Source organism: Empedobacter sedimenti (genome assembly GCF_030005555.1).
In the GTDB taxonomy this organism is placed as follows: Bacteria; Bacteroidota; Bacteroidia; order Flavobacteriales; family Weeksellaceae; genus Empedobacter; species Empedobacter sedimenti.
In genome coordinates this window covers 115,343-163,026 of sequence record NZ_JASCQG010000007.1, presented here as the reverse complement: position 1 = coordinate 163,026, position 47,684 = coordinate 115,343, and the positions used below count along the sequence as shown (strand labels likewise).

Below are 47,684 nucleotides of genomic sequence, written 5' to 3'. Positions count from 1 at the left end.
AAATTGCTCTGTTTCATAATTATCCCTAAGTTAATAAACTATATTTTTAAACGGTCCGGTTTTTAGGGAAGATTACAGAAATACTAAATAATCGTGATTTATATGAACAATATCTTTCTAATTTAAAATATTTAAAGATAGATAATGTCAATCTTATCTTATTTAACTTAGCCCTAACTGAAAATTATTATGATGATTTCACTAATTATAAAGTTTTATTTGAAATTTTATTCAAAAATAAATATGATGAATACTTAAAGTATAGTAATCTATACCTTCTTAAATTAATAGAAAACAATGAACTCGAAGAACTAAAAAAAGTTTCTGTAAATCAATTAAAAAAAATAGAGATACCAGATTATTCTAGCTCAAATACTTTACTTTATTATGCAATTGTAAAGCAAAAGCCCGAAATTGTAAAATACCTTGTATCTATCGGATATGACAAACAAAAAATAAGTTCTACAAATTTATCAGCAGAAGATCTTGTAAATTATACTTGTTTCAACTCAAAGAAAGCTGAACTTTTAAAAGCTTTGAATAATAATTAAATAGTTCTTAAATACAATAAAAGCGATGTTTTACATCGCTTTTAAACTATATATTTTTGAATAAATTCTTAACGGAATTTAGAAAAATCTCTTGGACGTTTTTCTAAGAAAGCATTACGACCTTCTACAGCTTCTTCTGTACCATATGCAAAACGTGTTGTTTCTCCAGCAAAAATTTGTTGTCCAACTAAACCATCGTCCACTAAATTGAATGCATATTTCAACATTTTAATTGCTGTTGGCGATTTTGTTAGAATTTCTTGAGCCCAATCAAATGCTACTTGTTCTAACTCGTCATGCGGAACAACTAAATTCACCATTCCCATATCGTAAGCCTCTTGTGCAGAGTAATTCAATCCTAAGAAAAAGATTTCTCGCGCACGTTTCTGACCAACTTGTTTCGCCAAATAAGCCGAACCATAACCACCATCAAAAGAAGCTACATCAGCATCCGTTTGTTTAAAAATTGCGTGCTCTTTAGAAGCCAATGTCATATCACAAACCACGTGCAAAGAATGTCCTCCTCCTACTGCCCAACCGTTTACCACAGCTACAACAACCTTAGTAGAAAAACGTATCAAACGCTGAACTTCTAAAATATTCAAACGTCCAACACCATCTTGTCCTTCATAACCTTTTGCACCACGAACGCGTTGATCTCCTCCAGAGCAGAAAGCCCAACCACCGTCTTTTGCAGAAGGTCCTTCTCCTGTCAATAAAATTACTCCAACTTCACGGTCTTCTTCTGCTAATTGAAAAGCATCTAATAATTCGAAAACAGTTTTTGGACGAAATGCATTACGAACTTCAGGACGATTAAACGCAATACGCATAACTCCATCACATTTCTTAAACGTGATATCTTCGTACTCCTTTACCGTTTGCCAATTGATTGTTGCCATTATATTTTGTTTTTTGATTAAAAATTTAACTTTCCGAAATTAAGGCTTTTCTTACAATAATTCTTATTTTAGTCGAATCAAAATTAAATCTTACCTACTATGAAAAAAATTTTATTAAGCCTAACTTTATGTTTAGGTGTCACTTACAGTTTTGCTCAAATCAATAAAGGAAAAATTGGCGCATTAGTAAAAGGTGCAAAAGCTTTTACAGTTTCTGATGATGAATTAAAAACTTATACAAAGGAGTCTGTAGACTGGATGGATGCAAACAATCCTGTTTGTCAACTTAATGACAAAGATAAAACGAAACGTGCTTACGCAGAGCGTTTAGAGAAAATTATTGCTCCAGTAAAAGGATACGATGGATTAGATATCAATTACAAAGTTTATTGGGTAAGTGATATTAATGCCTTTGCAACATATGACGGAAGTGTGCGTGTTTTTGCTGGATTAATGGATTTGATGACGGATGATGAAATTTTAGGCGTTATTGGTCACGAAATTGGTCACGTAAAATTAGGACACACGAAAAAAGCATACAAACAAGCTTTGATCACCTCATCATTAGCTGATTATGCAGGATCTACAAATGGTTCTTTAGCTACATTATCAAACTCTCAAGTTGGTGAAATTGCAACACAATTAACTTCTGCACAATTTTCTCAAGGTCAAGAATCTGGATCTGATGACTATGCTTACAAATTTATGGTTGATTTAGGAAAAGATCCTGCTGCACTAGCTTCTGCATTCAAAAAATTAGGAAGTTTATCGGATGGAAAAGCTTCAACTGCCCAAAAATTAATGTCAAGTCATCCAGATAGTGCGAAACGTGCTAAAAAAGTAGAAGAAAAAATAATTAGTCTAGTTTAATAACTAAAAAAAGCAACTCCATTACAGAGTTGCTTTTTTATTGAAAAATATTTAAAAGAATTGTTTTATTTAAAATCAGCGTCAGTAACATTTTTGTTAAATTCTACTGTATCGATAACAATTTTGATAGATTGAGGTCCTGTTTCAGTAACCATTTCAGATGGTAACAATATTCCATCAAAAGTTTTATATCCTTTGTTGATCGTCGTCGCAACCACTTCTCCTTGGGGAGTTTTCATTTTTTGCTCAAATTTCATTAACAAACCAGTTTTTACATCGTAATAATCTGTACGAGAAATATCAGCTGCTACAACTTTGTAATAGTCAACTCCGTTTTCAGAAATGATTCCTTCAACTTTAGCTGTTTTATATCCTTCTGATAAAGGTGTAAACAAAGAATTCGTTTTCTTTAAAGGTGCAGTCACTTCAGCTGGTAAATCCATTTTTTGACCCATATTATAGAATCCTTTCTCACCATCAAAAGATTGTGTAACATTCATTCCACCTAAGCTCATAACTGTAACAGACTTATTTGGAGCTAAATCCTTTTTTGTATAAGTTCCTGACATACCCATCATTTCAATTTTTCCTTTTTGAACAATCGATTTTACAGCTTTCACTTTGTCAGCCCCACCAATCGCTTTGAAATAATTATCGGTGATTTGTGCTACTGTTACATTAGTCGTTTTTGCTCCAGAAACTGGTTTATCTGTTTTATTACCATAAGCATCATAATAAGTAACTGGATAACCTAATTTTTCTAATGAAGGAGCTATATCCTCTAATTTACCTGTAACATTAATTTTTGCTTGGTCTGGACGGAAATATTTTTTCGAAACTCGTAATACATCATCAATTGTTACAGCATTAATATTTTTGATATAATCTGCATAGAAATTATCAGATAACTGATTCGTTTTCTTTGTTAACGCTTGGTTTGCAACTGTTGTTGGACTTTCTAGTGTTAAAATAAAGTTTCCTAAGAATTTCGCTTTTACATCGTCCAACATTTTTTGGTCGATCTTATTTAGCGTCATTCCTTTGATCTCTTTCATCGTTTCTACAACAGCAGAATCTGTTACATTATTACGAACTGTTGCATTCGTAGAAAAACGACCAATATAACGAGAGTCAGAAACACCTCCACGTGCACCGTATGTCCACCCATGCGCTTCGCGTAAGTTCATATTTAACTTCGAATTGAAATCTCCTCCTAAAATTGAAGATGCAATTAAAGCAGCATAATAATCAGGATCTTTTTTTGTCAAGTTAACAGGATAAGCTACAGAAACAACAGATTGTACTGCATTTGGCATATTAATCGCGTTTAACTCTGTTTTAGTAACTTCAGTAACTTTTGGAAAAGCTGGAATATTTAATTTACCAGTTTGCCAATTATTGAAACTTTTTTCTGCTAAAGCCTTTACATCTTTTGTAGCAATATCACCAACAACAATCAAATAAGCGTTGTTTGGTTTATAATATGCGTTATAATAATCTTTTACATCTTGTAATGTGATTTTCTCGATTTGCGCTGGTGTATCAAACTCAGAAAAAGGATTATCTTTTCCGTAAGTTAAGATACTAGAAACGCGTGAAGCTGCTCCTTCTACAGATTTTTCGTTTGATTTTAAACCTTCGATATAACGTTTTTTAACATCTGCAAATTCGCTTTCAGTAAAGTTAGGATTCATTGCTCCATCAGCCATGTAACCAAAAATTTCGTTAAAATATTTAGTTAATGAACTTGCAGAAGCTCCTTCTTCCCAAAAGTTTACACGAGCACCTAAAAATTCGATACGTTTGTTAAAATCATCTTTAGATTTAGTTGTCGTCCCAGTTCCCAACATTTGGCTTAATAAAGATTCTGCTCCTTTTTTAGCACCTAAAGCGAAAGGTGGGTTATCTATTGTTAACGTAGCTGAAACGCGAGGTAATTTATGGTTTTCTACTACGATTACTGTCAATCCATTTTTTAATTTGAATTCGTTTGGTTTTCCTAAATTAACTGTAGGCGCTGGTCCTTGTTTTGGCATAGGAATTTTAACTTGTGCATTTAAGCTAACCGCCATAAATGCTATTGCAAGAGATAATATCTTCGTTTTCATAATTTAGTCGTTTTATTTAGCTTTTTTAGATTCTGGTAAATAATTAATAATTACACGTTGGTTTTTGTTAAGATACTTTTTAGCAACGTTTCTGATATCTTCTCTTGTGATAGATTGATAAATTTTCAATTCGTTGTTAATTAAATTTGTATCTCCACCCAACATATAAGCATCTGCCAAAGCATGCGCTAAATTCTCTACGCCCGATTTTGAGGCTACAAAACTATTTTCAATTCCGTTTAAGACTTTTTGGTAATCTTCTTCCGAAATCAAATCTTTTTGTACCTTTTCTATATCTAATTGTATGTCGTTTTCTAATTTATTTAAAGGAACTTCTCCTTGTGGTAAAATTCCGATTGTATAAATTCCGTAATCTTCCATCTGACGATTAAAAGCAAAAATCTGTAAAGCTTCTTTCTTTTGATCTACATATTTTTTGTACAAAACTGATGATTTCCCTCCAGTTAAGTAATTTGATAACATTTCTAAAGCATAAGCATCTTTCGATTTATTATCAGAAGTACGATAATTAATTGCTAATAATGGGATTTGAATATTAGAATCATATTCTGTTGCACGAACTTCAGTTGTAATAGGATCTTCTTTGATTACCGTTTTAACAACATCTTTTCCACGTGGAATTACTCCAAAATATTTCTCAACTAATTTTTTTGCTTCGTCTTTCTTAAAATCACCTGCAATAACTAATACTGCATTATTTGGCACATAATATGTTTGACTAAAATGTTTGAAATCGTCTAATTTAGCATTACTTAAATCTTCAAAAGATCCAATAACCGACCAACGATAACCACTTTTCTTAAAAATATGAGGATTTACAGCTTCTCCGTAAGAAAATCTACCATAAGGTTGATTATCTAAACGAGAACGTTTTTCTTCTTTTACAACTTCTTTTTGTGTATCTACACCAATTTGATTAATTACAGGTTGGCGTAAACGATCAGATTCCATCCATAATCCTAATTCTAAGTTATTTGATGGAAATGTTTCGTAATAATACGTTCTGTCCGTTGTTGTATTTGCATTATTTGAACCTCCGTGAGATGAAACAATCTTGAACCATTCACCACGTTTAATATTTTCTGTTCCTTCAAACAATAAATGTTCAAAAAAGTGAGCAAATCCAGTTTTTCCTACTTGCTCATCCTTAGATCCTACATGATACATTACACCTGTTGTAATAACTGGAGCAGAATTATCTTGATGAAGGATTACGTGTAATCCGTTTGGTAAAGTATACTCATCAAACTTTATTTGCTGACCAAATAGCGCTGATCCGGCAAATAAGATAGACATAAAAAGTTTCTTCATTTATATTTTTTTAATAGTTAACTATTTTAGTATGTAACATTAGTAGCAGAAAGATAAAAAATGTTACACGAAATTTGTAACATAAATTTAATAAAGTTTAAAAAATTATATGTCTATTGATTAAGTAGAAGTTTCCTTTAAGTTACAGTTTTTTTTGTAAACAATCCAATAGGAAATTCTTTCGTTTTTAATATAGATTTGTGAAAATTGAGAATAAGATGGGTTTTATCGAGTTTTTTGGTTTTGTAGGTGCTTTTTTCATAGGATTAATTATGGGCGTATTAGGAGGCGGAGGTTCTATTCTTGCCGTACCTATCCTTGCTTATATTTTTCATTTTGATGAAAAAATAGCTACAGCCTACTCGCTTTGTATCGTTGGTTCAACAGGATTAATTGGAGGAATAAAACAAGCCACAAAAAAAATGGTGGATTGGAAAGTTGTGTACCAATTTGGATTACCAGCTGTTATTGGTATTACAATGGTTCGTGCTTTTTTAATACCAGCTTTACCAAGTAATTTATTTTCAATCGGAGACTTTATTGTAACGCGTAGAATGGCAATGTTCGGATTATTTTCAATTCTAATGATATTTGCTGCAATCTCTATGTTAAAAGGTAAGAAAGAACAAGAAATTGACACACCAAATCAGGGAAATTTCAATCCTGTACTTATTATACAAGGATTTTTAATCGGAGGATTAACAGGAATGGTTGGTGCTGGCGGAGGTTTTCTTATTGTACCTGCACTGATGATGGTTGCAAAATTAGACATGAAAAAAGCTTCTGCTACATCTTTGGTTATCATTGCAATCAACTCTTTAATTGGTTTTTTTATAGGTGATGCTTTGCATATACATATTGACTGGAATTTCTTGAGTATTTTTATCGGAATATCAATGGTCGGAATTTTAGTCGGAACATACATCAATAAATTCTTACCTGTTCAATTCCTAAAGAAAACCTTTGCTATTTTCATCATCTTAATGGCAATCTTCATGTTTATAGAAGAATTTATAATACAATAACTTATGGAAATCAACGAAACTTTTTGGAACAATAAATACAATAACAACGAAACTGGTTGGGATTTAAAATCTCCTTCTACTCCATTAAAAGAATATATTGATCAGATTGAGAATAAAGATATTAAAATCCTAATTCCTGGTTGTGGTAATGCTTACGAAGCTGAATATCTTTTGGAAAAAGGTTTTACAAATATTACATTAATTGATATTTCGGAGGTTGTTGTTGAAGTAATTAAAGAAAAATTTAAGAATAATCCACATATAAGAGTCATTCACCAAGATTTTTTCGAATTTGACGAACAATTTGATTTGATTTTAGAACAAACTTTTTTCTGCGCCTTGGATCCGAAATTGCGTCAGAAATACAGTATCAAAATGAATCAAATATTAGCCAAAGACGGAAAATTAGTTGGCGTTTTGTTTAACCGAGATTTTGGTAATACAGAACCGCCATTTGGTGGCAATAAAACGGAGTATGAAACATATTTCAGAGATTATTTTGATTTTAAGACAATGGAAGATTGTTACAATTCTATTCCACCGCGCGCAGGAAGCGAATTGTTTATAAACTTAAAAAAGGCAGATAAATAACCTATGATTTCATTCATGATTTTTCCGTTAACTATCAATCTTATTTGAGTTTAAATAGACGAAAAGTATCAGAATTCATCCGTTTACGGAAAATTCTAAATTTAATTATTAGTATTTTTACACCCTAAATTCATTTTTATGAAAATCGAACAAATTTACACTGGCTGTTTAGCGCAAGGTGCATATTATATAGAAAGTAATGGCGAAGTTGCAATTATTGATCCTCTTAGAGAGACACAATCTTATGTAGATCAAGCAACTAAAGACAATGCGAAAATCAAATACATTTTCGAAACGCATTTCCATGCAGATTTCGTTTCTGGACATGTAGATTTAGCAGAAAAAACTGGAGCAACAATTGTTTACGGACCAACTGCTGAGCCAAACTTTGACACACATGTAGCAACAGATGGTGAAGTTTTCGCTTTAGGAAATGTCACAATCACTGCTTTACATACACCAGGTCATACAATGGAAAGTACAACTTATCTTTTGAAAGATGAAAACGGTAAAGATGTTGCTATTTTCTCTGGTGATACTTTATTTATTGGTGATGTTGGTCGTCCGGATTTAGCTCAAAAATTAAATTCTGATCTAACACAAGAGATTTTAGCTGGTCATATGTTTGACTCTTTACGCAACAAAATTATGCCTTTGGCTGATGATATTATTGTATATCCAGCGCATGGAGCAGGTTCTGCATGTGGTAAAAACATGAGTAAAGAAACTTTTGATACACTTGGTCACCAAAAAGAAGTCAATTATGCACTTAATCCATCTATGACGAAGGAAGAATTTATCAAAGAATTAACTTCAGGATTAACACCTCCACCATTCTATTTCCCTGAAAATGTCATGATGAATAAAATGGGTGTAGAATCATTAGACGTGATTAAAGAACGTGCTAACAGAGCTTTATCACCTGACGAATTTGTACAAGTTGCTGAAGAAACTGGAGCATTACTTTTAGATGTTCGTGATCCGCAAACTTTTGCAGCAGGATTTATTCCAAATTCAATTAGTATCGGAATCAAAGGTAATTTTGCTCCTTGGGTTGGTACTTTGATTACCGACATTAAACAACCAATTTTATTAATCGCTGAACCAAATACAGAAGACGAAGCTGTAATACGTTTAGCTCGTGTTGGATATGATAATGTTGTTGGTTATTTAAAAAATGGTTTCCAAGCTTGGATTGATGCAGAAAAAGACTTTGACGAAATAGTTTCTGTATCACCAGAAGAATTTGTAGAATTAGTTGATGAAACAGAATTAAAAGTTTTAGATGTTCGTAAACCAGGTGAATACGAAACTTCTCATGTTGAAGGTGCAATTACAGCTCCTTTAGATTTTATCAACGAATCAATGAAATTGATCGATCAAGAAGAAACTTATCTTGTACATTGTGCAGGAGGTTATCGTTCGATGATTTTCACTTCTATTTTACGCGCTCGCGGATTCGAAAATTTAATTGATGTTGCGGGAGGTTTCGGAAAGATAAAAGACGTAGAAGGCGTTAAAATTGTAGAAGGTATTTCACCTTGTCAATTAGGAAATGATTCTTGTTCAACGAAATAAACAATTTATACGAAATAATAACGTTATAGCCTTGAGGATCTCAAGGCTTTTTTTATCTTCGTTATTTAAAATCATTCCATGAAAAAATTGTTTATCACTGCATCTCTTCTTACCAGTATTTGTTCTTTTTCGCAACATAAACTTTTTGGTGCTGAATCATTTACGCTTACTGTACCTGAGGATTTTCAACGAACAATAGGATTGAATGATTATGCTACAATTCAGTTCAAAAGTAAATTACCTAAACCAAATTCATATGGTTTTTTGATTTTTGAACATAAGGATGAACTAAAATTAGCCGATTCTAATCTTGATATGATCGATTATACTTTAAATTCGATTGAACCTTATACCGAGCAAAAAGGGTTTCGATACATCAAGCAGCCATATATTGCGTACGAACAAGGATTTAATTATGCGTATGCGGAATTTGAGACAAATGATCCTGATGCTGGACGAATATATTTTCTACAAACAATTATTGAAACAAAAGAATTTATCTACCAAATCTTACAATATTGTAGTTATGATGATCGAGAAGTTATGAAAAGTGATTTCGTTAAAGTGGTTAATAGCTTCAAGATCGAACATTAATTTTTATTTTTTGCTTCAATCCAAAGTGACATATATTTTGTACTTTGGTTAGTATGATGTTGCAAAATTTGACCAATAAAATTTTGATTTCGATGTTGAATTATATTTTCTTCAATTGATTTTATTCTTTCCAAAAAATCATCTTCAAAGTTATTTTTATTGTAATTTTCATTCAAGATTTTGATTCCATTTTGCTGCGCAATTTCCCATTCTTTCTCATTATTGTAAAGCAATTCTGCTTTTTCCGAGAAACGTGTAAAATCGTCTTCAACAAAACCATTCCAATCAAAATTATCTTGCATTGCTTCTGCACCAACCGTTGTTGTAACCAACGGAGTTCCTGTTTGCATTGCATCAACAAATTTACCTTTTACACCTGCACCAAAATTTATTGGAGCCAACAGAACTTTATAATTTGACATCGTAACTTGTGCAATTTCAGCGCGTCCTTTTATCAAAAATCGTTCTTTCGGATTATTTAATTGTAAAACTTTTTGCGTAGCATAAGCACCATAAATATGCAATTCTGCTTTCGGAAGTTTTTTTCTTAAAATTGGCCAAATTTCTTTTTTTAGTGTTTGTACACAATTAAAATTAGGTTCGTGGATAAAATTTCCGATAAACATAAAATGTGCTCGATCTTCAAAATTTTTCCAAGAATTAATTTTTTCACCTGAAATTTCATCTTCTAAAAAAGGTAAATAATACAAGATTCTTTCCTCAATTTTAAACTGTTCTTGTAAAATTTCGATCTCTTTTTTCGAAATCATCAATGATAAATCACAACGTAAAATTGATGCTATTTCTCGTTTTGCTAAATCTGAAAACAATAAATCATCCGTAAATTCAACTCCCTTTTTATTAGCTTCTTGTCGTGCATTTCTTAGGAAATGTAAATCTTCAGTATCCAAAATTTTCAGTGCATTTGGACATTCTTTCGACACACGCCAACCATATTGTTCTTCGATCATAAACCGATCAAATAAAACAATTTCTGGATTCAATTCTTGGACAAAATCATTAAAACTTTCATCATTCAACTTTATCTCAACTTCTTTTACATTTTTTGAAATCAAATCAAAACTAAAATCAGATTTTGAAGCTGCGCATGCAAAAGTAATCTCAAATTCAGCTTTTTTGAAACAATCAATTAATTGAATCATTCGAGTTCCTGCTGCAGAAGAAGTTGGTTCTGGCCAAACTTGACCGATGATTAAAAGTTTTTTCATAACACAAAATTAAACTTTCTATCTTTAATTCAAAGAACATTTAATTTGCGAAAACATAAGCGAAAATCATCTGTTTAACGTAAATTTGCAGTTCAAATAATATAAAAAATGACTTATCAATCAGTTTTTGAAGATTTTTTCGAACAAGTAAAATTAAGTATCAAAGAAGGAACTTTTGCGAAACTTACAATGGCCAAAACGATTGGTGACACTGACCTTAAAAATATTTTTGTTCGTCTTAATCTTCAAGAAAATAATGAATACAATTTTTCTTTCATTTTTCGCTACAAAACTGAAGAAGTAGAACAAACTCATAGCGTTGAACAAACATTTTTGATCTTAAGTTCTTACATCAAAAACCCATTTACAAACGCTTTATTATTTACAACTGAAAAAGATTTAATTTTTAAAGTAAACAAAAAAAATGCAGCAAGTTTAACTGAACAAGCGCCAACTTTTAAACACGCTTCTGACGTAATGTTAGAAATGATTGAGAAAAAAATTGTTTAAATAAAATCATATTATAATAAAAGAGAAGTATAATACTTCTCTTTTATTTATCTACTAATAACTCTCCTATAGTTTTTGATTTCATTTCGGTTTCTTGCCATTCTTTTTCTGGTACAGAATCTGGCATAATTCCTCCGCCTACATACAATTTCACTTTGTTCGAATAGATTTTAGCACAACGAAGATTCACAAAATACTCAGCTTCATTTTCTTTCGTGTAGCCCATAAATCCAGCATAAAATGAACGATTATATCCTTCATTCTTGATAATAAAATCTTTGGCTAAGTCTTTTGGCATTCCACCTACTGCTGGTGTTGGATGTAAATCCTTCACTAAATCCGTTAATAGAGATTTATCTTTAATCTGCGCTGAAATAAACGATTTTAAGTGTTCAAAATAACCAGCGTTAACAGAAAACGGACCATCAACATCTACATAAGTTGTATATTTTTCTAGAGTTGATTTAATATAATCAGTGACAACTTGTTGTTCATGATATTCTTTTTCTGTCCATTCGTCCTCTTTTGCTTTTGTTCCTGCCAAAGAAACCGTTTCTATCACTTGATTATTCTCTTTCAATAATAACTCCGGCGAAGCGCCAATCCAACAACCATCAACAACATCGTAACGTAAATAAACATACGCATTTGGATAATGCTGATGTAAATTTTTGAACGTTTCGGATAAATTAACGTTTTTATTTTCAAGCTCTTTTATACGACTAATCACAATTTTTTTAGTCAACGAATCGCTTTGTAATTCTGCAACTGTTTTCTGAATCAAATGAATATAATCATCATAAGAAATCGATTCATTCTGAATAGATTTAGGTAAATTAACTTCAAATGATGGTAAATTTTCGACTTCAATTTCTGCAACCTCATCATCATTAAACTCAATAAAAGTTGAATTATCAAAACTTGTACAACTAAACTTTTGATGAGTTTTTATTTCTTTATTTTCCCATAATTCTATCATTTCAGAATTTGGTTTACGAAAAAGAATAAAAGGCTTTTGGTTTTGAATTAATCTTTCAAGTTTTGCTTGAAATATATTATGCATGTTTCGGAATAATTGCGTTTGTTAAATGTGTGTAACAAATTAATCGACCTTCTTCGTCTTTGATTTCTATTTTTATCAAATGAGAAGTACGACCTTTTTTTACAACCGTTGCGTATCCAAATACTGTTCCGTCCTTCTTTGGGCGCAGATGATTTGCATCAACATGTTGACCAACGGCTACAAAATCGTCCGACTTCAAAATAATATTTGACAACGTACTACCTAATGTTTCTGCTAATACAATAGAAGCGCCACCATGCAATAAGCCAAATGGCTGATGAACTTTAGACGTCACGGGCATTTTACCAGCTAAAAAATCTTCACCAACTTCTGTAAACTCTATATCTAAAGTCTCTAACAATGTATTTTTTGACATAGCTTGAAACTTTTCTAAAATATCTTTATCAATCATTTTTTTAATGAATTTTTGGGTTATATAATTCTGGATGTTTAGCTGTAACGTTTTTATAGAAATCTTCTATTTCATCCATTACTTCATCTAAACTTCTATTTTCTGTGTTGACTACTTTAGAAATTCCAGCTCTTTTTTTCTTAAAATCACAATATGCCAAAACAATCGGGACATCTGCTTTTTGTGCAATATAGAAAAATCCGTTCTTCCATTTTTCTGCACGCGAACGAGTTCCTTCTGGCGTATTGATTAAGTATAGTTTGTCCGAATTTTTCAATAAATCGCTTGCAAAATCAACCATATTATGACGTTGAGAACGATCAATTCCTATTCCTCCCATTTTCTTAATAAAATAGCCGTACCAAGGTTTTGTCCAAGCATCTTTAATAAACATTTTCATTGGGATTCCCATTTGCCAAAAAGCAAGAATCGTGTAATAAAAATCCCAATTAGAAGTATGTGGGGCACAAACCAATATACATTTGTCAACTTTTGTAAGATCTAAATGATTATCTAATTTCCAACCACCTAAGGAATATAATAATTTACCTAAAAATTTCTTCATTTAGCAAATATAAATATTTGATTAAAATATATCATGCATTATACTTAAAACAACAAAAGACATTCTACAAGAGAATGTCTTTTGGCTGTATTGTTATTAAATTACTTCATTTTTCTAAGCAAAGAAATCAACGATTGTTTGAATGATTTCTGTAGTTAATGTTAATAGAATCTGTATCATCCTTATAGTGTATTTGTTGGTTATTTTTATTTTCAGTTTTAGATGGTTTCTCTACAAATCCGACACCTGCAGTTTTTCCATCATTTGTTGTTACTCTAAATCCATTTTTATCGATAATAACTTTCGCAGAATCGTTTCCGTCATTTACATTGATATTAACGTTTTCAGAATCGTAGTTCTCGTCATCAGATTCTTCATCCTTTTGACAATTCAAACATACGAATTTTTTTCCATTATATCCAATATATTTATTCTTCAAATCATATAAATAATCGCGATCATTATCATTGTTAATAATTGTCATTCGATCAGTATTGTTCGTGTGAATTAATTTATTCTTAGGAACATATAATTTGATATCAACTGTTTGATTTCTGAATTTTCCATTTTTCGGAATCTTAATAAATTCGTCTAAATAAAGCTTATTTCCATCAAGTTCATATTTATATTTTATAGATTCAAGATTATGTTTTGCCTCTTCTTTACTTCCTCCTTTTGAAGAATATGTTACCTGAACATGCAATTTATCATCAGTACTTTCTTCAATCTCAAAAACATCATCAATTGGGATAATTAAACTTCCATCTGCATCAATTAATTGATCTAAATCGTTAAATGTTTTGAATTTTAAGTTTCCTTCATTGTTTTCTCTAAAATAAACTTGAATTGTATCTGATTGAATTGAATAATCTTTTTCTTGAGTCATTTCAACAGAGTTTCTGAATTTACTTGCTGTACTAGCAGAAATCCCGATGATTGCGAATAATGCGATAAACCAAATTGCGATTGAACCAAAAATAACAGCTTTACTTACTTTTACGTTATTCCAGAAACATTTTACGCCTAAAATTGTCAATAAAACTCCTGGAATTACCATCAAAATTCCACCTATAACTTTTGATGCTGCACTCATCCATTCTTCTTCTACAAGATAACCGAATAGTTCTGTTGGCATTTCTGTCCAAGTTGTAAAGAAGAAGAAGAAACCTCCTATGATTAATCCAATTCCCGAACTTAGAATGATAAATCCTACAAACCAAAGTAATAATTTACCAAATACGCCGAAAACACCTCCAAGCTTATTGCTTAATTCTTTACTTCCGCTTACTACAGCTTCACTCGCTTGCTCTACGTTTTTTTTTAAGGTATCAATATTTGCAGGTTGACCAAACATCTGTAACTTTTCTGAAGTTGTTTTTGCCTTTGGAACAAAAATTAACAGAATAAAGTAGCAGAACAAAACCAATAACAATGAAACACCTGCAGTAAAAATTCCTAAAATAGCAAGAACCAACCAAATAGAACGTACAAACCAAGGATCTACACCCATATAATGCGCCAAACCAGAAGATAATCCTGTTATAATTGTATCATCCGGATCGCGAAACAAACGCTTAGCTCCTGTTTGTTGTCCACCGTACGACTGCTGATTTGTGTATGTAGAATGAGTACTTGATGATGTTGTATCACCATCTTCATCTTCAACTTTATATTGATCTGGATGTCCCATTGTAGCGATTACAAAATTGATATCATCCTCGTTTACAACTTCTCTAAATTTTAAACGATCACGAAATAACTCTGCAATACGGATTTCTACATCTTCAATAATATCCTCTATACCTTCAGTTCCTCTTAAAGAAGTCTTTACATCTTGTAAATAGGTTTTTAACTTATTATAGGCGATTTCGTCTAAAACGAAAGAAAATCCTCCTATACTTATTGATACTGTTTTATCCATGGTTAATCGTTTCTTTGGTTACTTTATTCACAGCTTCTATCAACTGTTCCCAAGTTTCTGCTAATTCTTTTAAAAATTCCTCACCAGTTTCGGTAAGTGCATAATATTTACGCGGCGGTCCTGATGTTGACTCTTCCCAGCGATATTGCAAAAGGTCATCATTTTTTAATCTTGTCAAAAGCGGATACAATGTTCCTTCTACAACAATCATCTCAGCTTTTTTCAATTCGTCTATGATATCTGATGCGTATGCATCTCCTCTTTTAATAATACTGAGAATACAATATTCCAATACACCTTTGCGCATCTGTACTTTTGTTTTCTCTATATTCATAAGAACGACTTATTTTGTTATACAAATATATATAAAAGTTTTAGTATTATGCAAAACAAAGTACTGAATTATTTTTAGTATTATATTTAATTTACACAACAAACGGTCTGTTTATCGGTGATTGTAGTGACAAAAAAAGTTTAAAAAAAATTAAAACTTTAATGATTAAAACAACATTTTCATAAAAAGGATGTAAAAAATCACCCAAAAGAGTTGATTAACTTTTTAGTATCTTTGCCAAAATTCGTACTCACACAATGAAAAAATTAATTGGAAGTGCATTACTTTTAGGAGCTTTCCTAAGCTCAAGCAATGCATTAGCTTGGGGATTAACAGGACACAGAGTAGTTGCTGAAGTTGCAGATCAAAATATTAGCAATAAAACCAAAAGAGAAATTTCTAAGATTATTGGTAAACAACGTTTGGCTTATTGGGCAAACTGGCCAGATTTCATAAAATCGGATGACACATGGAAACATGCAGATTCTTACCACTATGTTAACATTCCTGGTGATCTTAATCGCCAAGAATTTGATGTTGCTTTAGATGCAACTGGTGAAGATAATATGTACAAAAAAGGTTTGTTTTTAATCAATGAATTAAAAAACAACAAAAACTTAACTTTAGAGCAAAAACAACATTATTTATATTTCTTAATTCACATTATCGGTGATGCTCACCAACCTTTGCATGTTGGTCGTCCTGATGATTTAGGAGGAAATAGAATTAAAGTAGAATGGTTTCGTGATAAAGTAAATATTCATACCGTTTGGGATTCTAAATTGGTAGATTACGAAAACTATTCGTACACAGAATACTCAAATTTATTGAATATTAAAACAAAAAAAGAACGTAAAGCAATGCAAGAAGGAACTTTCAAGGATTGGATTTATGGATCTTATATCATTGCAAACAAAATTTATTCTAACGTAAAAATGGACGATAAATTAGGTTACCGTTACCATTTTGATAATAAATATATTGTTGAAGATCAAATGCTAAAAGGTGGATTACGTTTAGCCCAAGTTTTAAATGATATTTACAAATAGTTTAGACAAAATTCTTATATAATATAAATCCCGAGTCATTGATTCGGGATTTTTTTGTCTTAAAAAATATAAATTAACGCCATTTTGACATTAAAACGATTTAAAAACAAGTCATTTTGTCTTGTTGTATTAAATTGCACATAATTTGAAAAAGAGTAGATATAAATATTGAAACAAATCATTCAAAAAAATAAACAAGACATGAATACATTAAGAAACAATAGAAATCAATTTTTACCATTCGGATTTGATGCTGTTATGCGTCCAAAATTTGAAGCACACGTCAATTCTCAAAAGCAATTTCCTGCAGTAAATATTAAAGAAAGTGAAACTAATTTTGAAATATTATTAGCAGTTCCTGGATTAACTAAAGAGGACTTTATCATCGAAATTGATGAAAATGTATTGAAAGTTTCTTCAGAATTAAAAAAGAATGAAGAAGTAAAAGATGAAAAATACTCAAGACGTGAGTTTGATTTTACAAATTTCAAGAGAGCTTTTACATTACCAGAAACAATTGATGATGAAAAAATAGAAGCTACTTATGAAAATGGTATTCTAAAGTTTATTTTACCTAAAAAAGAAGAAGCTTTACCAAAAGAAAAAAGAAATATTATCATAGCGTAGATATATAGTTAGGTTGGTTGAATTTAAATCCATAGTGCGATTGTACTATGGATTTTTTTATAGATATTAATTAAACAACAAACAATACTATTTATTCAGAAAAATATAAAAAACAAAAAGTCAACTTAGAATATCTTTTATAATAGAATTTAATTCTATATTTTAGTCACTTATATAAAATAATACTTAGGAAATTTATATTTTATGAAATTGATTAACACATTAAAGTACTCTACTTTAATTTTAGCTGGCGTTGCAGTTCATGCACAAGCGCAAGAAAAATTAGATCCAACTGTTCAAAGTTTTGTAACTGAAATTCAGAACAATTCTCAACTAAAGAAAATCTCACACGAATTATTAGATGGAATTGGACCTCGTTTAGTTGGTACACCTCAAATGGATCAAGCAGGAGAATGGGCTATCAAAACCTTAAAATCTTGGGGAATTGACGCTCGTCGAGAAGATTACGGAACATGGAAAGCATGGGAACGTGGATTGACGCACGTTGATATGACGTATCCAAGAGCAAAATCTATCGAAGCAACGCAATTAGCATGGTCACCTGCAACTAAAAAAGCGGTTACTGCTGATGTTGTTGCGATGCCAGTTTTCAAAACGAAAGCTGATTTTGAAGCTTGGTTACCTTCTGTAAAAGGAAAAGTTGTTTTGATGTCTCAAAACCAATCGTATGGACGTTCAGACTATCAATACAAAGAGTTTGGTTCTGATGCATTGTACAAAAAAGTAACAGAAAATAGAAAAGCTGAAGCTGAAACTTGGGCAAACTCTATTAAAGTAACAGGTTACAATAACAATACACTTCCTGAAGTTTTAGAGAAAAACGGAGCGGCTGCTGTTGCTATTTCTTATTGGACTGGAATTATGGGTGCAAACAGAATTTTTGGTGCAAAAACGAAAACAATTCCAATGTTAGATATTTCGAATGAAGATTACGGAATGTTATATCGTTTGGCTGAAAACGGAACTGCTCCAAAATTAACTGTTAATGCACAATCTAAACATAATGGTATTGCGAAAACATTCAACATTATTGGAGAAATTAAAGGAAAAGAAAAACCAAACGAATATATTATTCTTTCAGCACATTTTGATTCTTGGGATGGTGCGCAAGGTGCGACAGACAACGGAACAGGAACAATTGCAATGATGGAAACAATTCGTACAATCAAAAAATTATATCCAAATAACAAACGTACAATTTTGGTTTGTTTATGGGGAAGTGAAGAGCAAGGATTGAATGGTTCTCGTGCATTTGTTGAGGATCATCCAGAAATTGTAAAAAATACGCAAGCTGTTTTCAATTTAGATAACGGAACAGGACGCGTTGTAAATATCAATGGTTCAGGTTTCGAGAAATCGTACGAATACATGACACGTTGGCTATCTGCTACACCTTCTTTTGTTCGTAACGAAATCAAAACTGATTTCCCTGGAGCACCTGGTAGTGGAGGTTCTGATCACGCTTCTTTTGTTGCAGCTGGGGTTCCAGGATTTATGTTAAGCTCTCTTAACTGGGGTTACGGAACGTACACTTGGCACACAAACAAAGATACTTACGATAAAATTGTTTTTGAAGAAATTCAAAGTAATGCAATTTTAGCTGCCACATTAACAATGATGGCTGACAAAGAAAGTGAATTAGTGAATCGTGATCGTCGTGTTTTACCTGTTGGTAGAGACGGAAAACAACAAGAATGGCCAGAAGTTAAAAGTCCGGCAAGAAATTCTGATGCTTACATGAAATAAGATATTTTATCAAACAAAAAGTCCACTTTTCAGTGGACTTTTTATTATTTCTTATATTAACTTTCTCTATAATCAATAAACGTAATTGGTTTTCTACTCTCTGGTTTGAAAACGATTGGTTGTAATTCTTCGAAAGTTTCAAATTTAATCGATGGTGTTACGCGTAATTTTGCTCTGAAATAATCTTTTATTTTGGCTAAAAAATCATCTGTTTCATCTGTAGAAACTAATCGAATTAAGATTTCATCTGTTCCAAATTCGTTCGAATAAATTTCAATTAAATGTAATTTGATTTCATCAAAATGATTCAAAATATCATGTAAAGCTGGCGGATATAAAGTTGTCCCTTTATACTTTATCATATGTTGTTTTCTACCTTCAACTGGTCCTAATCGATATGAATTACTTCCACATTTACATTTACCAGAATGTTTTCGCAACAAATCACCTGTTTTGAAACGCAATAAAGGCATTCCTTCTATTCCCAAAGTTGTAATCGTCAATTCACCTAATTCGCCATCTTCTACAACTTCATTATTCTCATCTAAAATTTCTGTGATAATCAAATCTGGCTGATGATGTCCTCCTACCGATTCATCACACTCTGTAAACGCTGTTCCCATCTCGGTTGAAGCATAAGTCGAAAAAAGTTGAATATCCCATTTCGAATTTATTTTTTGCGTTAACAAAGATGAATTCAACTCTTTATCACGCAACGATTCACCAATGCATAAAACCGCTTTTACAGATGAATTTTGATAATCGATGTTATTTTTTTCTGCGTAATCTAACATTTTAAGCAAAAAAGAAGGAACAGCAACCAAATATTTGGGTTGATATTTTAGAATTGAATCCCATTGCAATTGAGGAACACCAGCACCAATACGAATAACGCCCGCACCTATTTTTCTCAAACCAAGAAAATACGCCAAACCAGCCATAAAACGACGATCAATAGTAGTCATCAATTGTACTACATCACCTTTTTGCACACCAATTCGTTGAAAAGAATTCATTTCATTTGTTGCTAACCGATCCAAATCTTTATCCGTTAAACCAAATGTAACTGGATCTCCTAACGTACCAGAAGTTGTAGAATAATCAATAATTTCTGTTTGTGGAACACACAAGAAATCGTGATTATATTGTTGTAAATCATTCTTCGTTGTTACAGGAACTAATCCTAAATCTTTTACTGATGTTATAGTTTTCCAATCAATATTATGTTGAGAAAACATACGTTGATAAAAAGCTGAATGTTCGGCTAGATATTCTAATTGTAATTGCAGTTTTTGATTCTGAAAAGCTTCAATTTCTTTTATTGAAAGCTCTTCTATCGATGTTTGGCTATTTTGCGAACACATTTTGATAGCTTTTTCTCTATATTATTTTGATCAGGAATTGTTGTGATTTCCTTTGTTAAGGCTAATTTAAAATATTTACTCGCTTGTAGATAATCTTTTTGTTGAAAATAATAATCACCAACCAGATCATACGTTTTCCAATAATCAGAATTAGTCAGAATAAAACGATTAATTAAATCTGTATCAACCACTTTCTTTTCTTTTACAAATTGCGAAATTAACAGATTTTGGTTACGATATTCCTCATAATTAGAGTAATCCTTTGAAAACAAAAATTGATCTTTCTCAATTTTCAAACTATCAACATTCAATGTATAATCTGAAATAGAATCTTTAAAAATTTTATTCAAATCATAAGCTGTAAATTCTCCCAATTGATATGGATTTGAAGAAACCCAAACTAATCGTTTATCTGGTTGAAAAACAACTGCGTGATGCGCCAATAATTGATTGAGAGCTTTCTCGTTTCCGTAACCTAATTTTTTGTTTTTAAGACCATTTGTATCTCGTAGAATCTCAACCATTTTAGTTGGATTGAGCTGATTTTTGTTTGAAAGATGTTCTTCAATTTTATCGAAACGGTAAACCGAATGACTTTCTAATTTTTGTTTATCATTTCGTTTATCATCTAAATAATATCACTCTGAAAATGATTAGTACAGACTAAATAAGGTTGATTTTGAACCTCATAAACTCCAAACTTTTTGGGTGAAATCTCAATCAAAATCGCACGATGATCTTTACTACTACCAACCATAATGCTTTCTGAAACAAAAACTTTTTTAGTTTTTGCTATTTCTATCGCTTCTTCTATTGTTGATGCATATTGCAAAATCTCTAATGCAACAAGAGATATTGGCGTTTTTGCTTTCAATGGAATTGAAGATTTCCCTGCATTTATCGTAACTGTAAGCCCTTCTAAATTCATTCCGGACGAAACACCAATCATACCGCCCCAAGTCACCGACATATATGGATAACCAGAATTTGGTTGAACAAACGAAACGATTTTATTTTTAGCAAAATCATCATTCGCATAAAAATCAAAATTTCTACCTATTAATAATCCTCCATCTTCAGATTTATTATCCCAAACAGCTAAAGACGAACAACCAACTAACATCAAATCATGCATTGCATGTCCAATATCGTGTGCTCCATGTAAAAAAAGATTTCGATTGTATTTATCCATCAACGAATCATAACGGTTTGTAGCTGATTGCGATAATCCTAAAATCTCAGCTTTATATTCATTATTAATGTATTGATGTAAATCTCTATTATAATATTTTAAAAGTTTAAATAAGTATTTTTTACGTCTATTTGAAGGAATGAAATCATCAATCAAATTCATAAAAGACCTCTCTTGAAATTCATAAAGTTCTTTAGTTAAAACGCCTGTTTTTTGACCAATTTCTAACGGATCTCCTGAAACAAAAAGCTCCCAATTCTGCGTTTTATTTTTCTTTAAAAAATTATTCCCAATATAAAAAAGTGAATCATTGACTTGGTTGCGAACATAAAGTTGAGAGTTATAACCTTCTATATTTGGTCTATCATTTAAGCTCCTACGAACGCCGCAAGAAGCTAAAAGACAGATAAAAAATAAAATATAAAAACTTTTACTCATCAAGTTTAGAGTTTATTTCTTTATGAACTTTATTCATCAAATACTCAGCTCCAAGAATTTCAGAACATGTTACAAAAGCACCAACTGTAACACCTAAAATACCATGTACACGAACATTTTGACCAGTAAAAAAAACATTCTTAACTTTTGAACGAGGTGAAATAAATGTTTTCATTGGATGATTACTATCTTTAAGATAACCATAGAGATTACCTTTTTCAGATCCAATAAAATCACGATAGGATAAAGGCGAAGAAGTATAAATTGATTGAATAGAATCCTTAATTCCAGGAAACTTTTTCTCAACTTTATCCAAAATCAAATTTGTTTTTAACTGTTTAAAATCTTCATAAGCTTCTCCTCTATTCCCCTTATTATCGTTCGTTTCTACATTAAATGTTTTTTCCCACTGCTCTACTTCCTCATATTTCATGTAAGTCATGATGGTCATTCCATCAGAGAAATTTTGATTTTTTGCATCACAACTAAAAGTCAAAACATAAGTATTAGGCCAATCATCTGTTTTCTTCTCAAAAGTATCCCAAACATCGTCAATTGAATTAAAATGATAACAATTGTGATTAATATAAGGAAAACTTTGTGGTTTAAAAGATACATAAACAGTAAAAACGGAAGGAGAAACTTCTAAGCTTTTAACACGGCGTGAAAATGGTTTACCAAATTTACTTTCTCCCAACATATCAATCGTTTTCTTGATATCAATGTTCGAAATAAATAAGTCTCCAAAAAATTGACGTCCATTTTTAGCTTGGCAACCAACAACAACTTCTTGATCATTCAAAATAAAAGAGTCAATTTCTTGGTATTTTTCTACCTTACCATTGTATTTTTTGATTTGCTTAATCAATAATTTACTAATCTGACTTCCTCCATTTATACAACGCCAAGCAGAATGTATATACGAGTTAATAGACAAAGCATGTATATAAAGTGGTGTTTTTTGAGATTCGCCTACATACAAAAAATTATTTCCGACCAAAACTGCTTTCAATCGCTCGTTAGTAAAAATAGAATCAATAAACTCTTTAGCGTTTATTGATAAAAAATTTTCTTCATCAGCAAAAGTTCCAATATTTAGGTTATACATTGGAAATTTATCACATAAATCTTCTATTTTTTCTCCGTAAAGCTTTAGATTCTCACGTTCTTCAGGAAAAAAAACAGCTAACTGATCTACAAAGTTTTGATATGTTTGCGCTATTGGATATTCATTTTCGTCATCATCAAAAGAAATGATATCAAACCCATCCATATCCATTTTTATTAACTTCAATTGGTCTGCAATATCCAAATAAGAAAAATAATTATAAAGATTTTGTCCCTTAGCTAGCCCACCAATATAATGAACACCTGTATCAAAAATTGTTTTGTCACGAACAAAAGTTTGCAAATTTCCTCCGTATTGATTGTTTTTTTCTAAAACCAATACTTTTTTACCTTCTTTTGCCAAAATAACAGCTGAAACAAGTCCGCCTAACCCGCTTCCAATTACGACAACATCGTACTTTTGTGATAGATTATTTTGTGTAGACAATGTATTCATCTGTTTCTATTTGTTGGACAAAATGTGAAAAAAGTAATTCGTTAATATTTCTATTTTTCAGAACGACAATTCTCTCGAATTGGTTGATCGTTTCTTGATAAATATCTTCTATTTTAGTTGAAATAAAAAGTGTTTGATATTCTTCAAAAGTATCAAATTTAGAACGATATTCTAACGAACGTATTTTTGTAATATAATTAGTGGCTGAAATCTCTCGTTTTTCTTCATCTTCCACAACCGAAATTATTCTTCGATTAGCTTGTTGCATCAATAACAAAAAGTCTATTTGTCCGTAATCATTAGAAAAATGAACAATTTTTTCATCTTTTGAAAATGCATTATTTAATTGATGATAAATAGATTTATTTGAATTAAAATCTTGTTTTACAACTTGAATAATTTCAGATTCTTTATATAAAAAACTTAAAAATAATTTCTGTTTCCAATAATTTTCATCCTCATATTCATCTCTTATTTCTTGAAATTTAGCCTTATATTCTCTACTAATTTTTTTCGTTCTTTCAGAATAAGTCAAACCATAATTTTCATCATTCCAAGCAATTCTTTTTCCTATTATAGAATAAATATGACCATCAGAAATTAAAAAATCTCCTTTTGGAATAATCTCAGAATTTCCATGAATATAAATTGGTAAAATATCAAGTTTTAACTTTTCTGCTAAATAAAATGCACCTTTGTGAAAACGATTGATATTATTCGTTTTAGAGCGCGTCCCTTCAGGGAAAATCATCAAAGAAAACTCACTTCCAATTCTGGTTTTAATTTCTTCCAAATTATCTTCAACACCATTTGAAACGGGATAAAAGCCAGCCATTTTTACAGCACGACCAAAAATTGGCGATTTATAAACCCAATCATTCACCAAAAAAACAATTTTAGGCGTACACATACCAATCGCCAACGTATCCAAAAACGAAGTGTGATTCGCAATTATGATTGACTGTTGCTTAAAATCTTCTTGATATGGATTAATAATCTTCTTAGCAACAGTTGGTTTCAACATCAACACTGATTTCATGAAAGTTGACATTCCCCACCCAAAAAGATTATATTTTTTCTCTTTCGAAATTGGTAAAATAATCATCAAAAACCGAAGAATTAATGAAGTTACCGTACCAAATAATCCAAAATAAATGAAGAAAATTCCACTTTGAATAGCTAACCACAACGTCATAGGAGATCTACCTTTTTTAGGACGATTCGAAATAAAAAATCGAAATAAAATTGGGTAGAAAATAAATGTAATCACTAACGCTGCTACAACTCCAACCAACGAAACTGATGCGATTGATTTTAGCGCTGGATGTTTGGCAAAAATTAACGCTCCGATCGCTAAAATTGTCGTGATAACTGCTAACAAAATCGAGGTGCGATAAGTAGGCATTTCATCTTTTCCAGTCGTATATTCTTTTTGTAAAGCACTCGTCATAAAAATACTAAAATCTACTCCATGACCAAAAACTAATGTACAAACAATACTACTAAAAATATTGAATTTAATATCAAAAAGCCCCATTAATCCAGCTGTAACCAAGCCCGATAACGCAATAGGAATCGCGCTTATAATCATCAATTCGATACGTCGAAAGAAATACCACAATATCAATAAAACAGCAATAAATGAGTAATTGACAAGATTATTAAAATCAGTAACTAAATTTCCTAAAAAGTTTTCGTTTAACTGTTTTCGATCAATTACAATTGTTTCTTTATTATGATATTGTTTGATGAAGTTTTCTCGGCTTTCTTCCTTTAATTTTACTAAAGTCGAAATCGTATAAAAACCATTTTTTTGCGAAACAAATTCTTCAAAAAGCGACGGATTAAATGAGCGATAATTTTCTAATTTTAGAGGCTTATATGCTTTATCAAAAATTGAAAAAAATTGATTATAAATTTCTTCTTTAAAACCATATTGTTTTCCGTCCTTGATAAATTCATTCTTCACAAAATTCACTTTTTCAGAATTCCAAAAATCTTCCCAATCCTTTATTTTTTCTTGTTGAACTGAAATTGGTAAAACCAACGATTGAATGGAATTATAACTTAAAATCTCATCCTTACCTTCTGCTTTTTGCAACTTATTTGTTAACGCTATATTTTGATTTAAAACATCTTCTACATTGTTTCCATAATTGACTACATACAACGATTTTGAGATAGAATTTGAAGAAGTTTCTAACTTTTGTTCCGCTATTTTTTGATCGGTTGGAACATAGTTTAATTTAGATAAATCTTTATCAAAATTGACATTATTAAACGTAAAACAACTCACAATAATTAAAAGAACACAAGCACCAATCAATATCTTGTTATTATGAAATGAAAAGAATGCTAACTTCTCTATTATTGAAGAATTATTTTCAACAGCATCTTGTTTTGGATGATACAAATGTGGAATAATCAATAAAGAAAAAACACCAGAAACAATAACTGTTATTCCAGCAAAAATCCCTAAATCTTTCAACACATCCGATTTCACAAAAAGTAAACACAAAAATGCAATCGCTGTAGTTGTACAGCTCATGATAAGCGGTTTTGTAATCTCTTTAAATAAAGTCTTTGAATCACTATTGTGCTTATAATGCGTCATGATATGCAGCGAATAATCAATTGTTATTCCTAATAAAACTGCTCCAATACTTAATGAAATTGCAGAAATTGTACCTTGAATAAAATACAAAAGTGCCAAAGCAAAGAAAAAACCAAAAACGGAGGGAATAAAAATAATTATTGGAATGTAAATTTTTCGATAAAAAACCATTAAAATGACCATTAATGTAATCATCGAAATCAAAACGGTTGTTATAATATCTTGTTTAATTTGCTTTGCATTCGCAACTGCAATAAAGCTTGAACCGAAATAACTTAATGTTGATTTTCCGCTATATTCAGGATTTAAATGTTGTTGGATTTCTCCTAATCGATTGACAAATTTGGTATTATGTTCAGTTTCACTTCCTGAAAATTTAGGATTGATAAAAAGAAATAATTTCGAATGATCTTTCGTTACAATAAACCCATTGTAAACCTCAAAATCATCCGTCAAATTCTTTTCTTTTAATCGATTTAACGCAACAAAAGTCAATCCAAGCGGATCTTTCAACATAAACTCTTTCGAAACAATTCCAGTTGGGGTAATCAAGCTTTTGTAATTACTTTCAACAATAGAAGCTATCGAATCTTCAGACAATTTTTGCTCTAACGTGTTATAATCTTCTTTCTCTAAAAAAAGCGGTAAATTTTGATGAACAAAATCAAAAGTTGAAGCAAAATTATCTAAATCATATTGCCCTTGAATATCATTATAATAGTTATTTAACGGTTGAATACTATCTAAAAAATCAGTTGCCTGAGCCGTCATATCATCCAATGTTCCAGCTTTTTCTTTTTCGATAATCACCGCAACTTTATCCGTAAATTTTAATTGCGCAATAACCTTTGTCATTGCATCATTTTTCTCATCTTTCGGAATGATTCGCGTAATATCTTCCTCAAATTTTAATCGATTTGCAAAAAAAGCACAACCAACTAAAAAGAGTACAAAAAACAATACACTCAACCATCTATTCGCTCTTATTTTTAGAAATATGTTGTAGAAAAATTTATGCATTCTTAATTGTCTTTTGACTGAAATAAGTTAATAAAAAATAACTTACAATTCCACTAACAATACTACAAAAAGTAGCTAAAACTAAACTTCCAACAACATAACGAAGCAGATTTTTTTTGATAATTTCGAAAGAAACCAAACTCAAATCCAGATGAAAATTATCTTGCAAAATAAAACCATCAGTTAACAAAGAAAGATAAATAATTATCGGAATCATTGGCGGAATACTAATGTTGGAACAAAAGAAACTAATCACTTTATTTAGTCGAAACATTGAGGCTAAGAAAATTGACAAAAAAGTTTGAAAGCCCCAAAATGGCGCAATTCCTAGAAAAATTCCCAAAGAAATTGAAAGCGCTTTTACTTTATTGCTATCATTACTTCCTAAGATATCTTCTTTAATGAATGTTCGTATATTTTTTTTTTTGAAACTGAAGAAAAAATTACGTGGTTTAATGTAAAAAATTGTCAAAAAAACTAGAAAAGTATTCAGAATACTGATTCTTGTAAAATCTTGAAATGGACGAAAATGTGATACGCGTTCGTTAGGATCGTACAAAATATCAATTGGAATATTGGTCACCTCAATTCCTTTCCAAGCTGTGCGAACAATTATCTCGATTTCGAATTCGAATTTATTTGTCCAAAACTTTTTCGGAATAAATTTCAACGGATACAAACGATAACCAGATTGTGTATCATTCAGCTTAATTCCAGTCTCGAACCAAAACCAAAAATTAGAAAACTTATTTCCAAAACTACTTTTCTTCGGAATTCCATCTTGCTCCATTTGACGACTTCCAATAATTAAAACAGGTTTATTTTTTTGATCTAATTCTGTAATAAAATTTGGAATATCATGTGGAAAATGTTGACCATCCGAATCGATTGTCAATGCATAATGGTAGCCTTTTTCTCGCGCAGTTATAAAACCAATACGCAATGCATTTCCTTTTCCTTTATTTTCAGGAAGTTCAACTACAGTAAACTGATTGTGGTAATCTTTTAAAATTTCGGAAGTAGAATCCGTCGATCCATCATTTACAACAATAATTTGATTCGTGTACTCCAAAACTCCGTCAATCACACGCTTCAATGTTTTATGATTGTTGTAAGTCGGAATAAGTACACAAACCTTTAGTTCTTCAATTTTAGTATGGATTTCGGAAAAATTCATTTGAATTGATTAACTTTTAAAAACTCCACTAAATTTCAATGCAACAGTAGAATCAAAAAAAGAAGAATTTTTAACTCTAACTTCCTCATTTAAAACTTCAATATTAAAATCTAAATCTAAATCAAGATTAAGAAAAGGATTTATTTTAGCTGTAAACTTAACATTATTTACTTTGCTTAAAGTCAACTTTTTAGAAACAATTTCTTCTGTTAATTCTTTAATAATCTGCATCATGCAAACACCAGGCATTATTGGATTATTTGGAAAATGACCTTTAAAAATTGGATGATTTGAATATAATTCTATTTGAATCTTATAATTAGAATCATCCTTTTTTTCGATTTTTTTTACAGCGTAAAGGTTAGGAATAAGCATTTGCAATTGTTTCGTTTTACAAATATAATCTAAAAAATGAGTTTTGAAATTGGTTTATTCTTCCTCCAAAACTGGATTAACTTTAGAAAGTTCAATACTTAGATTAAAATGATTGTGTTTTATCAAAATATGATCTGGAAAATCAGATTTGTTAGAAGTAAATTTATTGATCGTTTTAATTTTATTCTTCTTTAAATCAATTAATTCAGTAAAATAATCTGACTGATTTTCATCAAAAACTAAACTTACTTCATCCGATTTTAAAATAATTAGATTGGGAGTTTTAATCCTTTCATCAATAGAAAAATCATCCTTAAAAATTGTCTGTAAATCTTCTGCCAAAGTTTTTACAATTACTTTTTTATTCAAATCAGGCATCGCATAATTCAACGTAAAATCACTATCTGTAACAGACAAATCGAACAAAGTATTACCAAAATCGGATGTCAAAACAACTCGATGAGAATTTTCTCCAATCTTCTTAACGACAAAATTACCTTTCATCTCTTTTTTTAAGAAAGTAATCTTAAAACGGTAACCGTATTCCTTATTTATTTGATTAAAATATGGATTAACAACTACCTTTTCATCCTTCTGTTTATCTTGTATATTAGCAATTTTGTATGTTGTACCACAAGAAGTCAAAATGAAAAGACTAAGGATTAAAAACTGACGCATTGATCGTTTTATTTAGAGATTTATTCGTGAATAAAATTTTAGTATAATCGTCCGAAGGTTCTATCAGCTTCACTTCTGTAACCGTTGATTGACCTGAATAAAAAGTCAATTGAATTTCTTTGATGTATTTTTTTACATCTTTCATCTTCGGTTGCAATTTTGCAATTCTAGATTTATCTGTTTTCGCATAAGTAATGACAAAATCATTTGTATCAAACAAATTTCCACTTACACTTCCGACGATTAATTGATTTAATTTCTCGAATTTTTTATTTCCTTGTAAATCAACACTCGTCTTTTTTCCTTCGTCATTAATGTAAATTTTTCCATTGTTAAAAATTACATTATAATCAATAGGTTGTGTATAATTCCAACGCATCGCCTTGGGGTTCTTCAAGTATAGTTTACCTTTCGAAACAATTGGTTTATCCAAAAAACTCATCACTTTATATTGTGTAAAATCAGCAGTCAAAGTTTGTATTTTCTTAGAATCAGTAATAATATCTTTTTTGAAATTTTCAATTTCAGTATTACTCATTTTACTTTCTTGCGCAAAAATTGTCAAATGAAAAAAAGTAAATAAAATGAAGATTTTAGTTTTCATACACATCAATTTTCAAGAGTTCATCTAATAGAACTACTTTATAATTTTCCTTTTGTAAAAATACAAATAATTGCTCTAAAACATTCGCCGTTTTGTCTGAAGTATCGTGCAATAAGATAATAGAACCAGGTTTTATTTGACGTTTAATACGAGTCAATAATTGTTTTTCATCCTCAATAACCGTATCTAAAGAACGAATATTCCAACCGATTACATAATGTTTAGTTTTCTCCAAAGCCTTTGCTATATGAGGATTCGTAACACCAAAAGGGGGGCGAAAAAGTTTTGTAGTAATCTTAATTTCTTCTTTAATAAGTTGATTTGTTGAAATGATTTCATCAATGATTTTTTCTGTGGAATAAAAACCATTTTTAGATGAATGATGAAAGGTATGATTCCCTATCAAATGTCCTGATTGATGCGTTCTTTGAAGAATTTCAGGATAATTTTCAATTTGTTTTCCAATGCAAAAAAAAGTGGCTTTTGCATTATTTTTTTCTAAAATCTCAAGGACTCTAGGTGTAAATTCAGTTGGTCCATCGTCAAAAGTTAATGAAATTATTTTCTCAGAATCATTCTCTCCACGATGATAAGCTTTCAAAAAATAATTCAATCGAATTTCAAAAGCTCCAAAAATTGTCAATGATAGCCAAATAAAAACAGGTAATAATAAATATAAAAAAGACACACCTTGAGTATAACAAACAATTGTTAAACAAGCTAATATACAAATTAAAATTATATTTACAAACTTGAATTTCATGTCGATTGAAGCAAAACTAAACTCAAATCTTTGCCTTTGTATCCATTAACCAAAAGTACATTTTTATAACTTTTAGTACTTACATCATTCATTTTGAATTGATTTGGTAATGTTTGTTTTTTTAATAATTCACATCCTAACACAAATCCGAAAGCAGAAGAGGTACCAAATTCACCAATAAAGTCTTTATATTCATATAACTCAATTTGAGTTAACTCATTATTATTCAAATATTTTACTCCAGAAATTATCGCATCAACATAGGTTAAATTAATATGATTCAATTGAATGAATTTTAGAATTTCGGAATATAAATCTTCATATACATTTTGAATAGAGACATCTAAAATTCTTGCAAAAGAATTCTCTCTTTTTTCATTTGACAACACTCCAAAATGTGCTCCTTCACTATATTTAATTCCCTTATTATTTTCTAATTCAATTTCTCCAATTAATTGTTTCAAATAATAAAATCGTTCACCAATTTCATCAATTCCACCAATCAAAGCATTATTCACTTCTTGATTTTCAACTTGTAAAAAACCGTCTAATAAAGCATTTTCAAAGGAATTAGATCCATTAGAATACGTAAAATTATACGCATTACAACCAAGATGCAACGCTATTTGAGAACCAACTGTATTGTGTGTAGATTGTATAAAAGCAGTTGGCGTTAAAAACTCTTCTTTATTTTCAATAATACTTGTCAAAAATTTTTCAGAATCAACCATACACCCCATTGCAGTTCCTGTAATTATCGCTTCTGGTTGTTGAATTCCTGCTTCAATCAATGCATTCAACGAAGAATAAATTCCCATTTTAACACCAGAAGCCATTCTACGGCTCATTGCAGGAGAAATAATATCTTTCAAAATCGGTGATTTTGCTTTTGTAATTGAAGTTTCTAAAGGAAGAAAATCATTCGTTATCTTATCTATAAACTGCGCATTTACAAAACCTAATCCATTTACAAATACTTCTTTCATGATTTAGAAAAAATTAAAGTTGAACAATTTCCTCCAAAACCAAACGAATTTGATAACACATATTGAATATCTTTCTTTTCCAATTTTGTGGTCGGAAAGATATTCAACTCTTCAATCAGAGATTGAAAATTAAGATTCGGATAAATGATATTATTTTGTAAACTCAATAAGCTGAAAACCGCTTCTACACCAGCAGCAGCAGCTAACGTATGACCTGTGTATGGTTTTGTTGAACTGAAATTAGGTACATTTTCGCCAAAAATCCTTTTCAACGCTATTCCTTCCGTTATATCATTATTGTTAGTAGCAGTACCATGAACATTGATATAATCAATTTCCGAAGGCTGAATAGTTGCATTTTCGAATGCTTTATTCATCGCCAAATATGCTCCTTCTCCATTTTCAGACGAAGCTGTTTGATGAAATGCATCGTTTGCATTTCCTGCGCCAATCAAATAACCAAGGACTTTTTTATTTGATTTTCTAACTGATTCTTCAGATTCTAAAACCAAATAAGCAGCGGCTTCACCAAGATTCAAACCTTTTCGATTTTCGTCAAATGGTTGATTAAACTCATCACTCAAAATCATCAAGCTCTTGAATCCATTGATGGTAAATTTTGACAAAGCATCCGTTCCGCCAACAATCACACGATCTAATTTTCCTGAATTAATCATACGCGCTCCATACATAATTGCATTCGCAGCAGAGGAGCAAGCCGTGCTGATCGTCGAAACAAAACCTTTCAAACCAATTTCATTTGCAATCTGATTAGATGAAACACCTGCATCATGGCTCGAAATATACTTTTGTTTTTCAGGAAGATTTTCATAATCCAAAAAATAATTTTCGGTCATATCCATTCCACCAACGCTTGTCGAAGAAATCAATCCAGTTCTGACTTCATTTACATTTTCAATTCCTGCATTTTGCAAAGCTTCTTTCACAGCAATCAGTCCTAAAATCGCTGTTCGAGAGAAATTATTCTCTGGAGATAAATTTAAAAAAGTTGCTAATTCATCATTCGATAATTTGATTTCACCAACAAAAATTTCATTTTTATGAATAGAATCGAAATTTTCAAGGCGTGACAAACCATGTTTTTGATGAATTAAGGAATCAAAATTTTCTTCGACATTGTTTCCAATTGCCGAAATAATTCCCATTCCAGTTATTGCAACTTTTTGTGTCATTATTTTATTCTATTTTTCTCAATATAATCTGCCATTACTTCAACCGATTGGAAGATTGTTTTTCCTTCTTTTGGATCAGTAATTTTGATTCCGTAATCTTTATCCAATAAAACGATTAACTCCAAAGCATCGATTGAATCTAATCCCAAACCATCTCCAAATAAAGGTTCATCATTTTTGATATCCTCTACTGATACATCTTCAAGATTTAAAATTTCAATGATTTTAACTTTTAAATCGTTAATTAAATTTTCCATAGTATTTTTATTGTTAACTAATATTGTTTTTAATCTATTAAGTACATTTTCGCTTCGTAATCACCTTGTAAATAATCTACCCAAGCCAAAACAACTTTCTTTGCTTTATTTTTTTGAATTAAATAATTCGCATACTTTTTTAATTGATCTTCATTGAATTTTTCCGAAATAAAAAAAGCATTTTCAGTCTTCAATCGATGACGAATACTCACTTCACCCAAACAAATATTTGGTAACGTGTAAACAAAAACTGCTGGACTAGGAAAAATTTCATCCGTAGATTGAATACTTTGTTGATGTTTCAAATCTGACTCTAAACTCGAATTTCGATTCGCAAAAACTAATGCAATATCTTGATTTTCGTTCAATGTATTTTCATCTTTCAACAAAATTTCAGCAGCCAAAAAAGCTAATTTACTTTGATGATCCATTTTATAAAATTTTGGATAATCAATTTCTAAAAATTTAAAGAAACTTTTTGAAAAAACACCAAAATCTCCTGATCTATCTTCAAAGAAAAGTTCATTATTCAACCAAACTTGTTCTTTTTTAATCTCAACTTTAGTCATTTTGAACTTTTTTTAGAATAATAACAGCATTACTTCCACCAAAACCTGATGAAGTTTTCAAAAATATATTGATTTTTTTATGAAGATTTTCTGTCAAAATATTTTGAGCAACTGAAGTTCCTATTTCATTGAAATTATGACTTTTCAAAATTAAATTTTCTTGTGCTTGCTTCATCGAAATAATCAATTCCAACAATCCAGATGCGCCTAATGTATGTCCATAAAAAGCTTTTAAGCTATTAGTCGGTATTTTATCCATTTGCAAACGATTAAAAGCTATCACTTCCATTTCATCATTATACAAAGTTGCCGTTCCGTGAGCCGAAATATAATCAATTTGTTTTGAAGAAATATCCGCTTCTCTCATCGCAGATTCTATACTCAAAAACAAACCTTCGCCCGTTCGAGATGGTCCTGAAATATGATTTGCATCGTTAACTGAAGCTTCCCCTAAAACCTCAAAACTATTCTTTTCTTGACTTTTTGAAAGATATACACAAGCCGCTGCTTCGCCTAAATTAACACCTTTTCGTCCTTGATCAAATGGTTTACACAACTCAAAATCCATTGCTTGAAATGAATTAAAACCTGTTAAAACAAAATCTGTCAATTCATCTAAGGCCAAAACATATACATCATCAAATTCATCCATTTCAATGAAACGTTTTGCAACACTAACCGCTAAAACACCCGAAACACATGCGTTTGAAACTATTACTGGCTCTGTTTTGAATCCGAAATAATTTGCAATCTTCTTTGCTAAAGTTGGAATAGACGCTTTTTCTAAAGAATCAGAAAGCTCATTGATATTTCCTTTTGTTGTTGAAAGAATGAAACCTGTTCGTAGCGAAATTTTTGTTTTATCAATAATAGATTGAAGAGCCAAAATTCCAATTATTTCTAATCGAGTATAATACTGATTATCTTTAACTTGATTTTTTAAATTTAAGAAAATACTATCATCAATTTTACCAGCAAAAAAATTATTAAGATGACCAAATAAATCAATTTTAGTAACAGCAGAATTACCTTTAACTAACTGATTCCAATTTGTTTCGACAGAATTTCCAAAAGGCGTTAAAACATTCGCACGATTAATGTAAATTTTATCCATTACAACAATCCTACTTTTTTCTTCCACTCTTCAAAAAATGGAGGAAATGTTAACATCAATTCTCCTTCGCTATCTAAAAAGACTTGTATTGTTTCTCCAATACAAACTAATTTTTCGTCTTGATTATAAATCCTAAATTTAAAAATCATTTTTGCTGCTAATGAATCTTCGAAAGTCGTTTCTATTCTACATTTATCTCCATATTTCAAAGGAAATTTATGTTCACAAACGGATTTAATAATTGGCGTTACAAATCCGCTTTTTTGAATATCCAAATAACTAATCCCGAAATGACGTCCAAAAGCTTCTCTTCCATCCTCAAAATAAGTAATATAATTTCCGTGCCACACAATTCCTAACGGATCTGTTTCATTAAAACGAACCGAAAAAGTTGATTGATGGACTAAACTTTTACTATTTTCTCTCGAATCTATCATAATTTATTAAGGCAATGAAAGTAATTATTTATAACAAAGTTACTAAAATTATAGTATGATTATTCGGCTATCACAGTTTTCATTTCGCCCGAAGCAATTATCTTTTCTCCAATTTTAGACACAATATTAACTAAAGTAACATCCATTATTTCGTGAAGTATATGAACAGTTGTTATAAGTGTTTCGTTTGTTTGTGGTAAATGAAAAATTTCAACATTTTTCATCGATCCAATATATCCAACTGGCGCTTGCATATTTTTGATAAAGTAATCATAGCCCGTGTACAATGCTACTGTTTGAGCCATATGCTCTAAAATTCCTGACTCTTGTAAAATATTATTTTCTACAAAAATACAATCCTCAAAAATAGTTAAACCTCCAACCACTTTATTTTCTTGATACTCAAAAATAGCATCAACCATAATTATAGGCTCACGTTGAGGAATTAATTTTTTGATAAAATCTTGATCTGTATTTGGTAAATATATGGATGGCATTTTTATATTTTATTTCAAAATTGTTTCAATTTACTTCCAAAAATCGAAATAATTAAACCATTGATAAGGATATTTATGAATGATCGTTTCTAAATTCACACAATATTCTTTCAATAAAGCGTTTGCATCACGGTGTTTAAAATTAGCTTGGCGTGTATACAAATGATAATGCAGATTTTTTTCTTTCATCACATATACAAACGCAACTGGAACTTTTAATCGAGAAGCAATTGAAAAAGGTCCAGCAGGAAAATGAGCTTCTTTACCTAAAAGAATTTCTGTCATCGTTTTATTCCCTTCAAAATAGCGATCACCAGTCAAGCAGATTAATTCGTTTCGACTAAGTGCGTTATTAATCTCAAAAATATGAGACAAATCTTCTTTAATCAAAATAAATTTCACCGAAGGTTTCATCGAAATACTTTCCAAATACTCTTTGATGACATTTCGCTCTAAATCTGTTGTAACCAAGTTAATTTGACAATCGAAATCGATATCTGCAAAAAAATGTTCTGCAACCTCAAAATTACCAACATGAGCGCTAATTAATACACCACCTTTTTGTTCATTCAACAGATTTTTTAATATATCTATTCCGTCAAATTCATAAGAATATTTATTACGTAAACCTGCATTAATAGCTGTTTTATCAATCAATGTTTGTCCAAAAGTGAAGTAACTTTTATATACACCAAAAATAGATCTGAGAGTAGCGTATTTTAATCGATTTCGAAAGTAATAATAGATCGATTTATTGCTACTAACAGCTGTAATAAAATAATAAAAAGCTACAAAAATTAAGACTGAGTAAGCAGCCTTAATTCCGAGCTTTTTCATAACGTTTACAAATATTTTATATCCAAGGACTGTTCCTTTGGAACGACCATCCCATTGTTTCATATTTGTTATTTATTCTCTAACTTTTGCTCTACTATTGCGTAGAAATCTTCAAAAGTTATCATTTTTTGAAAATCTTCTTTAACCAATTTCACTCCGAAATTAGCTTCAATAACAACTACCAAATCAACATAGTCTAAGCTATCTAAATCTAACGATTCTTTAATATTTTTTTCTTCAGAAATAACTGAAGGATCAACTTCAAATTCGTCGATTAAGATACTATTTAATTTTTCAGCGATTTGACTTTTCACCATTTTTTAGGGATTAAATTTTTTAATTACTAAGGCAGAATTTGTTCCACCAAAACCAAAAGAATTGGACAAATATACATCAAATTCTTTATTTAAGGTTTCTTTAACAATATTTAATTTAGCTGAATCCTCATCTCCTTCTCCGAAATTAATATTTGGAGCAATAAAACCATTCATCATCATCAAATTTGAATAAATAATTTCACTTGCGCCAGCCATCCAACATTCATGTCCTGTCATCGACTTTGTAGAACTCACAAAAGGTCTTGTTTTTCCAAAAACTTGGTCAATCGCTTTTGCTTCGTTCGCATCACCAACTGGTGTAGAAGTCGCATGTGCATTGATATATTCAATTTCATCTGCCGAAATATTAGCTTGTTTCAGCGCTCTATTCATCGCAATTGCCGGTCCATCGACATTTGGAGTAGAAATATGACCACCGTTTGATGAAAAGCCATAACCCAAAACCTCAGCAATAATTGGCGCACCACGTTTTACAGCAGATTCATAACTTTCTAAAATCAATGTTGCTCCACCTCCACTTGGCACCAACCCATCACGATTTTTATCGAAAGGTCGACACGCTTGTGTAGGATTTGCTTCATTATTAGAAAAAACTCCCAAACCATCAAAACTTGCCATTGCATATTTATTGATTTCCTGCGCTCCTCCACAAATAATCATCTCCTGCAGACCATCTTTGATCATCATATAACCTAATCCAATCGAATGCGAACCACTTGCACAAGCTGCACTAATTGTAAAATTGATTCCAGTTAATTCGAAAATTGTAGCAAGATTCATCGTTACAGTAGAATTCATGGATTTGAAAATTGCTCCAGAACCAATTAATTCTGTATCTTTTTTCTCGCGAACAATATCTATTGCATCAATAATTGCTTTCGAAACACTATCGTTTCCATATATAATTCCGACTTCGTTTGTTTTGATATATTCTTCCGTCAAATTAGCATTTTTTAACGCTTCTAACGTTGCCATATAAGCAAACTCCGTTTCTTGACCGATTGTAATTCGTTGTCTACGATTCAGAAAAGGTTTCAAATCTGGCGTTGGAACAGTTCCTGTCAAAGCAGATTTAAAGCCAAATTCTTTGCGTTCTTCATCAAAAATAATCCCTGATTTTCCTTGACGCAAAGATTCTGTCACTTCTTCTAATGATGTTCCTAAGCAAGAATAGATACCCATTCCTGTTATTACGACTCTTTGACTCATTTTATCTAAGAATAAATTCCTCCATTTATATTAATAACTTCTCCCGTGATATAACTCGATTTTTTAGAAACCAAAAAGCTTACCAAATCGGCAACTTCTTCGGCTTTTCCAAAACGATTGGCTGGAATCAGCTTCTTTAATTCTTGTTGATCCAATTCATCCGTCATATCCGTTTCGATAAAACCTGGTGCAACAGCATTCACCGTTACATTACGTTTTGCTATTTCTTGTGCCAATGCTTTTGTCGCTCCAATTACAGCAGCTTTTGCAGCAGAATAATTGGTTTGTCCAGGTGTTCCTTTCAAACCAGAAACTGAAACTATATTGACAATTCTTCCGAATCTATTTCTCAATAATGGATTAATAAAAAAATGAGTTACGTTGTAAAAACCATTCAAACTTGTATTAATCACATTCGACCAATCGTCTTGCGAAATCCACATAAACAAATTGTCTTTTGTAATACCCGCGTTGTTTACAATAACTTCAACAATTGCATCTGTATTTTTTTCTGTCCATTCTGTTAAAACTTGTTGCGTTTGATTTGCATCAGCTACATCAAATTTTAGTATTTCTCCTGTTCCTCCTAACGCCTCCACTTCTTTTAAAGTTTCTAACGCAGCAGCTTCATTTGAATTATAATTTATTAAAAGATGATAATCGTGTTCTTCGGCAATTTTAAGACATATTGCTTTTCCAATTCCACGAGAACCACCAGTTACAATTGCACATTTCATGCTTTAGTTTACTTTATTATTTAGTAAATAATTTTTCACTTCCTTAAGATAAGGATAAATCACTTCATCTTCTTTAAATACTGGAACAATTTTACGAATCGAATCATAAAAAGCTTTTCCTTTCGAAGATAATTTATCTTGTATTTGTAGAAATTCTATCGCTTGCGTTACAGCCAAACTCTGAACCGTCAACACTTCGAACGTATTATCAATCACTTTTGCACAAATTGTCGCGGCATTTGTCCCCATACTCACAATATCCTGATTATCATTATTGTTTGGAATACTATGCACATACATTGACGTAGAAAGCGTCTGATTTTCGGCCGTTGTAGAAGTCGCCGTAAATTGAGCAGCCTGCAAACCAAAGTTAAAACCAAGCCTTCCTAAATTGACAAAAGGTGGTAAAATATTATTGATTTTTGGATTGACTAAATAGTTTAACTGACGCTCACTAAGCATCGATAGACGCGTAACAGCCAATTTCAATTTATCCAATTCTAATGAAACATAATCGCCATGAAAATTTCCTCCATGATGAACCGTTTGATTTTCAACATCGATAATTGGATTATCACTTGCGGAATTTATTTCATTTTCCAACACTTCTTTTGCAGCATTCCACGTATCGTAAATTGGTCCTAAAATCTGAGGAACACAACGCAACGAATAATATTCTTGTACTTTTTCTTCAAAAATTTTCTCGGTACGTTCTTGATATAGTTCGTCTGCACGTTTTTTGACTAATTTACTATCATTCAAAAAATCAGTCATTTTATTCGCTACATAACGTTGACCAGCATGTTGTTTAGCTTCGTTTAATGGTTTTGAATAATGATCGTCAAAAGACTGTACAATCTCATTCATCATCGAACTTAATGTAATAGAAAGATTGATTAATTGATTAACCTTTATCAAATTTACCATTCCAATTCCCGTCATTACCGAAGTTCCATTCATAATTGATAAACCTTCGCGAATATGAATTTCTATTGGTTGAAGATTCTCAAGCTCAAAAACTTCTTTCGTCGATTTGATTTCGCCTTTATAAAAAACTTCTCCTTCTCCAATTAATGTCAAAGCCAAATGCGCTAATTGAACCAAATCTCCACTCGCACCAACGCTTCCGTGTTGATAAATAACGGGCAAAATATCACGATTTATCAATTCTTGCATCAATATCAAAACTGAAGGATGAATCCCCGAATAACCTAACGAAAGTGTGTTAAATCGAGCAATAATCGCTGCTTTAGTTTGATGTAAGGTCAACGGCTCTCCAATTCCGGTACAATGACTTCTGATCAAATTATATTGAAGTTGAATCGTATTTTCTTCTTCTATGCGATATTGCGCCATTGGTCCAAAACCAGTATTTACGCCATAAATAATCTTATTCTTAGAGAATTCTTTCAAAAAATTAAAACTCTTATCTACACGATGAAGTGAAGTTTCATCAAGTTTTATTTTTTTATGCTCAAAAAGTATGTTTTCTACAGTGTCAATCGTTAATTTTGTCATGCTATTGATTAGGTAATAATTCTCGAAATGGAATATTCATTTCTTCAATCAATTGCAAAAATAATTAAAAAACCATACAAAAAGTCATGATTGAAAATACAGATGTTTTAATCATTGGCGCAGGACCTTCTGGTTCGGTTGCAGCCGCCTATTTAAGAGAAAAAAACATAAATGTTATTGTTTTAGAAAAAACACAATTTCCTCGAATTGTTGTGGGCGAGAGTTTGATTCCGCGCTCAATGGATCATTTCGAAGAAGCGGGATTGTTACCTTACTTAGAAAAAAAAAATTTCGAAGTAAAACCTGGTGCACGATTTATCAGAGGTGAACAGATTTGTATTTTTGATTTTAGTAAAAAGTTTGGGAAAGGACAAGATTGGACTTGGCAAGTTCCACGCGCCAATTTTGACATGACTTTAGCTAACGCAATCATTGATAAAGGAGCTGATTTACGTTTTAACGAAGAAGTGCTTGATGTTCAATTTAAAGGTAAAAACTCAACTACTACTGTAAAAAAACAGAATGGAGAAACTTATCAAATTAATGCTAAATTCTTAATTGATGCAAGTGGTTATGGCCGTGTTTTACCACGATTATTAAACATTGATAGTCCATCAAAACTAAATCCACATTCGGCAATTTTCACTCATATTGATGATGTTCGTCGCCCCGAAGGTCGAGAAGGAACACAGATTTCTTTTGATATTATCGAAACAAAAGTTTGGTTGTGGGTAATTCCTTTTTCGAATGGTAAAACAAGTGTCGGAATCGTTGGACCAACAGATTATATTAATCAATTATCAACCAATCAAGATACTGCAGAGGCTTTGCAAAATGCCATTCAAAAATCTGACTTTTATGTGAATCGTTTTGGAGATTTGCCATTTGAGTTTAATCCGATTTGGTTAAAAAATTATTCGGCTGCGGTGACTAAAATGTTTGGAGAAGGTTATGTTTTAACCGGAAATAGCACCGAATTTTTAGATCCTGTTTTCTCTTCTGGTGTTTGTTTCGCAACGGAAAGTGGCTTGAAAGCAGCTAAATTAACGGTAAAGGAATTGAATGGAGAAAATGCAGATTGGCAGAAAGATTATGAAGATTATATGAAAGAAGGTATTGCGGTTTTCACCACTTATGTGCAAGAATGGTATACAGGAAATTTGCAAGAATTATTTTTTCATGAACCTGAAAACCCTGATGTAAAAGAAAAAATTTGTGCTGTTTTAGCGGGCTATGTTTGGAACAAAGAAAATCCATTTGTCAAAAAACATAACAATGTTATTAAAAACATGGCACATTTGATTAGAATGTCCAAAGAAGAAGAAAAATAAAAGTATAAAAGCCAATATATTGTTGGCTTTTTTATTTAAAATTCAGTTAGATTTTCTATTTTTGAGTGTTCCATTACTTTAAATCACATGCAATTTCAGGATATTGACACTGTAGAATCTATTTCAAAAGAAGATTTTATCAAAAATTATCTCAAAAAAAGAAAACCTTTACTATTAAAAGGATACGCAAAGAATTGGGAGAATTTTGATAAATGGAATTTAGATTATATTAAGGAAAAAGCGGGTGACCAAACAGTTCCTCTTTATGATAGCAAACCTGCTGATGCAACTAAAAGTTCAGACACGCCTGCAACGCATATGAAATTTAATGAATATGTGGATTTGATTAAAAAAGAACCTTCAGATTTGAGAATTTTTTTCTTTATTATCAAAGATAAAATTCCAGAATTATTGAAAAATTTTACTTTCCCAGATTTAGGATTAAAGTATTTTGAACGTTTACCAACCCTATTTTTTGGAGGAAGTGAAGCAAAAGTTTTGATGCATTATGATGTTGATATGACAGATTTTATTCACTTTCAATTTGAAGGCGATAAACGAATTTTGTTATTCGCACCAGATCAATCCAAAGCTTTATACAAAGTTCCGCTTTCGGTGCATACGATTTACGAAATTGATTATGACAATCCTAATTACGAAAAATTTCCTGCTTTGAAACATGCAAAAGGTTTTGATTTTGTCATGAATCATGGAGATGCATTATTTATTCCACGTGGTTATTGGCACTATAATAGTTATTTACAACCAGGATTTTCCATGTCTTTGCGTGCTTTTCCAAACGAATTTTTCCAAGTATTGAATACTGTTTATCATGTTTTTATTATGCGTTATACAGATAAATTAATGCGTAAACTATTTCAGTTAAAATGGATAAAATTCAAGGAAAGATGGGCGATAAAAAAGAGTCATCGTTTTTATAACAAACCTTATTAAAGCGTACGCAACACTTTATTGATTTCCTCACTTACTAATTTAGGCTTTTGCATAATCATAATATGCGTTCCGCCTTCTATTTGTATAGCATCTTTTATATTTTCTATTGGGAAAACAATATCTTTTGTACCATGAATATGAGTTAAATTCCCTTCTCTATATGCCAAAGAGTGATCCCAATTTACTATTTTATGAATAGACCATCGTAAATACTCAGCGTCTTTAAACTCAAATATATCATCAATATTATCTTTCTCTCGATTGGTATAATACAATTTTCGCATCATCATATACGAAAATGTGCGATCTGTGGTAAGAAAACTCATCGGAATTATTTTATGAGCATTTGTTTGAGAAGAAAATCGAAAAAGCTTCGGAATTTCTGTACGATTTTTGACTGTAGAAACTAGAATCGTATGTTTTGGATCTATAAATCGATTCATTTCTTGCACAATTATTCCTCCAAAAGATAATCCCATCAAAAGAAAATCTTCTGTGGGATTAATATTTTCTAGCATCCGTTCTGTGTAGTGTGCCAGTGTTTCATTTTTTTCTGGACTTAACCAAGGAATATATACTTGCTCAAATCCATCTTCCAAGCGTAGATTTCTAAAAGCATTTGCATTTGCACCTAATCCACTAACTTGATATATTTTCATACTTTATAAAATATCTTTCTTTTTTGAATAATCTGTTGGTCGAACACCAATTACTTTCTGAAAAGTATTACTAAAAGTTGGTAAACTATTGTAACCTACCATATTTGAAATTTCGCTGATAGAATAGCTTCCGTCAATTAATAGTTGTAAAGCACGTAACATTCTCAAAATGGTAAAATATTGAACAAATGTCATGGCTAAATCTTTTTGAAATAATCTTGATAATGATCGCTCAGAAAAACCAAACTCTGCAGTTATTTTTTTCATTGTAATTGAGCTATCCATATTATCGTCTAAAAACTGAACTATTTTTTTTAAGCGTTCGTCGTGTGGTAAAGGTAACGCTAATCGCAAACTTGTTTTGCTAACTTTAGGTAAAATTTCTTTAAAAGCTTGTGCTATAATATACTCGCTTCTGTTTTCTGGAACTATATCTCCTTTCCATTGGTTTGAGAACAATAAAAGCTCTAATAATAATCCGTCTGCTGGATAAATACCTACCTTTTTATAAAATGCATGATCGCCCTCATTTATAGGAAAATACAAGTTACGCATAATTACATCTGGTGTATTGGGGTGTATACTATGCTCTGTGTGTGGTGGAATCCACATATAATGTCTTGCAGGCAAATAAAATGTATCTTTTCCTATCTTAACATAAACAATACCTCCTTCGCAATACAAAAATTGTGCTTTGTTATGTTTATGTTCAACCACGTACGCTTCCGAGATTTCTTTATGGTAACAAAAGATTGAGGTTGGCGTTTTATCTATCTCGGTTAAATAATATCTTGTGTCAAAATTATTATCAATGTGTATATTCATAGTTTCTTTAATCTGCGAACTAATATAACAATTAATTTGATATATTGTATTATGTACACAAATAAAAGTGTCTTTAATTAATAAATATTTGTCTTTTTTTAATATTAACAATTTATTAAATATTACAAAATTTGTAATTCCCTCTAATTAGAAGGAACAATTATTGAAAGTATTTAGAAAATAAGTTGCATTATGTTGGAAAGAATAAAATTAACTGCCTTACAGTCAAAAGTGATGACAGCAGAGGAATCTGCTCTCTTTTTTGAAGATGGAATGACTGTAGGTTCTAGTGGTTTTACAAGAGGAGGCGATACAAAAGTTGTATTAAAAGCTGTTGCGGAGCGTGCCAAATCTGAAAATTTAAAAATCACTTTAGTTACCGGTGCTTCATTAGGACATGGAACGGATGCTGCTTTAGTAGAAAGCGGAGCATTAAAAAAACGTTTACCATTCCAGGTTGACACTGTAATGCGAAAAAATATTAATGCAGGAAATGTATTATTTATAGATCAGCATTTAGGAGAAACAGCTGAACATATTTTAGATGGACAATTTAAAATTAATTTAGGTGTTTTAGAAGTTGCTGAAATTTTAGAAGATGGTTCTTTAGTACCTACTACTTCTATTGGGAATAATGCAGAAATTGCTGCAAGTGCAGACAAATTAATCATCGAGATTAACACGTCTATTCCTACAAATATCAAAGGTATACACGATATTTATAGTGTAGAAGAATACGGAAAACGTACCCCAATTAACATCACTGCTTGTGATACAAAAGTTGGAACAGAAACAATAAAAGTAGATCCTTCTAAAATTGTTGGAATTGTTTTTCACGACATTCAAGATGCTCCTGGAGACATTCAACCAGCAGATGAAGCGACTGCTGCAATTGCTCAAAACATTGTAAAATTCTTCGAAAACGAAGTTGAAGAAGGTCGTCTTACAAAATCATTAATGCCATTACAATGTGGTATTGGTAAAGTTGCTAACGCAGTTTTAGGTGGTTTAGAGCATTCTGATTTCGAAGATTTAGTGATGTATTCAGAAGTTTTACAAGATTCTACATTTGACTTAATCGATTCTGGAAAAATGAAATTTGCTTCGGCATCTTCTATGACAGTTTCACAAGAATGTTATGATCGTGTAATCGGAAATATCGAAAGTTATAAAGGTAAAATCCTTTTACGTCCGCAATCTATTTCTAACTCTGCCGAAGTTATTCGTCGTTTAGGAATTATCGGAATCAATACATCTTTAGAGTGTGATATTTATGGAAACGTAAACTCAACTCACGTTTCTGGTACGCACATGATGAACGGTATTGGAGGTTCTGGAGATTTTGCTCGTAATGCATTTATCTCAATCTTCGTTACAGCTTCTATCGCAAAAGGTGGTAATATTTCTTCTATCGTTCCTATGGTTTCTCACACAGATCATACAGAACATGATGTAGATATTATTGTAACTGAGCAAGGTTTAGCTGATTTGAGAGGTTTAGCGCCACGCGAAAGAGCCATCGAAATCATCAACAACTGTGTTCATCCAGATTATAAAGCAGAATTATTATCTTACTTCGAAAGAGCTTGTGCAGAAAGAGGTGGTCAAACACCACATATCTTAGAAGAAGCGTTCTCTTGGCACACAAGATTGAAACAAACAGGTTCTATGAAAAAAGATGAATTATTAGTTTTGAATCATTAGAATAATAAATAATAAAACTATATTTTTTTAAAGCATAATTCAGAATTTCTGGATTGTGCTTTTTTTTGTGAAATAATGTAACTTTGTTAGAAGTCTAAGAAACATGAAAAAAATACTTTTAATTACACTACCATTGACAACTTTTTTTGCGTGTCAATCTAATCAAAACGAAAATCAGAATTTAGAACAAATTGATAAAAAATCTGCTCGCGAAGTTGTTTTAACAACCGAAACAAAAGGCGATTCTGTTTTACATATTACCAAACAAAAAATTTGGTCAAACGATTTGATGATTGCAGAAAAAGTAGATACGTTGATTACGCACAAACAATATACACCTACCGATTCTACAAAAATTCCTATTTACGTAACCATTCAATAAACTATCATGAATAAAAGAGAAAAAAGAGCAAGTAAAGTCGTGACTTTAGTGTTAATTTCTTCGGTTCTTAGTTCATGTATGAATCGTGAAGAAGCGCCTATTACGAACAATGCGCAAAAGGTATATATGCGTGCAGATTCTACTGCGCCTTACACAGATGTTACGTCAAATTATTCGTCGCATTCGGGTGGTTCGCATCACGGGGGAATGGGAAGTTCGTTGCTTTGGTTTATGGCTTTTCGTAGCTTAACTGGTGGTGGAATGGGCTATGCAAGTCAAGGTTTGCATCAACAATCTAATGTCGGAACAAACGCGGCAAAAGCGCAAGCGTATAAAAGTCAAACTGTTCGTGGTGGATTCGGAAAATCTGCTTCTTCTCGTTCAGTTTCATCTTAAACTAATTTTATGCAATTAAAAAGAATAAAAGCAGACGAAAACTGGCAAGAAAGGTTAGAAAATATCGGCTTTGGATATCATACAGACGAAAATAAACAAACTTATTGGGTAGAAGATTATTATTATTCGATTTCGGAAAAAGAAGCGGATAAAATCTTTGAAGCGACAAACGAATTGTGGGAAATGTGCTTGAATGCTGTCGAACATGTAATTCAAAATAACCGTTTGAACGAATTTAAAATTCCAAAATTTATTCAACCTTATTTGATTAATACATGGGAAAATGATGCGCCAAGCATTTATGGACGTTTTGATTTTGCTTATGATAATGATCAATTGAAAATGTTAGAATTCAATGCTGATACGCCAACATCGTTGTTCGAATGTGGTGTTGTACAATGGCTTTGGATGGAAAATTATTTTGGAGAAACGAAAGATCAATTCAATTCTGTTCATGATAAATTAATTGAAACATGGAAAATGTTAAAACCTTATTTGAAAGGTGAAACCTTGCATTTTTCTTGTGTGAGAGAATCGTTAGAAGATTTGACGAATATCGAATATATCAGAGATTGTGCAATACAAGCTGGAATTAATACCAAATTAATTTATGTTGACGAAATCGGTTGGAATAATGTCAATTTTGTTGATTTAGAAGAAGAACCAATTACAGATATTTTCAAGCTTTATCCGTGGGAATGGATGATGAACGAATTGTTTGCATACAACATCAAAAATGATGAAATCAACGCAAATTGGATAGAACCAGCTTGGAAAATGATTCTTTCAAACAAAGCTATTTTGCCTATTTTGTGGGAATTATATCCAAATCATCCGTTGTTGTTAGAAGCTTATGCAGATTCGCCGAATGAGATGAAAAATTATGTCAAAAAACCATTGTTATCGCGTGAAGGAGCAAATGTA

The 47,684-nt window shown here is 31.2% G+C and carries 46 protein-coding genes and 1 pseudogene (1 of these 47 cut by a window edge); 15 read left to right on the top strand and 32 right to left on the bottom strand.

From position 1 onward, the window contains the following. Window positions 1–619: 619 nt before the first annotated feature. Complete coding sequence (locus QHG34_RS08630; RefSeq protein WP_114999699.1) at window positions 620–1,453, bottom strand: 1,4-dihydroxy-2-naphthoyl-CoA synthase; 834 nt, start codon at window positions 1,451–1,453, stop codon at window positions 620–622. 99 nt (window positions 1,454–1,552) lie between these two features. Here QHG34_RS08630 and QHG34_RS08625 point away from each other — a divergent pair, with 99 nt between their 5' ends. After that, window positions 1,553–2,323, top strand: a complete 771-nt coding sequence (locus QHG34_RS08625) for a M48 family metallopeptidase (protein ID WP_282629775.1) — start codon at window positions 1,553–1,555, stop codon at window positions 2,321–2,323. A gap of 65 nt (window positions 2,324–2,388) precedes the next feature. Here the strand turns inward: QHG34_RS08625 and QHG34_RS08620 are convergent, their stop codons facing one another. Both QHG34_RS08620 and QHG34_RS08615 read right to left on the bottom strand, forming a co-directional pair. Further along, on the bottom strand, window positions 2,389–4,431 hold the full coding sequence (locus QHG34_RS08620; RefSeq protein ID WP_282629774.1) for an insulinase family protein: 2,043 nt from the start codon (window positions 4,429–4,431) through the stop codon (window positions 2,389–2,391). Window positions 4,432–4,443: 12 nt separating this feature from the next. Next, window positions 4,444–5,763 (bottom strand): M16 family metallopeptidase, encoded by a 1,320-nt coding sequence (locus tag QHG34_RS08615; RefSeq protein ID WP_282629773.1) that lies wholly within the window; start codon window positions 5,761–5,763, stop codon window positions 4,444–4,446. A 218-nt stretch (window positions 5,764–5,981) separates the two neighbouring features. On the opposite strand from QHG34_RS08615, the gene QHG34_RS08610 reads away from it, so the two are divergent. The 4 genes from QHG34_RS08610 (at window position 5,982) to QHG34_RS08595 (ending at window position 9,551) form a co-directional block, all read left to right on the top strand. Then, complete coding sequence (locus tag QHG34_RS08610) at window positions 5,982–6,788, top strand: sulfite exporter TauE/SafE family protein (RefSeq protein WP_282629772.1); 807 nt, start codon at window positions 5,982–5,984, stop codon at window positions 6,786–6,788. Window positions 6,789–6,791: 3 nt separating this feature from the next. After that, entirely contained in the window at window positions 6,792–7,379 is a 588-nt protein-coding gene (locus QHG34_RS08605) for a methyltransferase domain-containing protein (RefSeq protein ID WP_282629771.1), read from the top strand. A gap of 138 nt (window positions 7,380–7,517) precedes the next feature. Continuing rightward, entirely contained in the window at window positions 7,518–8,957 is a 1,440-nt protein-coding gene (locus tag QHG34_RS08600; RefSeq protein ID WP_282629770.1) for an MBL fold metallo-hydrolase, read from the top strand. A 78-nt stretch (window positions 8,958–9,035) separates the two neighbouring features. Then, window positions 9,036–9,551: a hypothetical protein gene (locus QHG34_RS08595; protein WP_282629769.1), complete on the top strand. Its 516-nt coding sequence runs from the start codon at window positions 9,036–9,038 to the stop codon at window positions 9,549–9,551. Here the strand turns inward: QHG34_RS08595 and QHG34_RS08590 are convergent. Then, a complete protein-coding gene (locus tag QHG34_RS08590) occupies window positions 9,548–10,780 on the bottom strand; it encodes a glycosyltransferase (RefSeq protein ID WP_282629768.1) in 1,233 nt (410 codons plus the stop codon). The two genes, QHG34_RS08595 and QHG34_RS08590, sit on opposite strands and share 4 nt — an antisense overlap. 108 nt (window positions 10,781–10,888) lie before the next feature. Here QHG34_RS08590 and QHG34_RS08585 point away from each other — a divergent pair, with 108 nt between their 5' ends. Further along, window positions 10,889–11,290, top strand: a complete 402-nt coding sequence (locus QHG34_RS08585; protein ID WP_282629767.1) for a hypothetical protein — start codon at window positions 10,889–10,891, stop codon at window positions 11,288–11,290. A gap of 43 nt (window positions 11,291–11,333) precedes the next feature. On the opposite strand, the gene QHG34_RS08580 is transcribed toward QHG34_RS08585, so the two are convergent. From QHG34_RS08580 to QHG34_RS08560, 5 genes are all read right to left on the bottom strand, one after another. After that, window positions 11,334–12,353, bottom strand: a complete 1,020-nt coding sequence (locus QHG34_RS08580; RefSeq protein WP_282629766.1) for an isochorismate synthase — start codon at window positions 12,351–12,353, stop codon at window positions 11,334–11,336. Beyond that, window positions 12,346–12,765 carry a hotdog fold thioesterase gene (locus QHG34_RS08575; RefSeq protein WP_282629765.1) on the bottom strand — a complete coding sequence of 140 codons (420 nt, stop codon included), beginning with the start codon at window positions 12,763–12,765 and terminating at the stop codon, window positions 12,346–12,348. The genes QHG34_RS08580 and QHG34_RS08575 overlap by 8 nt, the downstream gene beginning before the upstream one ends. A gap of 4 nt (window positions 12,766–12,769) precedes the next feature. Next, window positions 12,770–13,330, bottom strand: a complete 561-nt coding sequence (locus QHG34_RS08570) for a 1-acyl-sn-glycerol-3-phosphate acyltransferase (protein ID WP_282629764.1) — start codon at window positions 13,328–13,330, stop codon at window positions 12,770–12,772. Between the two features lie 127 nt (window positions 13,331–13,457). Next, window positions 13,458–15,251, bottom strand: a complete 1,794-nt coding sequence (locus tag QHG34_RS08565; protein ID WP_282629763.1) for a PspC domain-containing protein — start codon at window positions 15,249–15,251, stop codon at window positions 13,458–13,460. Then, complete coding sequence (locus QHG34_RS08560) at window positions 15,244–15,585, bottom strand: PadR family transcriptional regulator (protein ID WP_282629762.1); 342 nt, start codon at window positions 15,583–15,585, stop codon at window positions 15,244–15,246. Before QHG34_RS08560 ends, QHG34_RS08565 begins: the two co-directional genes overlap by 8 nt. Window positions 15,586–15,842: 257 nt before the next feature. Between QHG34_RS08560 and QHG34_RS08555 the strand changes: the two genes are divergently transcribed. The 3 genes from QHG34_RS08555 (at window position 15,843) to QHG34_RS08545 (ending at window position 19,028) form a co-directional block, all read left to right on the top strand. Continuing rightward, window positions 15,843–16,634: a S1/P1 nuclease gene (locus QHG34_RS08555; protein ID WP_282629761.1), complete on the top strand. Its 792-nt coding sequence runs from the start codon at window positions 15,843–15,845 to the stop codon at window positions 16,632–16,634. A 201-nt stretch (window positions 16,635–16,835) separates the two neighbouring features. Continuing rightward, on the top strand, window positions 16,836–17,261 hold the full coding sequence (locus QHG34_RS08550) for an Hsp20/alpha crystallin family protein (RefSeq protein ID WP_282629760.1): 426 nt from the start codon (window positions 16,836–16,838) through the stop codon (window positions 17,259–17,261). Window positions 17,262–17,465: 204 nt separating this feature from the next. Further along, window positions 17,466–19,028, top strand: coding sequence for a M20/M25/M40 family metallo-hydrolase (locus QHG34_RS08545; RefSeq protein WP_282629759.1), 1,563 nt, complete (start codon window positions 17,466–17,468; stop codon window positions 19,026–19,028). Window positions 19,029–19,084: 56 nt separating this feature from the next. Here QHG34_RS08545 and QHG34_RS08540 read toward each other — a convergent pair whose 3' ends face one another. From QHG34_RS08540 to QHG34_RS08440, 21 genes and pseudogenes are all read right to left on the bottom strand, one after another. Next, complete coding sequence (locus QHG34_RS08540) at window positions 19,085–20,392, bottom strand: phenylacetate--CoA ligase family protein (protein ID WP_282629758.1); 1,308 nt, start codon at window positions 20,390–20,392, stop codon at window positions 19,085–19,087. After that, a pseudogene (locus QHG34_RS08535) lies at window positions 20,362–22,022 on the bottom strand (C45 family autoproteolytic acyltransferase/hydolase). Before QHG34_RS08535 ends, QHG34_RS08540 begins: the two are co-directional and overlap by 31 nt. Next, window positions 22,015–23,586: a phytoene desaturase family protein gene (locus QHG34_RS08530; protein WP_282629757.1), complete on the bottom strand. Its 1,572-nt coding sequence runs from the start codon at window positions 23,584–23,586 to the stop codon at window positions 22,015–22,017. Before QHG34_RS08530 ends, QHG34_RS08535 begins: the two are co-directional and overlap by 8 nt. Continuing rightward, the gene (locus tag QHG34_RS08525) at window positions 23,561–27,220 is read right to left on the bottom strand and encodes a 1-acyl-sn-glycerol-3-phosphate acyltransferase (RefSeq protein ID WP_282629756.1); all 3,660 of its coding nucleotides are present in this window, start codon (window positions 27,218–27,220) and stop codon (window positions 23,561–23,563) included. Before QHG34_RS08525 ends, QHG34_RS08530 begins: the two co-directional genes overlap by 26 nt. Beyond that, window positions 27,213–28,397 carry a DUF2062 domain-containing protein gene (locus tag QHG34_RS08520; protein WP_282629755.1) on the bottom strand — a complete coding sequence of 395 codons (1,185 nt, stop codon included), beginning with the start codon at window positions 28,395–28,397 and terminating at the stop codon, window positions 27,213–27,215. The genes QHG34_RS08525 and QHG34_RS08520 overlap by 8 nt, the downstream gene beginning before the upstream one ends. Before the next feature lie 9 nt (window positions 28,398–28,406). After that, entirely contained in the window at window positions 28,407–28,772 is a 366-nt protein-coding gene (locus tag QHG34_RS08515; protein ID WP_282629754.1) for a hotdog family protein, read from the bottom strand. 54 nt (window positions 28,773–28,826) lie between these two features. After that, complete coding sequence (locus QHG34_RS08510) at window positions 28,827–29,450, bottom strand: hypothetical protein (protein ID WP_282629753.1); 624 nt, start codon at window positions 29,448–29,450, stop codon at window positions 28,827–28,829. Next, window positions 29,428–30,054, bottom strand: a complete 627-nt coding sequence (locus tag QHG34_RS08505) for an outer membrane lipoprotein carrier protein LolA (protein WP_407080908.1) — start codon at window positions 30,052–30,054, stop codon at window positions 29,428–29,430. The genes QHG34_RS08510 and QHG34_RS08505 overlap by 23 nt, the downstream gene beginning before the upstream one ends. Next, window positions 30,044–30,742: a polysaccharide deacetylase family protein gene (locus QHG34_RS08500; protein WP_282629751.1), complete on the bottom strand. Its 699-nt coding sequence runs from the start codon at window positions 30,740–30,742 to the stop codon at window positions 30,044–30,046. The genes QHG34_RS08505 and QHG34_RS08500 overlap by 11 nt, the downstream gene beginning before the upstream one ends. A gap of 71 nt (window positions 30,743–30,813) precedes the next feature. Further along, window positions 30,814–31,803: a beta-ketoacyl synthase chain length factor gene (locus QHG34_RS08495; RefSeq protein ID WP_282629750.1), complete on the bottom strand. Its 990-nt coding sequence runs from the start codon at window positions 31,801–31,803 to the stop codon at window positions 30,814–30,816. After that, window positions 31,800–32,996 (bottom strand): beta-ketoacyl-[acyl-carrier-protein] synthase family protein, encoded by a 1,197-nt coding sequence (locus QHG34_RS08490; protein ID WP_282629749.1) that lies wholly within the window; start codon window positions 32,994–32,996, stop codon window positions 31,800–31,802. The genes QHG34_RS08495 and QHG34_RS08490 overlap by 4 nt, the downstream gene beginning before the upstream one ends. Beyond that, window positions 32,996–33,253, bottom strand: coding sequence for a phosphopantetheine-binding protein (locus QHG34_RS08485; protein WP_282629748.1), 258 nt, complete (start codon window positions 33,251–33,253; stop codon window positions 32,996–32,998). The genes QHG34_RS08490 and QHG34_RS08485 overlap by 1 nt, the downstream gene beginning before the upstream one ends. A gap of 29 nt (window positions 33,254–33,282) precedes the next feature. Beyond that, on the bottom strand, window positions 33,283–33,822 hold the full coding sequence (locus tag QHG34_RS08480) for a 3-oxoacyl-ACP synthase (RefSeq protein WP_282629747.1): 540 nt from the start codon (window positions 33,820–33,822) through the stop codon (window positions 33,283–33,285). Beyond that, window positions 33,815–34,936 carry a beta-ketoacyl-[acyl-carrier-protein] synthase family protein gene (locus QHG34_RS08475; RefSeq protein ID WP_282629746.1) on the bottom strand — a complete coding sequence of 374 codons (1,122 nt, stop codon included), beginning with the start codon at window positions 34,934–34,936 and terminating at the stop codon, window positions 33,815–33,817. The genes QHG34_RS08480 and QHG34_RS08475 overlap by 8 nt, the downstream gene beginning before the upstream one ends. After that, entirely contained in the window at window positions 34,936–35,373 is a 438-nt protein-coding gene (locus QHG34_RS08470) for an acyl-CoA thioesterase (RefSeq protein WP_282629745.1), read from the bottom strand. Before QHG34_RS08470 ends, QHG34_RS08475 begins: the two co-directional genes overlap by 1 nt. A gap of 59 nt (window positions 35,374–35,432) precedes the next feature. Then, the gene (locus QHG34_RS08465) at window positions 35,433–35,870 is read right to left on the bottom strand and encodes a hypothetical protein (protein WP_282629744.1); all 438 of its coding nucleotides are present in this window, start codon (window positions 35,868–35,870) and stop codon (window positions 35,433–35,435) included. Window positions 35,871–35,900: 30 nt separating this feature from the next. Continuing rightward, complete coding sequence (locus QHG34_RS08460; RefSeq protein WP_282629743.1) at window positions 35,901–36,770, bottom strand: LpxL/LpxP family acyltransferase; 870 nt, start codon at window positions 36,768–36,770, stop codon at window positions 35,901–35,903. 5 nt (window positions 36,771–36,775) lie between these two features. Beyond that, a complete protein-coding gene (locus tag QHG34_RS08455; protein ID WP_282629742.1) occupies window positions 36,776–37,024 on the bottom strand; it encodes an acyl carrier protein in 249 nt (82 codons plus the stop codon). A gap of 3 nt (window positions 37,025–37,027) precedes the next feature. Next, window positions 37,028–38,254 (bottom strand): beta-ketoacyl-[acyl-carrier-protein] synthase family protein, encoded by a 1,227-nt coding sequence (locus QHG34_RS08450; RefSeq protein WP_282629741.1) that lies wholly within the window; start codon window positions 38,252–38,254, stop codon window positions 37,028–37,030. 5 nt (window positions 38,255–38,259) lie between these two features. Next, on the bottom strand, window positions 38,260–38,991 hold the full coding sequence (gene fabG / locus QHG34_RS08445; protein ID WP_282629740.1) for a 3-oxoacyl-ACP reductase FabG: 732 nt from the start codon (window positions 38,989–38,991) through the stop codon (window positions 38,260–38,262). Window positions 38,992–38,994: 3 nt separating this feature from the next. After that, a complete protein-coding gene (locus tag QHG34_RS08440; RefSeq protein WP_282629739.1) occupies window positions 38,995–40,509 on the bottom strand; it encodes an HAL/PAL/TAL family ammonia-lyase in 1,515 nt (504 codons plus the stop codon). Window positions 40,510–40,595: 86 nt separating this feature from the next. Between QHG34_RS08440 and QHG34_RS08435 the strand changes: the two genes are divergently transcribed. Then, a complete protein-coding gene (locus QHG34_RS08435; RefSeq protein WP_282629738.1) occupies window positions 40,596–41,840 on the top strand; it encodes an NAD(P)/FAD-dependent oxidoreductase in 1,245 nt (414 codons plus the stop codon). 87 nt (window positions 41,841–41,927) lie between these two features. Then, window positions 41,928–42,794, top strand: coding sequence for a cupin-like domain-containing protein (locus tag QHG34_RS08430; protein WP_282629737.1), 867 nt, complete (start codon window positions 41,928–41,930; stop codon window positions 42,792–42,794). Here QHG34_RS08430 and QHG34_RS08425 read toward each other — a convergent pair. Continuing rightward, window positions 42,791–43,453, bottom strand: coding sequence for an alpha/beta hydrolase (locus QHG34_RS08425; protein WP_282629736.1), 663 nt, complete (start codon window positions 43,451–43,453; stop codon window positions 42,791–42,793). The genes QHG34_RS08430 and QHG34_RS08425 overlap by 4 nt on opposite strands. A gap of 3 nt (window positions 43,454–43,456) precedes the next feature. Beyond that, the gene (locus QHG34_RS08420; protein ID WP_282629735.1) at window positions 43,457–44,278 is read right to left on the bottom strand and encodes an AraC family transcriptional regulator; all 822 of its coding nucleotides are present in this window, start codon (window positions 44,276–44,278) and stop codon (window positions 43,457–43,459) included. A gap of 192 nt (window positions 44,279–44,470) precedes the next feature. On the opposite strand from QHG34_RS08420, the gene QHG34_RS08415 reads away from it, so the two are divergent. The 4 genes from QHG34_RS08415 to QHG34_RS08400 all read left to right on the top strand — a co-directional run. Continuing rightward, a complete protein-coding gene (locus QHG34_RS08415; protein ID WP_282629734.1) occupies window positions 44,471–45,982 on the top strand; it encodes a succinate CoA transferase in 1,512 nt (503 codons plus the stop codon). A gap of 103 nt (window positions 45,983–46,085) precedes the next feature. Then, window positions 46,086–46,364, top strand: a complete 279-nt coding sequence (locus QHG34_RS08410) for a hypothetical protein (protein ID WP_038337307.1) — start codon at window positions 46,086–46,088, stop codon at window positions 46,362–46,364. A 6-nt stretch (window positions 46,365–46,370) separates the two neighbouring features. Continuing rightward, window positions 46,371–46,760 carry a hypothetical protein gene (locus QHG34_RS08405; protein WP_282629733.1) on the top strand — a complete coding sequence of 130 codons (390 nt, stop codon included), beginning with the start codon at window positions 46,371–46,373 and terminating at the stop codon, window positions 46,758–46,760. Window positions 46,761–46,769: 9 nt separating this feature from the next. Further along, window positions 46,770–47,684: the 5' portion of a glutathionylspermidine synthase family protein gene (locus tag QHG34_RS08400; RefSeq protein ID WP_282629732.1), read on the top strand. Its footprint extends 222 nt past the window's final position; only the first 915 of its 1,137 coding nucleotides appear in the window; it begins with the start codon at window positions 46,770–46,772; its stop codon lies beyond the right edge, outside the window.

Coding starts and splice junctions, on each gene's coding strand:
- QHG34_RS08630 (WP_114999699.1), bottom strand. CDS start 1,453: ATGGCAACAATCAATTGGCAAACGGTAAAGGAGTACGAAGATATCACG.
- QHG34_RS08625 (WP_282629775.1), top strand. CDS start 1,553: ATGAAAAAAATTTTATTAAGCCTAACTTTATGTTTAGGTGTCACTTAC.
- QHG34_RS08620 (WP_282629774.1), bottom strand. CDS start 4,431: ATGAAAACGAAGATATTATCTCTTGCAATAGCATTTATGGCGGTTAGC.
- QHG34_RS08615 (WP_282629773.1), bottom strand. CDS start 5,763: ATGAAGAAACTTTTTATGTCTATCTTATTTGCCGGATCAGCGCTATTT.
- QHG34_RS08610 (WP_282629772.1), top strand. CDS start 5,982: ATGGGTTTTATCGAGTTTTTTGGTTTTGTAGGTGCTTTTTTCATAGGA.
- QHG34_RS08605 (WP_282629771.1), top strand. CDS start 6,792: ATGGAAATCAACGAAACTTTTTGGAACAATAAATACAATAACAACGAA.
- QHG34_RS08600 (WP_282629770.1), top strand. CDS start 7,518: ATGAAAATCGAACAAATTTACACTGGCTGTTTAGCGCAAGGTGCATAT.
- QHG34_RS08595 (WP_282629769.1), top strand. CDS start 9,036: ATGAAAAAATTGTTTATCACTGCATCTCTTCTTACCAGTATTTGTTCT.
- QHG34_RS08590 (WP_282629768.1), bottom strand. CDS start 10,780: ATGAAAAAACTTTTAATCATCGGTCAAGTTTGGCCAGAACCAACTTCT.
- QHG34_RS08585 (WP_282629767.1), top strand. CDS start 10,889: ATGACTTATCAATCAGTTTTTGAAGATTTTTTCGAACAAGTAAAATTA.
- QHG34_RS08580 (WP_282629766.1), bottom strand. CDS start 12,353: ATGCATAATATATTTCAAGCAAAACTTGAAAGATTAATTCAAAACCAA.
- QHG34_RS08575 (WP_282629765.1), bottom strand. CDS start 12,765: ATGATTGATAAAGATATTTTAGAAAAGTTTCAAGCTATGTCAAAAAAT.
- QHG34_RS08570 (WP_282629764.1), bottom strand. CDS start 13,330: ATGAAGAAATTTTTAGGTAAATTATTATATTCCTTAGGTGGTTGGAAA.
- QHG34_RS08565 (WP_282629763.1), bottom strand. CDS start 15,251: ATGGATAAAACAGTATCAATAAGTATAGGAGGATTTTCTTTCGTTTTA.
- QHG34_RS08560 (WP_282629762.1), bottom strand. CDS start 15,585: ATGAATATAGAGAAAACAAAAGTACAGATGCGCAAAGGTGTATTGGAA.
- QHG34_RS08555 (WP_282629761.1), top strand. CDS start 15,843: ATGAAAAAATTAATTGGAAGTGCATTACTTTTAGGAGCTTTCCTAAGC.
- QHG34_RS08550 (WP_282629760.1), top strand. CDS start 16,836: ATGAATACATTAAGAAACAATAGAAATCAATTTTTACCATTCGGATTT.
- QHG34_RS08545 (WP_282629759.1), top strand. CDS start 17,466: ATGAAATTGATTAACACATTAAAGTACTCTACTTTAATTTTAGCTGGC.
- QHG34_RS08540 (WP_282629758.1), bottom strand. CDS start 20,392: ATGTGTTCGCAAAATAGCCAAACATCGATAGAAGAGCTTTCAATAAAA.
- QHG34_RS08530 (WP_282629757.1), bottom strand. CDS start 23,586: ATGAATACATTGTCTACACAAAATAATCTATCACAAAAGTACGATGTT.
- QHG34_RS08525 (WP_282629756.1), bottom strand. CDS start 27,220: ATGCATAAATTTTTCTACAACATATTTCTAAAAATAAGAGCGAATAGA.
- QHG34_RS08520 (WP_282629755.1), bottom strand. CDS start 28,397: ATGAATTTTTCCGAAATCCATACTAAAATTGAAGAACTAAAGGTTTGT.
- QHG34_RS08515 (WP_282629754.1), bottom strand. CDS start 28,772: ATGCTTATTCCTAACCTTTACGCTGTAAAAAAAATCGAAAAAAAGGAT.
- QHG34_RS08510 (WP_282629753.1), bottom strand. CDS start 29,450: ATGCGTCAGTTTTTAATCCTTAGTCTTTTCATTTTGACTTCTTGTGGT.
- QHG34_RS08505 (WP_407080908.1), bottom strand. CDS start 30,054: ATGAAAACTAAAATCTTCATTTTATTTACTTTTTTTCATTTGACAATT.
- QHG34_RS08495 (WP_282629750.1), bottom strand. CDS start 31,803: ATGAAAGAAGTATTTGTAAATGGATTAGGTTTTGTAAATGCGCAGTTT.
- QHG34_RS08490 (WP_282629749.1), bottom strand. CDS start 32,996: ATGACACAAAAAGTTGCAATAACTGGAATGGGAATTATTTCGGCAATT.
- QHG34_RS08485 (WP_282629748.1), bottom strand. CDS start 33,253: ATGGAAAATTTAATTAACGATTTAAAAGTTAAAATCATTGAAATTTTA.
- QHG34_RS08480 (WP_282629747.1), bottom strand. CDS start 33,822: ATGACTAAAGTTGAGATTAAAAAAGAACAAGTTTGGTTGAATAATGAA.
- QHG34_RS08475 (WP_282629746.1), bottom strand. CDS start 34,936: ATGGATAAAATTTACATTAATCGTGCGAATGTTTTAACGCCTTTTGGA.
- QHG34_RS08470 (WP_282629745.1), bottom strand. CDS start 35,373: ATGATAGATTCGAGAGAAAATAGTAAAAGTTTAGTCCATCAATCAACT.
- QHG34_RS08465 (WP_282629744.1), bottom strand. CDS start 35,870: ATGCCATCCATATATTTACCAAATACAGATCAAGATTTTATCAAAAAA.
- QHG34_RS08460 (WP_282629743.1), bottom strand. CDS start 36,770: ATGAAACAATGGGATGGTCGTTCCAAAGGAACAGTCCTTGGATATAAA.
- QHG34_RS08455 (WP_282629742.1), bottom strand. CDS start 37,024: ATGGTGAAAAGTCAAATCGCTGAAAAATTAAATAGTATCTTAATCGAC.
- QHG34_RS08450 (WP_282629741.1), bottom strand. CDS start 38,254: ATGAGTCAAAGAGTCGTAATAACAGGAATGGGTATCTATTCTTGCTTA.
- fabG (WP_282629740.1), bottom strand. CDS start 38,991: ATGAAATGTGCAATTGTAACTGGTGGTTCTCGTGGAATTGGAAAAGCA.
- QHG34_RS08440 (WP_282629739.1), bottom strand. CDS start 40,509: ATGACAAAATTAACGATTGACACTGTAGAAAACATACTTTTTGAGCAT.
- QHG34_RS08435 (WP_282629738.1), top strand. CDS start 40,596: ATGATTGAAAATACAGATGTTTTAATCATTGGCGCAGGACCTTCTGGT.
- QHG34_RS08430 (WP_282629737.1), top strand. CDS start 41,928: ATGCAATTTCAGGATATTGACACTGTAGAATCTATTTCAAAAGAAGAT.
- QHG34_RS08425 (WP_282629736.1), bottom strand. CDS start 43,453: ATGAAAATATATCAAGTTAGTGGATTAGGTGCAAATGCAAATGCTTTT.
- QHG34_RS08420 (WP_282629735.1), bottom strand. CDS start 44,278: ATGAATATACACATTGATAATAATTTTGACACAAGATATTATTTAACC.
- QHG34_RS08415 (WP_282629734.1), top strand. CDS start 44,471: ATGTTGGAAAGAATAAAATTAACTGCCTTACAGTCAAAAGTGATGACA.
- QHG34_RS08410 (WP_038337307.1), top strand. CDS start 46,086: ATGAAAAAAATACTTTTAATTACACTACCATTGACAACTTTTTTTGCG.
- QHG34_RS08405 (WP_282629733.1), top strand. CDS start 46,371: ATGAATAAAAGAGAAAAAAGAGCAAGTAAAGTCGTGACTTTAGTGTTA.